At 62.8% G+C, this 57671-nt stretch carries 45 protein-coding genes, 1 tRNA gene and 1 other RNA gene (2 of these 47 only partly in view); 9 read left to right on the forward strand and 38 right to left on the reverse strand.

Features of this window, described 5'->3' with window-relative positions:
- The 4 genes from DVU_RS17040 to DVU_RS06685 all read left to right on the forward strand — a co-directional run.
- Positions 1-2910: the 3' portion of an AsmA-like C-terminal region-containing protein gene (locus tag DVU_RS17040; protein ID WP_010938708.1), read on the forward strand. Its footprint begins 675 nt before the window's first position; the window shows 2910 of its 3585 coding nt (coding positions 676-3585); the start codon falls outside the window, past its left edge; its stop codon occupies positions 2908-2910.
- A 446-nt stretch (positions 2911-3356) separates the two neighbouring features.
- Positions 3357-5096 carry a two-component system sensor histidine kinase NtrB gene (locus DVU_RS06675; protein ID WP_010938711.1) on the forward strand — a complete coding sequence of 580 codons (1740 nt, stop codon included), beginning with the start codon at positions 3357-3359 and terminating at the stop codon, positions 5094-5096.
- On the forward strand, positions 5093-6472 hold the full coding sequence (locus tag DVU_RS06680) for a sigma-54-dependent transcriptional regulator (RefSeq protein ID WP_010938712.1): 1380 nt from the start codon (positions 5093-5095) through the stop codon (positions 6470-6472). Before DVU_RS06675 ends, DVU_RS06680 begins: the two co-directional genes overlap by 4 nt.
- 60 nt (positions 6473-6532) lie before the next feature.
- Positions 6533-6904, forward strand: coding sequence for an Hpt domain-containing protein (locus DVU_RS06685; protein ID WP_010938713.1), 372 nt, complete (start codon positions 6533-6535; stop codon positions 6902-6904).
- Between the two features lie 199 nt (positions 6905-7103).
- On the opposite strand, the gene DVU_RS06690 is transcribed toward DVU_RS06685, so the two are convergent.
- The 10 genes from DVU_RS06690 to DVU_RS06735 all read right to left on the reverse strand — a co-directional run bounded on the left by DVU_RS06690 (position 7104) and on the right by DVU_RS06735 (position 20104).
- Positions 7104-7565, reverse strand: coding sequence for a hypothetical protein (locus DVU_RS06690; protein WP_010938714.1), 462 nt, complete (start codon positions 7563-7565; stop codon positions 7104-7106).
- A 64-nt stretch (positions 7566-7629) separates the two neighbouring features.
- On the reverse strand, positions 7630-8664 hold the full coding sequence (locus tag DVU_RS06695; RefSeq protein ID WP_011792396.1) for an OmpA family protein: 1035 nt from the start codon (positions 8662-8664) through the stop codon (positions 7630-7632).
- 141 nt (positions 8665-8805) lie between these two features.
- Complete coding sequence (locus DVU_RS06700) at positions 8806-10176, reverse strand: dihydrolipoyl dehydrogenase family protein (RefSeq protein WP_010938716.1); 1371 nt, start codon at positions 10174-10176, stop codon at positions 8806-8808.
- Positions 10166-11611, reverse strand: a complete 1446-nt coding sequence (gene gcvPB, locus DVU_RS06705) for an aminomethyl-transferring glycine dehydrogenase subunit GcvPB (protein ID WP_010938717.1) — start codon at positions 11609-11611, stop codon at positions 10166-10168. Before gcvPB ends, DVU_RS06700 begins: the two co-directional genes overlap by 11 nt.
- Complete coding sequence (gene gcvPA, locus DVU_RS06710) at positions 11608-12939, reverse strand: aminomethyl-transferring glycine dehydrogenase subunit GcvPA (protein WP_010938718.1); 1332 nt, start codon at positions 12937-12939, stop codon at positions 11608-11610. Before gcvPA ends, gcvPB begins: the two co-directional genes overlap by 4 nt.
- A gap of 14 nt (positions 12940-12953) precedes the next feature.
- Positions 12954-13337, reverse strand: a complete 384-nt coding sequence (gene gcvH, locus DVU_RS06715; RefSeq protein ID WP_010938719.1) for a glycine cleavage system protein GcvH — start codon at positions 13335-13337, stop codon at positions 12954-12956.
- Positions 13338-13528: 191 nt separating this feature from the next.
- Positions 13529-13942 (reverse strand): response regulator, encoded by a 414-nt coding sequence (locus tag DVU_RS06720; RefSeq protein ID WP_010938720.1) that lies wholly within the window; start codon positions 13940-13942, stop codon positions 13529-13531.
- Positions 13943-14049: 107 nt separating this feature from the next.
- Positions 14050-15705, reverse strand: coding sequence for a phosphoglucomutase (alpha-D-glucose-1,6-bisphosphate-dependent) (gene pgm, locus DVU_RS06725; RefSeq protein ID WP_010938721.1), 1656 nt, complete (start codon positions 15703-15705; stop codon positions 14050-14052).
- Between the two features lie 278 nt (positions 15706-15983).
- Positions 15984-17084 carry a redox-regulated ATPase YchF gene (gene ychF / locus DVU_RS06730; RefSeq protein ID WP_010938722.1) on the reverse strand — a complete coding sequence of 367 codons (1101 nt, stop codon included), beginning with the start codon at positions 17082-17084 and terminating at the stop codon, positions 15984-15986.
- Between the two features lie 413 nt (positions 17085-17497).
- Positions 17498-20104: a M16 family metallopeptidase gene (locus DVU_RS06735; RefSeq protein ID WP_010938723.1), complete on the reverse strand. Its 2607-nt coding sequence runs from the start codon at positions 20102-20104 to the stop codon at positions 17498-17500.
- 193 nt (positions 20105-20297) lie between these two features.
- Between DVU_RS06735 and DVU_RS06740 the strand changes: the two genes are divergently transcribed.
- Complete coding sequence (locus DVU_RS06740; RefSeq protein WP_010938724.1) at positions 20298-22493, forward strand: STAS domain-containing protein; 2196 nt, start codon at positions 20298-20300, stop codon at positions 22491-22493.
- A 226-nt stretch (positions 22494-22719) separates the two neighbouring features.
- Here the strand turns inward: DVU_RS06740 and DVU_RS06745 are convergent, their stop codons facing one another.
- The 4 genes from DVU_RS06745 to DVU_RS06760 all read right to left on the reverse strand — a co-directional run bounded on the left by DVU_RS06745 (position 22720) and on the right by DVU_RS06760 (position 28723).
- Entirely contained in the window at positions 22720-25314 is a 2595-nt protein-coding gene (locus tag DVU_RS06745; protein ID WP_010938725.1) for a TIGR03960 family B12-binding radical SAM protein, read from the reverse strand.
- A gap of 235 nt (positions 25315-25549) precedes the next feature.
- Complete coding sequence (locus DVU_RS06750) at positions 25550-25915, reverse strand: hypothetical protein (RefSeq protein WP_010938727.1); 366 nt, start codon at positions 25913-25915, stop codon at positions 25550-25552.
- Between the two features lie 62 nt (positions 25916-25977).
- The gene (locus tag DVU_RS06755; protein WP_010938728.1) at positions 25978-27162 is read right to left on the reverse strand and encodes an MFS transporter; all 1185 of its coding nucleotides are present in this window, start codon (positions 27160-27162) and stop codon (positions 25978-25980) included.
- A 496-nt stretch (positions 27163-27658) separates the two neighbouring features.
- Positions 27659-28723: a phosphotransacetylase family protein gene (locus DVU_RS06760; RefSeq protein ID WP_010938731.1), complete on the reverse strand. Its 1065-nt coding sequence runs from the start codon at positions 28721-28723 to the stop codon at positions 27659-27661.
- A 478-nt stretch (positions 28724-29201) separates the two neighbouring features.
- Here DVU_RS06760 and rnc point away from each other — a divergent pair, with 478 nt between their 5' ends.
- Positions 29202-29963: a ribonuclease III gene (gene rnc / locus DVU_RS06765; protein ID WP_010938733.1), complete on the forward strand. Its 762-nt coding sequence runs from the start codon at positions 29202-29204 to the stop codon at positions 29961-29963.
- A gap of 100 nt (positions 29964-30063) precedes the next feature.
- Here the strand turns inward: rnc and DVU_RS06770 are convergent, their stop codons facing one another.
- A complete protein-coding gene (locus tag DVU_RS06770; RefSeq protein ID WP_010938734.1) occupies positions 30064-30960 on the reverse strand; it encodes a flagellin N-terminal helical domain-containing protein in 897 nt (298 codons plus the stop codon).
- Positions 30961-31231: 271 nt separating this feature from the next.
- Between DVU_RS06770 and DVU_RS06775 the strand changes: the two genes are divergently transcribed.
- Entirely contained in the window at positions 31232-31606 is a 375-nt protein-coding gene (locus DVU_RS06775; protein WP_010938735.1) for a flagellar protein FlaG, read from the forward strand.
- Between the two features lie 467 nt (positions 31607-32073).
- On the opposite strand, the gene DVU_RS06780 is transcribed toward DVU_RS06775, so the two are convergent.
- The 23 genes from DVU_RS06780 to DVU_RS06890 all read right to left on the reverse strand — a co-directional run bounded on the left by DVU_RS06780 (position 32074) and on the right by DVU_RS06890 (position 55114).
- The gene (locus DVU_RS06780; RefSeq protein ID WP_010938736.1) at positions 32074-33768 is read right to left on the reverse strand and encodes a flagellar hook protein FlgE; all 1695 of its coding nucleotides are present in this window, start codon (positions 33766-33768) and stop codon (positions 32074-32076) included.
- A 57-nt stretch (positions 33769-33825) separates the two neighbouring features.
- Entirely contained in the window at positions 33826-34623 is a 798-nt protein-coding gene (locus tag DVU_RS06785; RefSeq protein WP_010938737.1) for a flagellar hook assembly protein FlgD, read from the reverse strand.
- A 12-nt stretch (positions 34624-34635) separates the two neighbouring features.
- Positions 34636-36231, reverse strand: a complete 1596-nt coding sequence (locus DVU_RS06790) for a flagellar hook-length control protein FliK (RefSeq protein ID WP_010938738.1) — start codon at positions 36229-36231, stop codon at positions 34636-34638.
- Between the two features lie 142 nt (positions 36232-36373).
- A complete protein-coding gene (locus DVU_RS06795; protein WP_010938739.1) occupies positions 36374-37777 on the reverse strand; it encodes a glycosyltransferase family 9 protein in 1404 nt (467 codons plus the stop codon).
- Positions 37774-39483, reverse strand: coding sequence for a CgeB family protein (locus DVU_RS06800; protein WP_010938740.1), 1710 nt, complete (start codon positions 39481-39483; stop codon positions 37774-37776). The genes DVU_RS06795 and DVU_RS06800 overlap by 4 nt, the downstream gene beginning before the upstream one ends.
- On the reverse strand, positions 39480-40616 hold the full coding sequence (locus DVU_RS06805; protein ID WP_010938741.1) for a FapA family protein: 1137 nt from the start codon (positions 40614-40616) through the stop codon (positions 39480-39482). The genes DVU_RS06800 and DVU_RS06805 overlap by 4 nt, the downstream gene beginning before the upstream one ends.
- Positions 40617-40636: 20 nt before the next feature.
- On the reverse strand, positions 40637-40981 hold the full coding sequence (locus DVU_RS06810) for an STAS domain-containing protein (protein WP_010938742.1): 345 nt from the start codon (positions 40979-40981) through the stop codon (positions 40637-40639).
- Complete coding sequence (locus tag DVU_RS06815) at positions 40939-41382, reverse strand: ATP-binding protein (protein ID WP_014524442.1); 444 nt, start codon at positions 41380-41382, stop codon at positions 40939-40941. The genes DVU_RS06810 and DVU_RS06815 overlap by 43 nt, the downstream gene beginning before the upstream one ends.
- Positions 41379-42521 carry a PP2C family protein-serine/threonine phosphatase gene (locus tag DVU_RS06820; RefSeq protein ID WP_014524441.1) on the reverse strand — a complete coding sequence of 381 codons (1143 nt, stop codon included), beginning with the start codon at positions 42519-42521 and terminating at the stop codon, positions 41379-41381. The genes DVU_RS06815 and DVU_RS06820 overlap by 4 nt, the downstream gene beginning before the upstream one ends.
- Positions 42511-42999, reverse strand: a complete 489-nt coding sequence (gene dtd, locus DVU_RS06825) for a D-aminoacyl-tRNA deacylase (protein WP_010938745.1) — start codon at positions 42997-42999, stop codon at positions 42511-42513. Before dtd ends, DVU_RS06820 begins: the two co-directional genes overlap by 11 nt.
- 4 nt (positions 43000-43003) lie before the next feature.
- The gene (locus DVU_RS06830) at positions 43004-44725 is read right to left on the reverse strand and encodes a long-chain-fatty-acid--CoA ligase (protein ID WP_011792381.1); all 1722 of its coding nucleotides are present in this window, start codon (positions 44723-44725) and stop codon (positions 43004-43006) included.
- 130 nt (positions 44726-44855) lie between these two features.
- Positions 44856-46043, reverse strand: a complete 1188-nt coding sequence (ispD, locus tag DVU_RS06835; protein ID WP_010938747.1) for a 2-C-methyl-D-erythritol 4-phosphate cytidylyltransferase — start codon at positions 46041-46043, stop codon at positions 44856-44858.
- A gap of 45 nt (positions 46044-46088) precedes the next feature.
- Positions 46089-46445, reverse strand: an RNA gene (gene rnpB, locus DVU_RS06840) — RNase P RNA component class A.
- Positions 46446-46457: 12 nt separating this feature from the next.
- Positions 46458-47201 carry a zinc ribbon domain-containing protein gene (locus DVU_RS06845; protein ID WP_010938748.1) on the reverse strand — a complete coding sequence of 248 codons (744 nt, stop codon included), beginning with the start codon at positions 47199-47201 and terminating at the stop codon, positions 46458-46460.
- A 40-nt stretch (positions 47202-47241) separates the two neighbouring features.
- Positions 47242-48252 (reverse strand): Nif3-like dinuclear metal center hexameric protein, encoded by a 1011-nt coding sequence (locus DVU_RS06850; protein ID WP_010938749.1) that lies wholly within the window; start codon positions 48250-48252, stop codon positions 47242-47244.
- Positions 48253-48371: 119 nt separating this feature from the next.
- A tRNA-Ile gene (locus DVU_RS06855) sits at positions 48372-48447 on the reverse strand.
- 48 nt (positions 48448-48495) lie between these two features.
- The gene (locus tag DVU_RS06860) at positions 48496-49425 is read right to left on the reverse strand and encodes an NAD(P)/FAD-dependent oxidoreductase (protein ID WP_010938750.1); all 930 of its coding nucleotides are present in this window, start codon (positions 49423-49425) and stop codon (positions 48496-48498) included.
- A 300-nt stretch (positions 49426-49725) separates the two neighbouring features.
- A complete protein-coding gene (locus tag DVU_RS06865) occupies positions 49726-50472 on the reverse strand; it encodes a protein phosphatase CheZ (protein WP_010938751.1) in 747 nt (248 codons plus the stop codon).
- A 262-nt stretch (positions 50473-50734) separates the two neighbouring features.
- Entirely contained in the window at positions 50735-51907 is a 1173-nt protein-coding gene (gene tilS / locus DVU_RS06870; protein WP_010938752.1) for a tRNA lysidine(34) synthetase TilS, read from the reverse strand.
- 35 nt (positions 51908-51942) lie between these two features.
- Positions 51943-52278, reverse strand: coding sequence for a hypothetical protein (locus tag DVU_RS06875; RefSeq protein ID WP_010938753.1), 336 nt, complete (start codon positions 52276-52278; stop codon positions 51943-51945).
- Between the two features lie 17 nt (positions 52279-52295).
- Positions 52296-53618, reverse strand: a complete 1323-nt coding sequence (gene hemA, locus DVU_RS06880; RefSeq protein ID WP_010938754.1) for a glutamyl-tRNA reductase — start codon at positions 53616-53618, stop codon at positions 52296-52298.
- Position 53619: 1 nt separating this feature from the next.
- The gene (locus DVU_RS06885; RefSeq protein ID WP_011792376.1) at positions 53620-54450 is read right to left on the reverse strand and encodes a cytochrome C assembly family protein; all 831 of its coding nucleotides are present in this window, start codon (positions 54448-54450) and stop codon (positions 53620-53622) included.
- Positions 54437-55114, reverse strand: a complete 678-nt coding sequence (locus DVU_RS06890) for a precorrin-2 dehydrogenase/sirohydrochlorin ferrochelatase family protein (protein ID WP_010938756.1) — start codon at positions 55112-55114, stop codon at positions 54437-54439. The genes DVU_RS06885 and DVU_RS06890 overlap by 14 nt, the downstream gene beginning before the upstream one ends.
- Before the next feature lie 122 nt (positions 55115-55236).
- Between DVU_RS06890 and DVU_RS06895 the strand changes: the two genes are divergently transcribed.
- Positions 55237-56472 carry a glycosyltransferase family 9 protein gene (locus DVU_RS06895; RefSeq protein WP_010938757.1) on the forward strand — a complete coding sequence of 412 codons (1236 nt, stop codon included), beginning with the start codon at positions 55237-55239 and terminating at the stop codon, positions 56470-56472.
- A 43-nt stretch (positions 56473-56515) separates the two neighbouring features.
- Positions 56516-57671, forward strand: partial view of a CgeB family protein gene (locus tag DVU_RS06900; protein WP_010938758.1) — the 5' portion only. The gene runs 173 nt beyond the window's last position; only the first 1156 of its 1329 coding nucleotides appear in the window; it begins with the start codon at positions 56516-56518; the stop codon falls past the right edge of the window.

The following is a 57671-nucleotide window of genomic DNA, read 5'->3' on the forward strand; positions in this document are numbered from 1 at the left end:
GCTGTCGCAGACGGCATCGACTTCGTTTTTCGTCGTGCAGGGGCGGCTGCCCACCTGAATCTTCAGGTCTCCAGAGTCGGACAGTCGGTGGTCTCACCGGGTGCGGGCTTCGCGGTACCGGGGGCTGCCGTATCGGGGGAGGCCGCGTCTTCCGGAGGCGTCTTGCAACACTCTGGACCTTTTGGCGGGCTGCATCTGAAGGACGTTCGTGTCGAAATCGATGACATGCGGTTCCTGTCTGCCATGCCGGGCGGCGCTACGCCTGAACCCGTGACAGAGGCAACGCCGCAGGGGATAGGTGCTGCCGTCCGCGTCGCTTCGGGGGTGGGAGGCTCACTTGCGGAAGGAGAGGTCCTGTTCGCCGCCGATGTCCGTTTTGTGCACGGGCATGGCGTGCTTGTGGATGCCGGCGAATTGGGAGGGCGGGGTACCGTTGCGCTGGGCGGTTTTCCCGTTCCCTTCGAGTTGGATATCCCGTTCCATCGCGGGGCGGGGCAAGCCTTCGTGGTTCAGGATGCGGCGTTGCGCCTCGAAGGGGATTCGGCTCGTCTTGATGCCGTCTGCACTCTTGAGGGCGACGTCCCCGTCATGGAAGGGGCCTTGCGTCTCGGTCACCTCAGTCTGCCTCGCTGGTTCGGCTTCGCGCGCAGGTTGCCGCCGGGCTTGCAACACGCCCTTGACGCCCTGCAGGGGACACTCGACTTCAGGCTGACGTCCCAAGGCGTGGAAGTCTCCCGCCTGGAAGCCCGTGTGCTGGACTATGTCTTGCGAGGGCGTGGCGGCGTCACATCGTTCGCCGCCCCCGTCATCTTCATCGAGGCTGGAGCCCCGGCGCTTGACGTGAACCGCATCGTGCCGGAGATCACCGGGCGTTTTCCCGACGCTCCCAGACATGACGCGCCGCCGCCAGTGCCTGTGCCGGGGACGGCACGTGCTGCTGCGATGGATATCCCCGACGTGGGTTACGACATCCGCATCCATACCGACGCTGCCAGGGTGCGCGGTTTCGACGTGGGACGTCTCGACTTCAGGTGCTCGCCCTCCGCGTCAGGGACCGCACTGCTCTTCGACGCACCGGAAGCGTATGGCGGGGCCATCCGGGCTTTACTGGACATCCTCCCCGTGGGGTATGCCCTCGACGCCACGCTGCGCCGGGTTCGTGTCGCGAAGCCTGCATCCATCCTCGCCGGGCGCGAGGTGCTCACCGGGCTGCTGGATGCCGATATGAAGCTGACGGCGAAGGGCGGGCCGCTGGCGTCTGTGCTCGCTTCCATGTCCGGTTCTCTTGATGCCACGATCAAGGACGGGCGTATCGAGGCCCGTCGTAAAGGGCACACCGAAATGCTTCCGCTGCAACTCCTTCGCGTCTCCTCCCGTGCCCAAGGGGCGGGATTGCAGGCGGGCGCCGCCTTGCCCTCACGGTTATGGTGGTCGGGGGCGTGGCAGGCGTCATGGGCGGCCCCCGGAGGCTGGGAGGGCTCCCTGACCTTTGACGGGCCTCTTGCATTCTCGACCTCGACGGGATTGCCGGAGTCCTGTTCCGATGTGCCCGCCATGTTGTCCATGCGGTTTCCGTCGGGGGACACGGCAAACGCCGCCACGTCGAAGCTGCTTCTGAAGGGGAACCTTTCCGCGGATACCGCGCAGCGCTCCTTCACATTCTCGGACCTGAAGGGTGAAGTCGCAGGCGCATCGGTGACGGGGCACGCTCGTGTCAGCGATCGGGGCGGTTCTTCTGAGCAATGGGCGGGTACGTTCGTTGCGCGCCATGCGCGTCTGCGCGACCTTCTGTCCCGGTTCGGTTTTGACCCGGGCGAGACGGCAGACCCTGATGCCTTCGGGCCTGTATCCTTACGAGGTACGTTGGCTGGTGATGCCAGAGGGTGGGAGTTTTCCTCCTTTGAGGCAGAGGCCGACGGCAGCCGCATGACAGGAACCATGGGCTATCGTTTCGCGACGTCTGATACTGCACGGCCCAAATGGACGTTCGACGTGTCATTGGACCGGCTAGACGTCGACGCCCACCTTCCCCCGCCCGTCCAGGACTCCCCGCCTTCAGAAGAACCGTGGGATGTAAGCTGGATGCGCCGCGTCGATGCCGAGGGGCTCATCAGGATTCGTGAGGCCGTATTCAGGCGGCAGCCCTTGAGTCGTGTGGTCATTCCCGTCTCCCTCAATGCCGGAGTGCTCGAGGTCATCCCTGCCACAGCCGGTTTCAGCGGCGGGCGGGTCACGTCCAGCCTGCGGTCGGAAGCAGGGGCAGGGCTCACTACCCGCCTTCGTTTCGATGCTGTCGATTTCGACCTTTCCCCTCTGGTCATGCGGCACTGGAATCGAGACTATCTCGGAGGCAAGGCGCATCTCTCGTTCGATGTGGAAGGGCTTGTCGTCAGTAGCGCAGATATACCCCGTGTCTTCGACGGGACATGGGGCTTCGAAGTGCGAGACGGCTTCTACAGCCTTCGCGGTGCCGCCGGTCAGGAAGGGCGAACGCCGTTCTCCCGCGCATCGGCGAAGGGTACGATGATGCGTGGTGTGCTGCACAACGACGACTTCAGCCTGCGAAGCCTGCTCATGTCCATGAGCGGAAGGGGCTGGGTGGACCTTGGGCTGAAGCGCATCGACTATACAACGGACATAACCCTTGCGAAGATACCCAACCTGCCTATCCGGTTTCACGGTGACCTGCATTCGCCAAAGGCGACGGTACGTGAACTGGGTATCGTGACCGGTACCATCGGCAACATCGGTTCGGGAGTCTTCGGTCTGCTGGAGGGAGTGCTCACAGCCCCGTTACGGGTACTCGAGTCTATGGGGGCTGGCGGGGCGCGCGGTGATGATACGGGCGGGCGCAGCGTCTCCCCACCGCTTGGCGGAGATGGCGGGCGACCTGCCCAGACCGTGCCCTAGCAATGCGCCGTGCACTCCCTCGCGTCTGTGGCTTGCTTTCATGTCTGACGTGGCAGGGTTCTCCCCATGGTCAGTCATAGGCCTCTAGGGCGTACTTCGGACGTTCTGTGCGGCGGGCGCGGCGAACGCTCTTTTCACGGCTGTCGTCGGTGTGGTGCATGAAGTGCAGCCGGTTTCGTAGGGCGGGTCGTACTCCGCCGTCCTTTTCCTTCACATGAGGCTTGATATGTGCAGGTGGTGTGCATCTTATTGCACGCCGTGGCGTTGTGTGCCATCGTTTGCACATTCATGGTGCACGGCACCGCGTTGCGAGGCAACGCAGAGACCTTGCGATGCGACATGGTGCAAGGGCTGGCCTGTGGTGGCGCACCCGGCATCAGCATCTGCCGGGGTGTCACCCTTCGGCACAGTTCTTTCATGTCCCGCCAGACACCACCGGAGTCTTCATGGAAATCGCCGACAAGAATGCCGAACGCAGCACCATCATCATCGCCGTGCTCACGCTCGTTACCATCGGGCTTTCACTCATCGTCACCACCGGGCAGACCCTGCGTCAGCAGGAGGAGGCCGGGACACAGTACCTGACCATGACCTCGCGCTCCGTGCTACAGGCTGTCGAGAGTTCACTCCGCCGGGGGCTGTTCGTTCGTCCCACGGGGCCCGGCCTCTTCAGTCCGGGAACGGCAGAGTTCTTCAGGGAACTTGAGCAGACCGGAGACGTACTCTTCGTCGGGGTCATCGACCGTAACGGAGGCCGGGTGCTGTCGTCGCGTCCCGCACAGGAGGCCGGGCCTCTTGCCTTCCCCCCGGAAGCGTTGCAGCAGCTTGCCCAGAAGGGCGAGTGGTATGGCAGGGCGACGTTCGGTGCACGTCAGACCTATGTTTACGGCAAGCGTATCGTCCCCGGCAGGGGACTCGCGCAGGATGAGGACGAGTTGCCGACCTTTCTGGTGGTCGGGCTGGACATGACCAAGCACCTCGGCGTCTACAACCGCTTCCGCCAGAATGCCCTGTTTCAGGCTGCCTACATCCTCGCTGCTGCCGTGTTCATCTGGACGCTGGCCATGAGCTTCCTCAAGCGACGTGAACAGGCCGGGCGCGCGGCCGTTCTCGAACGCTTTCAGGCGCGTCTTCTCGACAACCTTCCCGATGGGCTCATCACCGTTTCACGGTCTGACACCATCAGTGCCGCCAATCCCGCTGCCCACGGCATTCTCGGCATCGCCCCCGGAAGGCTGGCGGGCATGTCCATAGCCGAACTGCCGGAAGGTATCGTCGCCCCTGTCGCGCGGGTTGCGGAAGGGGGCTCTTCCGCTGAACCGGAGGCGGCAGCCGGGCGATGGTTCACCCGTTCAGTCGGGGGGGCGCACCTTGAAGTCCTTACCCTGCCCATCCGGCAGGGCGATGATGATCACGACAGGCTGGTCATCATCCGTGACCGTACGCAGATTCGGGAACTTGAGAAGAACCTCAGTGAGGCCGAAAAACTGGCGGCGCTCGGGACTCTGGCGGCAGGCGTCGCCCACGAGATTCGCAACCCGCTGAGTGCCCTGCGCGGCTTCGCCCAGTATTTCGCGAAGAAGCTCGTGGGGCGTCAGCCCGATGAAACCTACGCCCAGACCATGGTGCGCGAGGCAGACAGGCTCAATCGCGTCATCACCGACCTGTTGTACCTCTCGCGGCCGCGGGCCATGGATGCGCGGGCCGTGAGCCTCGGTCAGCTTGTGGCAGACATCGGCAACCTTGTCCGTTTCGACCTCGAGAAGCGCAATATCGCCCTGAAGGTGAGTCTCGGACCGGATATCGTATGGGCCGATGAGGACGCCCTCAAGCAGGCGGTACTCAATCTCGTTCTCAACAGCATCGACGCGCTGGAGGGACTGGCGACCGGCGAACGCGAGATCCATGTCTCCTCTGCACAGGGCGATGGCGGCACGTGGGTTTTCGTTGGCGACTCCGGACCGGGGATGAGTGCCCTGCAACGCGAACAGGCTTTCGAGCCCTTCTTCACCACCAAGAAGAAAGGGACGGGGCTTGGGCTGGCGCTCGTCCACAAGACCATGCGCGAGCATGATGGTCGCGCCCAGATAGATTCGGAGATGGGACGCGGGACCACCGTTTCACTCTTTTTTCCGGGCAATGAGGGCGTCGTGCCCTGTTCCCCTGACGTGGAGGTTCGCAAGTGAAGCATCTTCTGGTGATTGATGATGAACCCGGTCACAGGCTCATGGTGCGTGCCGTCATGGAGGATGTGGGCTGGCATGTGGTCGAGGCCGGTAGCGGCGAAGAAGGGCTTGAACTCCTCGTCCATGAGCAGGTTCATGTCGTGCTGCTCGATATGCGCATGCCTGGTATGGACGGGCAGGAGACGCTTGCCCGCATCCTCGAGATACAGCCCGGACTTCCAGTGGTGATGCTCACCGCCTATGGCACCGTGGGGTCGGCCGTAGAAGCCATGAAGTGCGGAGCGTTCGACTACCTCACCAAACCCGCCGACAATGAGGAACTGGTGGCCGTGCTTGAGAAGGCATGGGAACATCGCAGGCTCGTGGTCGAGAACGAAGAGTTGCGAAAGCGGTACGTCGAGAACGACCCGACCGCCCCGTTGGTGGGGGCGAGTCAGGTCATGCACCGCATGCGTGACTTCATCAGACAGGCGGGGCCGAGTGAGGCGACGGTGCTCATCATGGGCGAGTCGGGCACAGGCAAGGAGCTTATCGCACAGGCACTTCATGATGCCAGCACGCGCGCCCGACAGCCACTGGTCAAGGTCAATTGCGCGGCACTGCCGGGACATCTGCTTGAAAGCGAGTTGTTCGGCTATGTCAGAGGGGCCTTCACAGGTGCCGTGAAAGACAAGCCGGGACGTTTTCAGCTTGCCCGGGGAGGAACGCTGTTCCTTGACGAAATCGGCGAACTTCCGCTCGAGTTGCAGGCCAAGCTGTTACGCGTACTGCAGGAACGCGTGGTCGAACCTCTGGGCGGTGTGCGCCCCGTTTCGGTGGATGTGCGCATCATTGCCGCGACCAACCGCGACCTGCGCCGCGAAGTGGCGAAGGGAACGTTCAGAGAGGACTTGTATTTCAGGCTCAACGTCCTTGAAGTCGTCTCGCCACCCTTGCGCAAGCGCATGGAGGATTTGCCGCAACTTGTCGAAGAATTGTTGGGGAAGCTTTGCAGAAAGAACAGGAAAAGCATACGCTGTATCAGTGCCGACTTTTTCGAGGCCCTGTCGCGGCATAGTTGGCCGGGCAATGTCCGTGAACTTGAGAACGTCCTTGAGCGGGCCCTCATCCTGAGCAGGACAGACTCGTTGTCTGCGGATGCCTTGCCTCCGCAACTGTTCGGAGATGAACCGCAGGTGGCGGACATGCAGCAGGAACGGCCTGTGGTCGATGATGATTCGCGACCCTGCTCGCTGGATGAGGCTGAAAAGGGTGAGTTGCTTCGTGCACTAGATGTGCACGGAGGGCATCGGGAGAAGACGGCGGATGCTCTGGGCATAAGCCGCAGGACGCTTCAATACAAGCTCAAGAAATTCGGGCTGACACGACGAGCCTAGACGCTCTGCACCCTGTAAGGTCTTGCGGCGTCGGCGTGTGGTACCGCAGAGGAGAGCGCTATGGCGACACTCGACGTTCAGGTCGTGCTCGACAGGTTGCACGGAGACCGGGCATTTCTCGGAGAACTCTATGAGACGTTTCTGGAGGACTTCGAGCGGCGCATGTCCCGCATGACAGCCGACTTCTCGTCCGGTGACCGCGAAGCGCTGGCCCGGCAGGCGCATAGTCTGAAAGGGGCGGCGGCAACGATTGGTGCCACCGACCTTCATCTTGCCGCCGCCTCGCTCGATGCCCTGTGTCGTAACAGGCAAGAGGATGAGATTCCCGGCCAGTGGGGCAAGGTGGTTCATGCGGCGCAGGATGCCCGTGATGCAATGCTGGCGTGGCTGGCAGAGGAACGGGCTGCCGCTGGTTCTCCTGCGAACAGCTGACAAGGGGGGGCGGCTGCTGCCTTCAGGCTGTCTTGCATCCCGGGAACGGGCTTCCCGAGGGGCTCATGGTTCTGAGCCTCGCCCACGGCAGTGTGCAGGCATGGTTTTCTCGCGACGCCCTGTTGTTGTCGGGCACGAGGTCTCTGGTGGAAAACAGTCGCGATGGCAAGAAAAAAGGGCGCTTTCGCGCCCTTGCCTTTTATTGCCATTTTCCCCTGTCGTATCGGAGAATCTCAGTCACCTTGCGCGTCTTTACCGCAACGAAAGGACCGTTGAGAGCCACTTCGCGGCTGGGTGCACGGTTCTCGTATTCTACTTCGTGGTAGACCAGCAGCCCGATGAATTTTGCACCCGCGCTTCCGGGGTGCACATCGGTCGATACGGATGACGGGTCGACAGTGCGGTAGCGGGCTACGAACTCGCTTCCTTCCTGTTCGACAGCTTTGCTGTTCTCACCGGGCTTGAGGCACTCCGTCATGGTGCGGACATGCCGCTGCGCATAGGAGTTGAGCTTCAATTGCACGGCTTCCTGACTTTCTTCAGGGGTCGCGGCTTTCGCTGCTGCCTTTTTGGCAGGCTTGGCCGCATCGGCGGCAGAGGCGAGGGATACGTTGCCGAACAGAAGCCCGGCGATGATGAGCGGAATGATGCGCTTGTGCATTGTAATCTCGTGCAAGAGTGGCCCGGCGGATAACCGCCGGGCCACATTCATGCGGTGTGTACCGTTAGCGGAACGAGAGTTCCACGCGGCGGTTCATGCTGCGACCCTGTTCGGTGCCGTTGTCGTACTTGGGCTGGCTTTCGCCGAAGCCGAAGGTGTCAAGACGGCTGGCCTCAACGCCCTGCTTCACGAGGAAGTCCTTGACGGACTTGGCGCGTGCGTCGGACAGCTTGAGGTTGTAGGCGTCGGTGCCGAGGTTGCAGGTGTGACCGGCGACGAGCAGCTTCTTGCCGGGGTTCGCCTTGATGATGCGGGCGGCCTCGGTGAGGATGCTGGTGGCGGAAGCGTCGAGCTTGGCGGAGTTCAGTGCGAACTGGACGTTACGCAGCACGATGACTTCTTCCATGGGGGCGGCGGCAGCCTTGGGGGCCTGCTCGTCGTAGAACACGTCGCGGACGAACTTGTCGAGGGCCTTCTCGTTGTTCAGCAGGTCGGCGCCGTTCACGCTGACGGAGCAGGGGCTGAGCTTGGAGATGGCGTCGAGGGTGGCCTGACCCTTGGCGGTGTCGGCAAGGGAGATGACATGGATGCATACGTCCTTGAGGGCGGCAACGGCCTTGGCGGCGGTCACGGGATCCATGCCCACGTTGGCTTCACCGTCACTGATGAGAATGACGGCGGCCTTGCGCTGCATGTTCTGGACGTAGGGCAGAGCCTTTTCGAAGCCCTGGCTCATGGGAGTCAGGCGACCGAAGATGTCGAAGTTGGACTTGAGGGACTTGATGCCCTTTTCGTAGCCGGCACGATCCCAGGGACCCTGCGCGATCACTTCGGAAGAGGGCGCGAAGGTGTGCAGGCCGCCCTTGTAGCCGAGGGCGGGAATCTTGGCGTTGATGGCGGTCATCAGTTCCTTGGCGACCACGATCTTGTCCTTGCCCAGCTTGGCGTGCTTCATCGCCATGGAGCCGGAGTAGTCCACGAAGAAGTCGAAGCTCGAAATCTTGGGGACGAGGACCTTTTCGGGGGACGCGGCCAGGGCGCTGGAGGCGCAAGCGAAGACCAGCGCTGCCAGCAGTGCGAGATAACGGGCAAATTTCATATAAGCCTCCAAATCTGAAGTTTCGCCTGATTCCGGCATGAGATTACAACATGTGCAATAACATAGCTGCAATCATACATCCGCGCAAGCAGGTTGAGAATAATTCGTTCCTCCCCGGAACAGCGAACGACCCCTACCTGTTCAAACCTTCTGTGAAGGTGCAAGCAGTGCGGCTTCAAGGGCCTCATCAAGGGTCGGGTGGGCGAAGATGATGCCGTGCACATCTTCCCATCGCCACCGTTGCGAGACGATGACGGTCGCCAGCGTAACGAGATGCGACACGCCGTGACCGACGGCCGAAATCCCGCGTACCTGCCCTTCGACCCATAAGACGCGTATGAATCCGCCAGTTGTCCCATACGCCTGGGCAATGGGATTTGCAATGAGTTGGCTGGTGGATACGTGTACATCGTGCCCCGATGCGACGAGTTCGGCAACCGTGGCACCGGCGCGCATGACCTCGGTGTGCCCGTAGATGCAAGAGGGCATCACAGGGGCAGGGTAGCCGGAGGCCGAAGAGGCGGACCCGGACGCGATGTGGCTGATGACAAAGCGCGCCTGATGGTCGGCCGCATGGGCAAGCAGGGTGCGTCCGTTGACGTCGCCGATGGCGTAAAGCCCCGGTGCCGCGAGGAGATGGTCGTTGGTCTCCACCCATCCTGCGCCGAGCAGGGTTGCCCCTGCGGTCTCGAGGCCAAGGCCAGCTGTGGCAGGACGCCTGCCCACGGCCATGAGCGCCTTGTCGGCCACGAGTTCCGTCCCGTCTTCAAAACGCAGTTGCGCCTTGCCTTCGACGGTGGACAGGGAGGCTACGCGCCGTCCTGTATGGATGGCCCATCCCTCGCGCTTGAGAAGCTTGCCGAGCGTCTGGCCTATCTCGGGGTCTTCCGTCGGCGCCAGTCTGTCGAGCCCTTCGACTATGGTGATTGCCGTGCCGAGACGTGAGAAGAAATCGCCCATCTCAAGGCCGATGGCTCCCCCGCCGACGATGATCAGGCTGTCGGGGACTTCGGTGACATCCAGAAGCGCCGTGGAGTCGAGAACCGCTTCCCCGTCGGGTGCGAGGCCCGGAAAGGAGGCTGGCACCGAGCCCGTGGCGACGATGACGTTACGAGCTGCGAGTTCCCGTGTTCCCTCACCGTCGACCACTTCGACATGTCCCGGGCCTGCGAGTCTGGCCGTACCCGTGATGACCTCGATACCGGCCTGACGAAGCTGCTTTTCAAGGGCCTGTCGGGTTCCGTTGATGAATCGCGTCTTGCGCGCCTGAAGGGCGGTCAGGTCGAAATCGATGGTTCCCTGTGCCGTCTTGAGCTTCTTCTGGACTTCAAGGAGTGGATGCGCAGCCGTTCCACCGAGAAGCAGTTTGGTGGGAATGCAGCCCCAATTGAGGCAGGTGCCGCCAAAACTGCCCTTGTCCACGATGGCGACGCGCAGGCCCGCCGCCGCAGCTTCGAGGGCGGCCCGGCTTCCGCCGGGCCCTGCTCCGAGTATCACGACATCATAGGTCATCGGTCAGCACCATGTTGCGGGCTGCAGCCGTCTCATCAAGGCGTCGCACGGGAGTGTGCAGCGGCGCGTCGTGCAACGCGTCCGGGGTCTGCCGTCCCTGTTCGACGATGGAGGCAAGGTCGTCCATGAAGGCGTCGAGAGTCTCCCTGCTTTCTGTCTCGGTAGGCTCGAACATGAGGCATTCCTTGACGATGAGCGGAAAGTAGATGGTCGGGGCATGGTAGCCCTTGTCGAGCAACGCCTTGGCGATGTCCAGCGCACGTACGCCGCATTCGGCCGTATTGCAGGCGGAGGCGACGAATTCATGCATGCATGTGCGGTCGTGGGGGATGTCGAGCACCCCGCGCAACTTGCAGCGCATGTAGTTGGCGTTGAGCACCGCGAATTCGGAGGCGCGCGTCAGACCTTCTGCCCCGAGACGCAGGATGTAGGCATACGCCTTCAGCAGCACACCGAAGTTGCCGTAGAAGGGGGCCACATACCCGATGGACTTGGGGTAGTCGTAGTTGAGGAAGAAGTGGCCGTCGCGTTCCTTCTCGACCCGCGAGATGGGCAGGTAGGGTTCAAGGCGTGCACTCACGCCCACGGGGCCCGAACCGGGGCCGCCGCCGCCATGCGGTGTGCCGAAGGTCTTGTGCAGGTTGAGGTGCACCACGTCGAAGCCCACATCGCCTACGCGCATCTTGCCCATGATGGCGTTGAGGTTCGCCCCGTCGTAATAGAGCAGGGCATCGACGGCGCGCAGCTTCTCGACGATGCGCGGCAGGTGCTTCTCGAACAGGCCCAGCGTGTTGGGGCATGTCATCATGAGGGCTGCCACTTCGTCGTCGAGCACGGCTTCGAGCGCGTCGGGGTCGACGAGGCCGTCCTTCGATTCGATGTTCACCACCTCGTACCCGGCGAGTGCGGCGGAGGCGGGGTTGGTGCCATGTGCCGAGTCGGGGCAGATGATCTTGGTCTTACGGTTGCCCTTGTCCTTATGGTAGGCGGCAATGAGCATGACGCCCGTGAGTTCGCCGTGCGCCCCGGCCATGGGGTGCAGGGTGAAGGCGGCCATGCCGTTGATTTCGCAGAGCAGCCGCTCCGTCTCCCACATGACTTCGAGAGCGCCTTGCGTGTACTGCCCGGCCCCCTTGAGCTGTGCCATGAGCGGATGCAGGCGGGTGAAGCCCGGCAGCGCGGCGACATGCTCGGTGAACTTGGGGTTGTACTTCATCGTGCATGAGCCGAGCGGGTAGAAATTGCCGTCCACGCTGTAGTTGAGTCTGGAAAGCCCGGTGAAATGGCGAACCACATCGAGTTCGCTCACCTCGGGAAGCCGGGGCGCCTTCGAGCGCAGGAGTCCGGCGGGCAGCATGTCGGCAGCCTTTCTGGAAGGGGCCGAGGGAAGGGCGGCACTTCTGCCGGGCACCGATTTGGCGAATACGGTCTTCACAGGATGCCTCCGAGCATTTCGGCCAGAATACCGACCTGTTCGAACGAATGTTTCTCTGTGCAGGCCACCAGCAGCACGTTGTCCATGCCGGGATAGTAGCGTCCGACAGGGAAGCCGGGCACGTAGCCGCGGGCGGTGAGCCTGTCCACAACCTCGAATGCGCTCACCGGAAGGCGAACGGCGAACTCGTTGCCGAAGGGGGCGTCGTGCAGGAGTTCCACGCCGGGCAGGGCGGTAAGCCGTTCTGCGGCGTATCTGGCCCGCTCCATGGAGAGTTCGGCGGTGCGGACGAGCCCTTCGGGGCCGAGCAACGTGAGGTGGATGAGGCTGCGCAGGGCGCACAGGGCCTGGTTCGAGCAGATGTTGGACGTGGCCTTGGCGCGGCGGATGTGCTGTTCGCGCGCTTGCAGCGTCAGCACATAGCCCGTGCGTCCGTCGACATCCTGCGTGCGTCCGACGATGCGCCCCGGAATCTGGCGCACGAGGGGCTTGGTGCAGGTCATGATGCCAAGATACGGCCCGCCGAAGCTCAGGGGTTGACCGATGGACTGGCCGTCGGCCACGGCGATGTCGGCCCCCATCTCGCCCGGTGTCTTCAGCACCGACTGCATGACGGGGTAGACGGAGATGACGCCGAGTGCCTTGTGGGCACGTGCATGGGTGAACAGGTCGGTGAAGTCGGTGATGGCACCGAAGAAGTTGGGGTTCTGCACCACCACGGCGGCGCAGGTGTCATCGACGGAGGCCTTCAGGGCATCCATGTCGGACAGACCGTCACGATGCGGCACCGTCACCAGTTCGAGTTGCAGATTCGAGGTGTAGGAGGCCAGCATCGTCCGGTAGATGGGCGACAGGGCCTCGTCGATGACCAGCTTGCGCCTTCTGGTGGCGCGCACCGCCATCATCATGGCCTCGAAGAGGGCCGAACCGCCATCGTAGACGGATGCGTTGGCGCAGTCCATGTCCAGCAGACGGCACACCGCTGTCTGGAATTCGAATATGGCCTGTAGCGTGCCCTGCGCGGCTTCGGGCTGGTAGGGGGTGTAGGCGGTGTAGAACTCCCCGCGAGAGGAGAGGGCGTCCACTGCTTTGGGGATGTGGTGGTCGTAGAAGCCGGCACCGAGGAAGCTCACCACGTCGGTGCGGTTTCTGGCGGAAAGGGCTTCAAGACGCGAGCATACGTCCATCTCGCTCAACCCCTTGGGCAGGGCGAAGCTCTTGGGGCGCATCTCTGCGGGGATGTCTGCGAAGAGGTCTTCAATGGTGTTCACGCCGATGGCGTCGAGCATCACGCTGACGTCTTCGGGCGAATGCGGGACGAAGGGCATGACGGCTCCTCCGCCTAGTGGGCTTCGCTGGCGACGAGTTCACCGTAGGCGGTGGCGTCGAGCAGGTCTTCAGGGGTTGCGGCAAGCTTCACACGCAGCATCCAGCCTTCGGTGTAGGGCGACTGGTTGACCAGTTCGGGAGCCGATGCGAGGGCGTCATTGACGGCGATGACCTCTCCGGCGACAGGTGCGTAGAGCTCGCTGGCAGCCTTGACGGATTCGACGGAGCCCATCTCCTGTTCCACGTCGAGGGTGTCGCCCACACCGGGAAGGTCGACGAAGGTCAGGTCGCCAAGCTGTTCCTGTGCGAAATGGGTGATGCCGATGACGGCTTCGTCGCCTTCGATGCGAATCCATTCGTGGGTCTTGCTGTACTTGAGTTCGGCGGGGATGCTCATGGGTTGTCTCCTGTTGTGCGGCCCGTGGTCGTGGACGCTTGGTTTTGGTTGGTAGATACCCGCTCGCCCCTGCGGGGGCAAGTGCTAGATGCGTAAAGCAAAAGGCCGGATGGTTCCGGCCTTTTGTCGCATCTTGTGATGGCTGCGCGCTCCCCCCGCAGGAGGGCTGGAGAGGACGCGTCGTGAGGGTATCACGCTTCGTTCTTGGACAGATGCACGCCGAGTTTCTCTATCTCGTCCAGCAGAATCTGTCTGCGTATGGGCTTGACGATGTAGCTTGTGGCTTCGCCGAGAAAGAATGCATCATGCACTTCGCTGGAGTCGTCGAGACCGGTGAGCATGATGATCTTGGCAGCTTTCTCGGGTGCGATGCCATGCTCCTTCTCTATCTCGCGTATCTCGCGCAGTGCCTGCTGCCCGTCGGCATTGGGCATGAGAATGTCGAGCGTGATGACATCATAGGGTTCGCCGTCGCCGAGTGCGGCTCGAAAGGCCTCGACGCCCTCCTCACCGTCGGTGGCGACGTCCACATAGCCGTATGGGTGCAATAGCTTCTGGACGAGCCTGCGGCTGTCGAAGTCGTCGTCTACGACAAGAAACTTCATTGCAGTGTTTCCCCCGATGTTGTCTTGGATACGTGTTTTATACGCATTGAGCCATAGCCCAGACAGTCCCCACTGTCCAGCCGTGAGCCTTCAACCATCAATGATTATCAGGAACTAGCATCAGCGTCAGCGAAGATAGACGCCACGATATCCACAGCATCTTTCTGGATGCGTTGCAGATGTTCGGGGCTCACGAAGCTTTCTGTATATATTTTGTACATGTCTTCCGTGCCGGAAGGCCGCGCGGCGAACCAGCCGTCATCGGTCACGACCTTGAGGCCGCCGATGGCTGCACCGTTGCCGGGGGCATGGGTGAGCATGGCGGTGATAGGTGCGCCCGCAAGTGATGTGGCCTTGACCCGTTCCGGGGTAAGCCCCGCGAAGACGGCCCGCTGCGCCGCCGTCGCCGGAGACTGCAGCCGTTCATAATACGGCGTGCCGCAACGTTCGGTGAGTTCTGCATAGATTTCGGATGGCGAGCGTTCCTCAACCGCCATCATCTCGGCGGCGAGAAGATTCATGATGATGCCGTCCTTGTCCGTCGACCACGGTGTGCCGTCGCTACGCAGGAACGACGCCCCGGCGCTCTCTTCACCGCCGAAGCCGCATGAGCCATCAAGCAGCAGTGGCACGAACCATTTGAAGCCGACGGGCACCTCGACGACCTTGCGTCCCAGAAGCTTCGCCACGCGGTCGACCATGCTGCTGGTCACAAGGGTCTTGCCTATCCCGCACGTCGTATTCCAGCCGGGACGATGGCGGTAGAGGTACCACACTGCCGCCGCGATGTAATGGTTGGGATTGAGCAGACCTTGTGCGGTGACTATGCCGTGCCTGTCGGCATCGGGGTCGTTCCCGAATGCGATGTCGTAGGACTGGCGCAGGTCGATGAGCCCGCGCATGGCCCAGGGCGAGGAACAGTCCATGCGCACCTTGCCGTCCTTGTCCTGCGGCATGAAGCGGAAGGTGGGGTCGGCTTCGCGGTTCACCACGGTGATGTCCAGCCCGTACTTTTCGGCGATGGGGTCCCAGTAGGCGAGGGATGAACCGCCCAGCGGGTCCGCTGCGATGCGAAGGCCTGCGCCACGGATGGCGTCCATGTCCAGTACCGAGGCGAGGTCGTTCACATAGGCGCTGACAAGGTCAACAGCTTCGATTCCGGGAGTGCGCAGGGCCTTGTGCAGGACGACGCGCCTCACTCCGGCGAGGCCGTTGTCGAGAAGTTCGTTGGCGCGGCGTTCGATGCGTCGTGTGACCGTCGTGTCCGCAGGGCCGCCGTGGGGCGGATTGTATTTGAAGCCGCCGTCTTCTGGAGGGTTGTGGGACGGGGTGATGACGACGCCATCGGCACGGGGCCGGTCGCGGTGGGCATTCCAGCAAAGGATGGCATGGCTGATGACGGGGGTGGGGGTGAATCCGCCGCCAGTCTGAAGCCGGACGTTCACTCCATTGGCTGCGAGTACCTCAAGCGCGGTGCGATGGGCGCATTCGGAGAGGGCATGTGTGTCCATGCCGAGGAACAGCGGGCCCGCTATGCCGTCTTCGCGGCGGATGTCGCAGACCGCCTGTGTCACGGCGAGGATGTGTTCCTCGTTGAACGTGCCGTGCAGTGAAGACCCCCGATGCCCCGATGTGCCGAAAGCCACCCTCCGTTCGACTGCGGTGGTGTCAGGGTGTCCGGTATAGTATTCGCCCATGAGGGCGGGGATGTTCACGAGCCTGTCGTGGCTGGGACGTTCTCCGGCGAGAGGATGGACTGACATGCGGGGCTCTCTGTTGCGTGGTTTGCAATTTCGATCATTCCGTGCAGCAGTCTACCCGCCTGTGGTGTGAAGCACAACCCGTGCCGGATTCTTATCATGCCCCGCGGATTGTCGTCACCATCGTAGAAGTTGCGTCCATGACTCGCTCATGGCGATGCAAGGCGAATTGCAGTGGACGGCATGTGAAAGGGGGACGCATCGCGATGCGTCCCCCCGTTCCTGTCACGTCATGCGATGGCCGACCTTGAAGGTGTGGCCTCGCGAGAAGCGGATCGAATCTACACGTTGAAAAGGAAGTGGACGACGTCGCCGTCCTGCATGACGTATTCCTTGCCCTCTACGCGCAGAACCCCGGCTGAACGGCATGCCGCCTCGCTACGGTGCTTCACGTAGTCGTCGTAGGCGATGACCTCGGCACGGATGAAGCCACGCTCGAAGTCGGTGTGGATGACGCCTGCGCCTTGCGGGGCCTTCCAGCCCTGCTTGATGGTCCATGCCCGCACTTCCTTCTCCCCGGCAGTGAAGTAGCTGGCAAGGCCGAGGGTGTGGTAGCCGGTGCGGATGATGGATACGAGGCCGCTTTCGTCGATGCCGTACGAGCCCAGCATCTCGGCCTGTTCCTCATCGGAGAGGCCTTGCAGTTCCTCTTCGATCTTGGCGCAGATCTTGACCACGTCGGCTCCGCGCGAGGCGGCGAGCTCACGCACCCGCAGTACGTGGGCGTTCTCTTCGCCGATGCCGGTCTCGTCGACATTGGCGCAGTAGATGATCTTCTTGGCGGTCAGCAGCCCCATCTCACGCCATGCAAGCTGGAAGGCGTCGCTTTCGCGGGCCTCGAAGGTGGAGGCGGGGTTGCCCGCGTTCATGTGCTCAAGCAGGCGTGCGACCTCTTCGGCTGCTGCCTTGGCGTCCTTGTCGCCCTTGGCCATCTTCTGGAGACGTTCGAAGCGCTTCTCTGCGCTCTGGATGTCGGCCAGAAGAAGCTCGGTCTCGATGGTCTCGATGTCGCGCAGCGGGTCGATGGCCCCATCCACGTGCGTGATGTTCTCGTCATCGAAACAGCGCACCACTTCAAGGATGGCCGCGCATTCACGGATGTTGGCGAGGAACTGGTTGCCAAGCCCTTCACCCTTGCTGGCCCCGCGGACGAGCCCGGCGATGTCGATGAAGTCGACCGTGGCATGAAGCACACGCTGGGGCTTCACGATCTCAGCGAGGGCGTCGAGACGCTTGTCGGGCACGGCGACCGTGGCCTTGTTCGGTTCGATGGTGCAGAAGGGGTAGTTTGCCGCTTCCGCGTTCTGTGCCTTGGTCAGCGCGTTGAAGAGGGTGGACTTGCCTACGTTGGGCAGCCCGACGATACCTATGCTGAGAGCCATGTGCTGTTCTCCGGGAGACTAGTGGTGGGCGGCTGTGCCGCGCGAGGCTTCATAGCCGTTTTTCGCGGGACTGCCTAGCCCCGGTTTTGTGGCCGGGGGGGCAGGGGGCGGTGGATGCCCCAGAAAGGCGTGCAACGTGGAGGGATAGGGGCTCTCCCGCCCGAGCCCTGACGCTGGTGTTCGGCTGTCGTGGGAGGGCTGTGCGGCGAGAAAGGATTCCGCCTGCGTGATGGCCTCGTGCGGCTCCGGATGGCAGGTGCAGGCCCGGGGCGGCAACGGCACAGCGGGCATGGCACAGCGGGCATGGAGTGGAGCGCCAGTATGAAGGGCGGAAGGCTTCATCGCCTCCCGCCCTTGTCGTGCTTGTCTGTCCATGTGCGGGGTCTCTGCCTCGCACCTTCGGGCTTCAGAGCCTACGGGAGCACCTTCACCACGCGTACCTTGTTCATGTCGAGGTAGGTGCGGGCGACCCGCTCGAGGTCGGAAGGCGCGAGCTTTTCGGCCTTGTCGATGACCTCGCGATTGAACAGTAGCGGATAGCCTTGCGAGGTGAGCATGGCCGCTTCGGAACTGCGGCTGCCAAGACGCTGATGCTCGCGGTAGTAGTCGCCGCGCATCTGGTTCTTGCCGCGTCGCAGTTCTTCGTCGGGGAGGGCCGTCGCGTGCAGTTGGTCGATGACCTTGCGGAACCCAGCCTCGGCCTGTTCGAGCTTGCCGGGTTCTGTGCCGATGTACAGCACCATGAAGCCTGCGAGGTCTGACTGCCAGTTCATGGCAGTCACCGTGTAGCCGAGTCCCTGCTTGTCACGCATGTCACGGAAGAGCAGACCACTCTGTCCTGCCAGCACGGATTGCAGCAGTTCCAGTGCGGGCGTGTCCTTGTGTGCGAGGCCCACTGTGGGGAAGACCAGCAGCAGGTGCGCCTGATTGCGTTCGGGCAGGCGCAGGTCGAGCGCCTTCTCCGGCGTCCATGCGGGGGCGTCGAGGCTGACAGGCTTGCCTGAGGGTGCAGGCAGCGACTTTGCGAAGCGCAGAACGGCCTCGCGGTCGAACGAACCTGCCACCGACATGACCCACGGCTGTGCAGCCTGCCTGGCCCAGAAAGCCTTCACATCGTCACGCGTGAAGCCTTCGACCGTCTCGGGCTGGCCGAGATGATAGAAGCCGTAGCTGTGGCCGGGGAACAGGAAGGGCGTGAGATGCCTGAACGCAAGTCCCAGCGGCTGGTCTTCACGGGCGCGGATGCTGGCGACCTGATTGCGCTTCTCGCGGGCCACCTCGTCCGGTGCGAGGGCGGGGGTGGTGAGCACTTCGTGCAGCAGCCCGAACATGTCACCGTCGAAGCGCGAGGGTTCACGCAGGCTCAGGGTGAATGTGCGCCGACCGGCACTGGCGCCGAGTGACGCGGCGCGGTCGGACTGGAAGGCTTCCAGTGTGGGGGCATCATGCTTGAGCGTGCCCTTGGTCAGAACCGATGCGGTGAGTGCCGCAAGCCCCTGCCTGTTCTGGTCGAGAAGGGCATTGCCGCCGGAGAAGACCATGTCGAGGGCCGTGTAGGGCAGCGTGGTGTCGGGAATGAGCACCACCTTGCGTCCGCCGCCGAGGTCGACGGTCTCGGTCTTGCCCACCGCAGCGGCGTTGCCTTCTTCGGCGGCCTTGCCCTTGGAGGGCCATGTGGACTTGAGCGTGGCGGCAAGGGCAGGGGCCTTCGTGCCTTCCGGCAGCAGCACCGACACGGTCAGGCGCTCGGGGCGCAGCCAGTCCCTGATGAGGGCCTCGAGTTGCGGGCGTTCGACATCCCGGACGGCTTGCAGGTAGTTGGCCTCGCCCTGTGGCCCGTCGCTGAAGAACTGGAAATAGCCCTCCTTCGATGCGAGGCCTGCCACTGTCTCCTTGGAGCGGTAGAGTCCGTCCTCGATGTTGAGGCGGGCGCGTTCGAACTCCTGTTCGGTGAAGGCATCGGCCTTGAGGCCTGCCAGCATGGTCGTGAGTTCCTTCCAGAACGTCTCGACCTTGTCCGCATCCAGTTCAGCGGTGATGTAGAGCATCCCCACCCGCTCGAAACTGTAGTTGGCCACGGAGATGTCATCGACAAGCTGCTTCTCGTACTTGAAGGTGCGGTACAGCAGGGCGGTGGGGTCGCCGCCAAGAAGCTGGGAGAGCATGTCGAGTTGTGCGGCCTGAAGCGCCTTGAGGCCGGGCACCGGAAGCGCGACGCCGAGGTACACCTTCTTCCACGGGCCGTGTTCCACGTTCACGACGGGCCCGTGGGCGAATGCGCGGGCGTCGATCGCAGCCGGAGGCGTGATGTTCTGGTCGTTGGTCAGGCCGCCGAAGAGCCGTTCCGCTTCGGCACGCACCTCGGCGGGGTCGACGTTGCCCACCACTGTCAGCAGCATCGACTGGGGCTGGTAGTGCTTGCGGATGTACGCGCGCATGGTGTCCGCGGTGGTGGCGCGGATGGTCTCGCGATAGCCGATGATGGGGCGTTCGTAGGTCGTGCCCTTGAGCGTGCCCGCCTGCAACGACTGGAAGATGCGGCTGTCGGGCGAGTCTTCACCGCGTTGCAGTTCGGCGATGACGACATCCTTCTCCGATTCGAGTTCGGCAGGGTCCAAGGCGGGCTCGAATGCCATGTCGCGCAGGACGTCCATGCCCAGCTTCCATTGCGTCGAGGGCATGTCCGTGAGGTATACCGTATAGTCGAAGCTGGTGGCGGCGTTGAGATAGCCGCCCACGCTCTCGACATCTCGTGCGACCTGTCCCTTGGGGCGTTTCACCGTCCCCTTGAAGACCATGTGCTCGAGCAGGTGGCTTATGCCCGCCTCCTCAGGTGTTTCAAAGGCCGAACCGGCGTGGACGTAGAGGCGAAGCGAGGCGAGGGGGAAACGGTCGTCCTTGAGGACGAGTACAGTCAGGCCGTTGGAAAGCCGCGTTATGTCGGCGGGCTGCGCAGCCTGGACGGACGTGGCGAGCATGAATACTCCGATGATGCAGGTGAAGAGAGCGGCTATGCGCATGGGCATCTCCTTGTTTGTGGAAGCACGGTCATGCCGGGTGGGCATGACATGTCACGACGTTGCAGGCCGTGCGAGGCATCCTGTAACGTTAAGACTCCGGCCCCGCAAGGCAAGGGGCGATGCAGACAAGCGCCTTCATCTCGGCTATGATGGCCGAAGGCGCTTCGCGCCGGATTCCGGGGAGGTTGCAGCGGTGACGGATCAGGAAAAGCGGACCCAGCTCGAGCGGGAGTTTCTCGGCGAGGCGTTGCGTGTGCTCGCTGACGCGGGAGTCGACCTGCTCGAACTCGAAGTGGGCGGCGATGGTGTCGAACACGCCGTCCTTGGTCGCCTTTCGCGTATCACGCAGACAATGCGCGGCGGTGCGGGGCTTCTGGGGCTCAACGCCATGCACGAGTTGGCCCTCGTGCTTGAAGCCGTGCTCGACCTCGCCCGGCATGAGAAGCTTCCCCTCGATACCGTGGTCATCACGGCCATCGAGCGGGGGATGGATGCCTTCGCCGCGCGCTTCAAGGGAATGCGCGACAGTCAGGATGCCGGGGGGACGGCGGGCCGGGCCGAGGTGACGCAGGCCGTGCAGCTTTTGCAGGGTGTGGTGCGGCAACCAGCGGATGCGCGCTGCATCTCCGAACGGCATGTGGTCAGGGGGCCGGATGTCGACGCCGTATTCACCATGGGCGGGCACGACCTGCGCCGGGCGTCGCGAGAAGGGTTGCGTTTCTATGTACTCGCCTTCGATGTTGAGCACGACCTGCGCCAGAAGGACGTCAGCCCGCTGGGGCTTCTCGTGTTCCTGCAGAAGAGCGGCGATGTGGTGGACGCCCGCTTCACCGGCGTACGTGGTGGAGGCGGGGGGAATGTGGGCGTGCTCTTCTCGTCCATTCTCGACGCAGATTTGCTGGGGGCGGTGTTCCAGATAGACGCCTCCCGCGTCTTTGCCGTGGATACGGACGCAGTGGCGAGGGGGGAGGCCGCTTGGCGCGAACGTGACTTGCCAGCACCGGACGCGGGCAAGTCGGCGATGCCGGATGAACCGGACAGCCGAAGTATCGAACTGTTGCTGCTGCAGTATGACGAGGCCATGAAGCGCCTACGGGAGCAGAGTATGCAGGATGATTTCGAGCCCTACGACATGAACAGCGATACGGATGAGAAGCCTGCTTCGCAGAATGCCGGAGGGGAATTCGACGAGGTCGTGGGGATGCCCGATACGTCGTTCGACGGGCAGGAGGCCATGCCTCTATCCGGCACCCTCTCCGATACGGTGGCAGACCCTGTGTATCAGGCAGCCGGGGCAGAAGCCGAAGAGTACGCTACGGACGCCCCGTCGTCCGGCATGGCTGGTGATGCCATGCCCCCGCTTGATGCACCGGGTAGTTACGGTTTTTTCGATGACGCTCCCGGTGTGGGCATTCTGACCGATACCCCGCATCCTGTGGCGGATACCCTGGAAACCGGAGAGGCCTCAGGCAGTCTGGCGGGGGATGACGCAGTAGACGATGATGCCGCCGCAAGTCTGCTTCTCGACCTCGAAGCCGAGTTCGATGCACCGTTACTCGATGAGGCCGATGCCTATGCCGTTGAGCCGCATCGCATCGGGCTGGCGGAGGGGGGTACGCTTGACGGGGCGGCATCGCACCTTTCCGACGGGCTTTCCATCGCCGATTCCGATCTTGATTTCTTTCGCGACGACGCCCCACCGCCAGACCAGAGTCACCTCGACCTTCCACTTTCGGAACGTGGTGAGAAGCCGGGCGGTGATGGCATCATGCTCGACCTCGGCTTCGATGATGCTGCCGGGGACGAGGCACCTGCCGTCGATACCTTTCCGGAAGCGCCAGCCATGCCAGCTGCTGCAGGCATGGGCCTCGACGCTTCGCTGGTCGACCCTGACGTCATGGCTGCGGTGGGGGCGGCGGGAGGCTTGCCGCCCCATGACGAAGCCATTGCGGAGGCTGTCGCCTTCCCGGCAGGCACGCCCTCTGCCACCGCGTCCGTTCCGTCTTCACCTCGCCCGGTATCCGGCACGGGGGTGGCGGCTGAACCCACCAGTGGCGGTTTCGATGTGCGTGAATCCGGGGGGAGTGGCATCCTTATCCTGTCGGGCGAGTTGACTATCGAGCGGAGTCTCGCCTTTCGGGATGCCCTGCTTGAGATGTTCGACCGGTATCAGAATGTGCGCCTCGACCTTTCCGGGGTGACCGAAGTCGACCTCACTTTCTTCCAGCTTCTGCGGGCTGCCGTCGTGACGGCGCAGCGCAGGGGCGGGACGCTTGCAGGCTGCGGCGTCGTTCCTGCCCCCGTGAGCGAGACGGCCCATAGGGCGGGTCTGGACGCGCAGGCCGTGAAGCGTGCCGGTTTCGAGGCTGTCCTCGGCGGCATGGCCTGATGTGCGTGACGGCGTGACCGCCACGACAGATTCTCCGATGCCGCCCGCCTTGCGTCTTGGGCTGTGCAGAGACCGCGAGGCGTGCTGTCCGGTCAGGCGGTCGTTAACCCTGTCTGTCGCCTGCTGGCATACAATCCGTGAGTCCTGTCTCCTTGCTTCTGCTATTGCCTGAAAAAGGCCCGCCTCCTGTTGGAGACGGGCCTTTTGTCTTCGGGTGACAGGGCGATTAGGCCGGTTCGAAGTGCTGTTCCAGCTTGGTCATGGCGAGTTCGTTGATGGCGGCCTCGGGGAAGACGGCGCGTGCAAGGGCGAGGGGCGACATGTAGAAGTCCGTCCAGTCCAGACGCAATGTCAACGAACCGTCGTCTTCGAACGTGATATCCCTGAACAGCGGGCGGATGTCTCCGGTGCGCTGTCCCTTCTTGGTGTCTCGGGTCCACTCGAAGGCTTCGCATGCAGCGAAGGTTCGCCATGCGTCGATGAACGTCGGCTGCATCTCTTCGGGGGCCAGATAGCGAAGCGTGAAGACCTCGACCACCGGCTGGGGATGGCGTTTGCTGGGAAGCTGTTCCTCGACGAAGGTCACGCGCATCCCCTTGGGCAGACGCCCTTCAAGACGCTGCCGCACTTCGTCAGCCGTGAAGCGTTCACGCAGGATGATGGTGAACCACTCCGCGCGGCTGGCCACGCCTACGGGCAGCGCGCGGCCGAACGAGAGCAGTGGCAGGGGGTGGAAGCCTTGCGAGAAGGCCGGGGGAAGTCCCGCACGCCGCAGCGCCCTTTCGAAGATGGTCTGAAGTTCCAGCTGGCTGAGGAACACGGCCATGTCTTCCTTGGTGTACCAGATGCGGTACTGGGACGCCTTGTGGACAAGGTCTCCTGACAGCTTCGGCGGGCGGTTGGGGGCCTCGTGGCGCACGACCTGTCCGTTATCGTCCAGTGTCGGCTCATGCGATTGCTGGTCGCGCTGTTCGAAATTGAGGCGATTGGCGTAGGCCTCCACACCCGGCAGCCTGTCGAGGCGCGAGGGGCCGGCCTTGGTGTCGCAAACCCCGCACACGCGGCATCCGGAATAGCGGCAGTCGGGCGTTGTCTTGAGCGACAGGGCGCGTTCACGTTCACGCAGCAGGAATTCGCGCGAGACCCCCGAGTCGAGATGAGCCCACGCAAGCGGGGCGTCGATGTCGCGGGCGCAGGTGTATTCGTCAGGTGAAAGACCGTGTTCGTTCATGGCCTCCAGCCACGGGGCAAGGTCGAAGCCCTCCATCCAGCTGCTGAAGATGGCCCCCTTGCGGAAGGCGCTCTCCACGACGGGGGCGAGTCGCCTGTCGCCGCGTGAGAAGATGCCTTCCAGAAAGCTCATCTCGGGTTCATGCCAGCGAAGCTTGAGCCCCTTCTCGCGGCGGAAGGCATCGCGCAGGTAGCCGACGCGCGCCCGAATCTCTTCAAGCGAAATCTGGGCCTCCCACTGGAAGGGGGTGTGCGGCTTGGGCACGAAGGGCGAGACGGCTGCGGTGACCTGAAGCCTGCGAACACCCCGTCCCGCTGCGTCACGCACCTTGCGGCACAGGTCGACGATGGCGTCGAGGTCTTCATAGGTCTCGGTGGGCAGGCCCAGCATGAAGTACAGCTTCACCTGCTGCCAGCCGTGTTCGAAGAGCTTGCGGACATGCAGCATCAGCCCTTCTTCGGTGACGCCCTTGTTGATGACGTCGCGCAGCCGCTGGCTTCCGGCTTCCGGGGCCAGTGTCGCCCCCGTACGACGGATGCCCGCCATGCGGCGCATGATGTCGTCGTCGATGGAACCGACGCGCAACGAAGGCAGGGAGACCGAGACCTGCTCCTCTGCGCAGCGGTCGACGGTCTGCATGAACAGGGTCTTCAGCGCGGAGAAGTCACCGGTGCTGAGGGAGAGGAAGGAGACGTCGTCGTACCCGGTGCGGGCCAGACAGTCTTCAAGTAACGCTTGAAGGTTCGGGACGCTCCGTTCACGCGCCGGACGGTAGGTCATGCCCGCCTGACAGAAGCGGCAGCCGCGTGTGCAGCCGCGTCCTATCTCCAGTGCGAGACGGTTGTGCACGGCCCCGAAGGGGACGAGTTGCGCCGCCGGGTATCTGGCATTGTCCATATCGGCGATGATGCGTCGCACGACCTTGTCATAGCCCTGTCGCAACGGGGCAGGCGTGGCGCCCTGTGCGTCATCGGCGAAGAAGGCGGGCACGTAGACACCCGGAATGGATGAGGCCGCCTCGAGATAGCGTGTGCGAGACCAGCCCTCGCTACGGGCCTTGGCAAGCAGGTCGATGATTTCGACCTGAACCTCTTCGCCTTCACCGAGTACCATGAGGTCGAGAAAGGGTGCCATGGGTTCGGCAGCGAGGGTGCAGCCGCCGCCCGCCATGATGATGGGCCATGCAGCAAGGTCGTCGCCCCGGTCTGCGCTACGCAACGGAATACCCGCAAGGTCGAGCATGTACAGGATGTTGGTGTAGCAAAGCTCGTGCGTGATGCTGAAGCCGACAAGATGCAGGGCCGCAAGCGGTGTATCCGATTCGAGCGTGGACAGCGGCGCGTTGTGGCTGCGGAGTATGGCGCCAGCTTCGCGGCAGGGGGTGAATACCCGTTCGGCCCAGATGTCCTCGCGGTCGTTGAGAATGCCGTAGAGAATCTTCTGGCCGAGGTAGGACATGCCTACTTCATACATGTCGGGGAAGGCGAGCGCACAGTGGATGGCCACATCTTCACGCCGTTTATGGACCGAGCCCTCTTCGATGCCGGTATAACGGCTGGGCTTCGGCAGCAGGGAAAGCAGTTCGCGCATGTCCGTCCTGCAAGTGGTTGCGGTGGGCACAAAAAGGGTGGCCTCAGGCCACCCCGGACAAAAGGCAAACCCCGTCAGCGGCGGCTTGCGTCACCAGCGGCGTCAGCGCCACCGGGTGGGAGCAGGCATCGGCGCGACAGGCGGGTCGCTGTCGGTCTCCGGTGCCGCAGGTCGTCAGATATGGTTGTAACCGGGGGAGACGAGGCCCCCCCGGATTCACTGCGACAGTCGCCGTCTACTTCTTCAGCAGGCTCGAAAGGTCGCTGACCTTGCCGCCCATGCCGGGTTTTCCGAGGCCGAGTCCACCAACGCCACCGAGTCCGCCCGTGGAAAGCGTGAGGTTCGAGCAGGCTTCCATGTACTTGGTCTTGAGGTCGTCGGGAAAGCTCTTGTATTCGTATATGACGTGCTTGCGTTCGATGACGCCGTCAAAACCCTGTTCGAAGGGGTAACCGTAAGGCATCAGCATCATTTGCACGCCCTGCTGGGTGGGAATGGTCTGAAGCGCGGCGACATCCTTGTAGGCGTCAGCTTCTGCGTCGAACTTGCCGATGACGAGTTCGCCGTTGACCAGTTTCACAAGGCGGATATCGTAGGCCATTCGGGATGCTCCTTGGGTTAAGCGTTCCGGCATAGGTAGGGGTTACGCATGGGGCTGTCAAGTCAGCCTCTGCCAAGGGCGGCATGGGGCAGCGCCCGAAGGGTTAAGAGCGTGAGAACCGAAATCCCGCCCAGTGCCATGAACCCCGCGCCAAAGCTGGCGTGCTGCCCGCACAGCCCCAGAAACGCCGGGGCTGCGCCCGTGCCGATGAGACATGCCACCGGCATGGTCAGCGAGAGGAGAAGCGGCTGGCGTGCAGCCGGAAAGCTCTGTGCGAAAGCCTTGAACAGCGCAGGAAACGAGAAGGCCGTCACGAAGGCCTGGGCGCTCATGCCGATGAAGACCCATACCGGCTCAGACAGGGCCATGAGTGACAGCGCAGCGCCGTGCAGGAGCAGATAGCCCTTGATGATGCCACCCGCCCCCGCCCTGTCGGCGAACCATCCTCCGGCGACTGCCGCAAACGGGCATAGCAGCCGTGACAACGAGACAAGCTGGTTGGCCGTCGTCTCGGTGAAGTGCAATTCGGTCACAAGATGAACTGGCAGTACGCTGAAGGTGGCGAATTCGCCCGCAACACAGACGCTGAACAGCACGATGAACACCCACGTGGCAGGTGTGCGCAGGGCTTCGCGGCACCCCGCGTAGGAAGGCGGTGCCGCCAGTGTGCGGCCTCCGCGTCCGAAGAGGGCGAAGGCGAGTCCGAGCAGTGCGAGGCAGCTTCCCAGAACGGAGAAGACCCCTCGCCAGTCCATGTGCCGCAGGGCCGCTTCGGCGAACAGCGGCAACAGGATGAAGCTGGTGTTGGGTGCCAGTTCATGGACTGCGACGGCCTTGCCCCAGTCGCGAGGGCTGACAAGGCTGGACAGGGTAGCCATTCCCGCCGGAAAGTACAGTCCCGCCATGAAGCCGAAGAGACCGAAGACCAGCCGCGCCGTTCCGAGAGTCTCCACCAGTGACATGCCAAGCAGGCATAGCCCTGAAAGGGTGAGGGACAGTGCGACCATGCGACCGGGGCTGATGCGTGCGAGAAGGAAACCGCATACGAACTGGCTGGCGCTGAAGCCAGCCGCCTGCACGAGAAGCAGTCCGGTGGCCTGTGCATGTCCCACGGCAAGGTCGCGTTCAAGGTCGACCAGCAGGGGAGAAAGGGCCGAACGCGCGGTGTAGTTGAGCATGAACAGCAGTGCGACGAAAGCCGTCCATGGAAGAGCCTTGCGGAAAGAGGTCTCGGTGCTGGTGGACATGGGGTGGGCGACTCCAAGAGAAGAGGGAGACCCGATGGGTCTCCCCGTGAATTGTCGGCGGTGTGGTGCGTGTTGCGGTAGCGTTCGGCCGACCGGTCTTCGTGAGAGGGCACCTCGGCCCATATCGACGCCGCTGTCAGGTCGTGTCGATGACCATGTCAGCCGGGATGCCTGCGGTCATGCCAGCAGCCATGCCGGGAGCCTTGGCGCGGGGTCTGCCCTCTGCTGTCACTCTTCCTGAATCGGCAGAAGCCGTCTCGGGAGACGGAAGCCGCTTCGTATTGCCGCGTCAAGGGGGCGACATGTTGCTCGTTGCCAGCCCCGTGGCGTTGCGATGCTTCCGGGCGACAGGGAACATGCTGACAATGCCGCGTCTGACGGTGGCGGGGCGACGCCTCACTCCCCGGGAAGCAGCAGGGCGTGACCTTTCAGTGCAGTGCCATCCCTCAAGGGCATCCCGTGGCGACAGGTGCCCTCGCCCGGTCGCGGGTGCGCATCAAAGTCCGGCTGCTTCCTTGATATATTCGAAATCGATGGAGGAACTGACCAGTTGTGCTCCCTGCCGTATCTTGATCACGTCGCGCAGTTTGTGCCGTGAGAGGATGGCTTCCATCTTCTTGGCGACGGTATACGTATCGTCCCGGACGACCACGATGGGCGTGTTGAGGATTTCGGAGCGCGTGAGGATGATGTCGTTGGGGTACAGGTTGCCCGTGAGCACAAGGCAGGGGCAGTTGCCCTCAAGCGCCACCAGTTGCACGTCCGACCTGTCGCCCCCGACGATGACCGCCGAGTTCTTGTTCTTGCGGAAGTGCGTCATGAAGTTCTCGACCTGCATGGTTCCGATGAGGAAGTTCTCGACGACCTTGTCGGACTTGTTCTGCGCGGAGATGACCTTGCCGCCGAGTCGTTCGGCGAGGTCTCCCACCTTGATGGCTCCCATCAGCGGGTCTTTGGGGATGACGCCGACCACGCGCACACCGTTGCGTTCGAGGAACGGCTTGATGAGTCCGTCGACCTCGTTCATGAAGTTGCCGGGGATGTCGTTGAGAATGACACCTGCGAGGTTGTCCCCCAGCGTGTCCTTGAGAACGACGAGGTAGTCGTAGTTGAGTTCCTTGTGCAGGCGGTCGATGATGATGGCTTTGATGCCAAGTTCCTTCACCACCCGGATGCCGTCCACATTGCAGTAGCGGCCCGAGTACATGCTTCCCGAACCTGCGACGACCATCACGTCATGGCGCGAGGAAAGGTCGCGGTAGGCGGAGGTGATGGCTGGCATGTAGTCTTCGCACTGCCCGCTGAACGCCTTGACCTTGAAGTCCTGCGTGACGAGTACGGGTGTCACCTTTTCGGCGGGTTCGTCGAGTCCCAGCACGTCCTGCACGAAGAAGGCGTCTTCATCGCCCAGCACACCGCCGCGCTCATGCGGCATGGCCCCTACGGGCTTCATGTAGCCGACGTCGTAGCCGTCCTTCTGGAGGCGGAGGCCAAGGCCCATGATGACCATGTTCTTGCCCGAGTAGCCAGAGGTCGACCCTACATAGATGCCAGCGGCCATGGCGTTCTCCTCGTTGTGTGCTGTGACGTGCGGCGAGGTTCGTCGTGCGTCATGTGGCGGTCAGGGGCGCACCCTTTCTCATAGTGCTGCCAAGCCCTGCGATTTTGACCTGAAATACCACCTGAAAGCAAGGGAGAACTGATGGTTGTCCATGATGTCGTCATACGGCATCGGCAGAAGGTTTGCCACGTATCTTCTGGCCGTATGTGGGGCATTGCCGCAACAGGTCATGGACGACCGTCACTGGCAGTGGTTTGCTGCCCGCAGCGCGCACAGGCAGGGGAAGCAGGCGGCGATCCCGGTTGTGATACATGGAGCGGGTGGGGCGCGGACATGCGGCAGCCAGCCATGCAGGGGACGTGCGGCAGCGTAAGGCTATGCGACTTGCGGAGAAGTTTCGCCAGAAAATTGACAAGACAAGCGTCCGGACATGTTCTTCCGGCTTGCGGGGCGGCGGGCACCCCGGTATCCTTTATGGATGTGGGCAAGAACTGCCGCATGGGTCTTTGGCCTTCCAGAGACCCTCAGGGAAATCTGTTACCGGAGAGACAATGTGAAACCTGTCGACGAGCTTCAGAAAACCATAGGCCACCGATTCGGTGACATGGAACTTCTACTGACTGCCATGACGCACAGCTCATGGGCCAATGAACAGGCCGTTCCCGTGGAACACAATGAACGTCTGGAGTTTCTCGGTGACGCGGTGCTGGAGCTCTGCGTTTCCGAGGAGCTGTTCAGGCGTTTTCCGTCAGCCCGCGAAGGCGACCTGACGAGAATGCGGTCGCGGCTCGTCAGCAAGCCTTCTCTGGAAGGCGTAGCCCGCGAGCTTCGTCTTGATATGTCACTGCGTCTGGGGAAAGGGGAAGAGAGTCAGGGGGGGCGCGAGCGTGGTTCTCTGCTCAGCGATGCACTCGAGGCCATGCTTGGCGCGGTGTTTCTGGATGCCGGCTACATCGCCGCGAAAGGTGTGGTCATGCGGATTCTCGGCCCGCACTTTCCGGAAGCCCTCGTGCCCGTTCGCACCAAGGACTACAAGAGCCAGTTGCAGGAACTGACGCAGAAGCTCTTTCGCGACCGCCCGGTGTACACGCTTCTTGGAAGCAGTGGGCCTGAACATGACAAGCAGTTCGATGTGCGGGTCGTGTTGCCCGACGGAACGGTCTTCGAGGCCACAGGTCCGAGCATGAAGCGTGCGGAACAGATGGCCGCGGCACGAGCTGTTGCCACCCTCGACAAGTGACAGGTCGAGAGCGCTGACGTGGTGTCATCGGCACCGGGGAGGCCGCTCCTCCCCGGTACGGATGTCTTTGGTCTGCCTTCACCACAAGAAGGTTCCCGCCTTAGCCGCCGATGAGCTTCATCGCCATCTGCGGCAGCGAGTTGGCCTGCGAGAGCATGGCCACGGCCGACTGGGTGAGAATCTGGTTTCGGACGAACTCCGTCATTTCCGTGGCGACGTCCACGTCGGAGATGCGTGATTCCGAGGACTGGAGGTTTTCGGCCTGGATGGAGAGGTTGCTGATGGTGTTCTCCAGACGGTTCTGGAGGGCACCGAGCGAGGCACGAATCTTGTCCTTGGAGATGATCGCCTGGTCGATGGCGGCAAGGGCCGCCTGCGCCGCAGACTGCGTGGAGATGGTGTAGCCCCCGGCTTCGGTCCCCAGTGCAGATGCATTGCCGAGACCGAGCATGGAGGCCGTGGCTCCGCCGATTTCGATGTAGTAGTAGTCTTCGGCAGAGTCGTTGCCGGTGCCGAAGTGGATCTTCAGCGCCCCGCTCTGCTGCAGGACGGAGCCGTTATGCACCCCCGACAGCGATCCGTTGAGCAGGTGGATGCCGTTGAAGTCCGTCGCGTTGGCGATTCGGGTGATTTCCGAGGCCATCGCCTGGTATTCCGATTCGATCATCAGGCGCTGGTCGGAGTTGTAGGTACCGGTTGCCGCCTGTTCCGCAAGTTCTTTCATGCGGATGAGCTTTTCGTCGATGATCTGGAGCGCACCGTCGGCGGTCTGGATCATCGAGATGGCGTCGTTGGCGTTACGGATGCCCTGGCGCAGGGTGGAAATGTCAGCCCGCATGAGTTCGCGGATTGCGAGACCGGCAGCGTCGTCGGCGGCGGTGTTGACGCGCAGGCCCGAGGACAGGCGGCGGGTCGAGGTGGCGAGCCTGCCGTAGCTGTCTGTCAGGTTGCGGGCGGCGTTCATCGCCATCATGTTATGATTGATGACCAAAGACATGGGGTAAACCTCCTTGTGGTTTGCTGAACACTCATCAGCAAACACGATGCCAATCGCAAATAATCAATTGAAATCGTAGTGTTCGATAAAGTCTAGACACGGACGGGGCACCACTTGCCCGTGCTCTGTCACTTTTTTCCGCTGCTTGCGTCGGCCAGCCGACATGCGGCGAAGCCATGGGGAAATTTTTGCACACCCTAATCCCGTGGCGTTTTCCGCCGATGAGAAGAATGAATCCCAGTATGTGGGGGCACCCCCGAAGGAGGTCGTCATGCAGGAAGAATCGCCCGTTGCCGTACAGGGCACCTTCGTGACCAATCCGGTGCGCCCCCCGGCTGAAGTCGCCACCTCCGACAGCGCCATCTCCTTGCGACAGCCGCGACCCCAGACCGGTGAAGAGCGCGCCGAAACGAAGGACACCTCGCCCGAGAAGCTTCAGGAGCGTCTTGAGGCGTTGCAGAAGCATCTTGAAGAGCAGGGAGCACCGTTGCACTTCAGCATTGTCCATGATGCCGGAAGAGTGCTCGTGGAGGTGACACAGCGTGACAGCCAAAAGGTTCTCATGCGTATTCCACCCGAAGGGGTTCTTCAGGTGGGTGCCGATGGTCTGCCATCGCTCGGCAAGCTTCTGGACAGGCGCTACTGAGCCCGCCGCATCCTTTTTTCATCGTGCGGCTGTAGTCGCACCATGCTTGCGGTGTTCCCTCGTAGACGCGTGGCAGACGCCGTTCGCGTGAACCTGTCGCAGCCCTGGGCGTTCGCGCGCCTTGTGGCAGACGTTGCAAGGACGCACCGGTGAAGTTGCCGGACCTGGCAGGTGAAGACGAAAGGACGTCATCGCGGTCGTGCTGGCGCGAGGTTTGCCATCGCATTCCATGATTCTCTGTGCTGATGCTCGCCGCTGTCCGTGCCGGACGGCGGCTTTTCCATCGTTCCGTCTGTATGCCGAGGTCTCACGGTGATGCGCATGGTGCCCTTTCGGGGGCCGTGCCCATCATTGCGGTTTACCGACGTCCCTGTCGTGTCCTTTGCAACGAAAAGCCGCCGTGTCCCTGAAGACCGGCGGCTTTGTTCGGTGCGTCCTGCCATATGCGGGGCGCAAGGTCTGCCTGCTTAACGCTTCATGTTCACGACCACTTCAAGCATGGTGTCAGTGGTTGTGATGACCTTGCTGTTGGACTGGAAACCTCGTTGCGTGGTGATCATCTCCACGAATTCGCGGGCGAGGTCGACGTTGGACTGCTCGAGTGAATTCGAGCTGATGGCCCCGAGGCCGTTGCTGTTGGCAGGGCCGGGCAGAGGGTCGCCGGAATCTCGTGTGCCGCTGAAGAGGTTGCCGCCCTCTCGGCGCAGGTTCTGCTTGCTGGTGAAGTCCACGAGGGTGACCTGATAGAGGTCGAGAGTCACACCGTTGGAGTACTTCCCCTGCATGATGCCGTCACGGTCGACAGTGATGTTCTGCAAGAAGCCGAACGTGTAGCCGTCCTGCTTCTGGAACTGTGTCGATGACGAACCGGCGTAGCTTGTCGTTGCACTGGGCTGGCGCTGCGAAGAGGTCAGACCCGGCAGCAGCGAGGCGTCCGTACCGATGGCGGCGGCGTTGGGGGTGGATGTCCACGGCGTGGTCGCGTTGGTCGAGCGCAAGCCGAGGTCGAGTTCCATGAGGAAGTTCTGTGCCGTGGGAGAACCTACCACGCTCGAGTCGGTAAGGCCCGAGAAGTTCGCCACCATCATGGGAAGTCCGTTGGAGGACATCTGCGTAGGCTGCCAGTTGACGAGGTCGGCAGGCGTGGTGACAGGCGGGCCGGGGTTGGGCGTAGGTTCGTTCCACGGGGGGGTGGTGTCCGTGTACTGACCGAAGGGGGTGAAGGCGGTCTGGTCGACAAGCTGCCCCGTTGTGTCGAACGTGAGTGTACCCGTCATTAGCAGGCCCGCCGCCCGAGTGGTGTTCATGGCCGTACCGGCGATGACGCGCTTGTCCTCGGCCGGGTCCATGGTGACGATGTATTCCCATTGTTTGCGACCATTGGGTTCGTTGGTCACGCTATCGGGGTCGACCTGGTCGAAGTAGACGGTGAGGGTGTGGGCGGTACCGGCTTCGTCATAGACCTTGATGGTGGACTGATAGGCGAACGCCGACTGGGCGAGGGCAGGCTGTGTGCCCGTGAGGGGGTTCTGGCCGTTCCATGTCTCGAAGAGCGAGAAATACGGGTTCGTGGTGCTGCTGCTCTTGTCGTTACCCGGATTGGAGTCGAGGTTGACATTGAGCGTGATGTTCTGGGTGTGCTGCGGTTCGGCGGTGAAACCGTCGAGCTTGATGTCCACAGGCACACCGGAACCCTTGATTTTGGACGTGGTGCTGGTGGCGGTGACAGCGGACGAGGTGAGCGAATTCTGGCTGCGCTCGATGGCCCACCCCTGCAGGACGTAGCCATGCGGGTCTACGAGGTAGCCGTCGGCATCGAACCTGAAGTTGCCCGCGCGGGTGTAGTAGGTGTCTTCCGTTCCCTTGGGCTTCACCGAGAAGAAGCCCCGTCCCTGAATGGCAAGGTCGGTGGATTCGTTGGTGGTCTGGAAGGCCCCCTGGCTGTAGTCCCCGAAGATGGCACCGATGCTCACGCCGCGACCGACCTGCGTCACGCCCGCTGCGCTGTAGGTGTCCTGATTGAGGAAGTCTTCGAAGTCCATACGGCTGCCTTTGAAGCCGACGGTGTTGACGTTGGCGATGTTGTTGCCGAGGACGTTCATCCTCTCGCCGTGGGCGAGCAGTCCTGAAACGCCCGTCCACATGCTTGCGGTAAGGCTCATGTCTTACCTCCTTCGAGGGGTTCGCCCGCATGGGCGTTTTCTTTGATATCGATCTGCCTATGTTCCGCTGCCGGAATCCGAGCCGCTGCCGGAGTCGCTTCCGGAGCCAGAGTCCGAACCGGAACCGGAATCCGAGCCGCCTCCGGAGCCAGAGTCCGAACCGGACCCGCTCCCTGTCGAGGGGGCGACCACCACCGAGACGTTCATGAACTGGACGGAGCGTCCGTCCTGCATCCGCAGGTACTGGGTTCCGTTGATGGTCTCCACGCCGATGACGTGGCCGCTGACTTCGGTGCTCACAAGGACGGCCTTGCCCTTGTCGTTTTCCGCAGCCATGGCCACCTTGTAGAGGCCATCGGCCATGGCGTTGCCCTGATAGTCCTTGCCGTCCCAGACGTACTCGTAGTCTCCGGCCTGCTTCGCACTGATGAATTCCGAGCGCACAAGCTCGTTGCTCGCGTTGAAGATGTTGATGACCCCCTGCGTGATCGGCTCGTCGATGGAGAAGTAGAGCTTGCTCACTCCGTCCTTGATCTTGCTGATCTGGTCGCCGGAGGCGAGGACATCCTTGCCGATGTAGCTCACGGCGTTCATCATCTGCTGCTGCTTGAAGGCTTCGTTCATCGAGGTGACGCCAGTGTTGATGCCCATGAGTTGCTCAAGGCTGGTGAACTGGGCCAACTGCGCCACGAACTCCTTGTCGTCCATGGGGTTCAGGGGGTCCTGATGCTTGAGCTGCGTCACGAGCAGTTGAAGAAAGGCGTCCTTGCCGAGGTCGGCGTTGCCGCTCTTCTTCACGGCGGACTGGAATTCGTTCTCCGCCTGACCGAGTATGTTGTTGACGCTGGTACCCATGGTGCCGTTCCTTTACGCGATGATGTGGAGTCCTGCGGCAGAATCTGCCGTACGTCCCGTAAATTGCATTTCCCGCGCCATAACCCCCTCGCCGCCGCCAAGCTTTGCCATGCGGCGCATGCGTTCGATGGTCTCTGAGCGTTCCTGCTGCTCACGGTTCTGGTTGTGCTGATCAAGACCCTGCCATGTGCTTCCGTTCTGGTTGTTGGAAAGCTGGGTCTGCACTTCCAGCCGTTCGACCTTGACCCCCTGCTGTTCAAGCTGCTGCCGCAGCTGGTGCAGATGGTCGTTGACGAGTTGGGCGGTCTCGGTGCGTTCGGGGCGGATGACGGCGCTCACCTCGCCATTGCGGACGGTGAGCACAACGCTGAGGGCACCGAGCTCCGCCGGGTCGAGGCGGAGTTCCATGCGGCGCGTGCCGTCCTGCAGGCTGGAAAGAAAGCCCTTTTCGATTTGCGAAAGCACCTGCTGCGGTGCGGCGGGAAGTCCTGCGGCTTCGCTCTTTGCCGCCTGGGTCGCGGTGTTCTGCTGCATGTTGCCATCGACCACGTGGATACGGCGCAGCATGGTGTCCCACGCGTCGCCCTGTGACGAGCGTGACGTCTTGTCCGCATCACGGTTGCTGCTACGGGAAAGGAGCTCTTCGAGGTAGGTCTTGCCGTGTGCTCCCTTGTCCTTCTTGCCGGAGAGTCCGTCCTGCGGTTCCTCGGGGTTGTCCTGCGGGCCGGGGACTCCGCCGGTCTTGCGCTGGAAGGTGTCGTGCATGAGGGCTTCGCTGTGATCGGCATTGCGCGACCCCAGGCGGTTGGCACTGTCGGCACTCTCCTGTCTTGCGCGAAGGCGTTGCAGGATGGGGTTGAGCGACTCGCCGAGAGCGGCTTCGAGCTTCTTGTCCTGCTGCTCGCGCCGCGTCAGTTCCTGTTCGACGCCAGCGAACAGTTGTTGCAAGCCGTTGGCATCGAGACTGGCTCCCGTCGCGCCGCCAAAGCTCTTGCGCAGGGCGTCCAGGGTATTGCCGGAAACGCCCAGCGCGCGGGCGAGGGCGTCAGCTTCGCTCGCTTCGAGCGTGATGCCGTCGCCACCGGCTGCACGCATCTTGCGGCGCAGTGCGTTCCAGACGTTGACGCTGTTCCCTGCTTCGAGTTCGCTGATGAGCGTTTCGGATTGCTTGTCGTCAAGGCCCAGCTTCTGGAACAGAGACTGAAGCTGCAGCTTGTCGGCATTGCCGATGGCTCCTCCATCTGAAGTTCCACGAAGGGCATTGAGCACCTTGCCGAGGGTCATGCGCTCACCGGAAGACGCAAGGCGGGTGAGTTCGTCCAGTCGTTCCTGTCTCACGCCGCGGCGGGCAAGTTCTTCCCGCAGGGCAGCGACGTCTTCGATGGTCATCTCGGCTGAAGCGGTGACGTTGCCGACCGACATACTGTCGTGCGCGTCTTGCGTCGAGGAGTTGCGGCTTGATGCGGGGCGAACGCTGTCGGTCTGGACGGTGTTCACCATGTCCCTCATCACCCCGGAGAACATGTCTTCACGGGCACGCTCGTTCTGCGGGCTTGAGCCGAGAAGCGCGTCGGCATCAGGGCGGGACTCGAATGGAAGAATTTTCATGGAGCAACTCCTTGGCCGGGTTGAATACAAGGAGTGTTCCAATGTGGTATCATGCTGAATTGATTGATACCATGTGGCCGTTATGGATGGCGGGGGGCAAGTGTTGCCCGGCAGGAGGCAATGAGGAGGGGGAAGAGGTGGGCTAGCTGCGCAGATGCGATGCGAGGTCAGCCAGCATGTCGAGCGCTATGGCCCATGCCTCGGGGCTGAAGTCGTTGTTCTGAAGGTAGAGATGCAGAAAGCCGGTCAACGGTCGCAACATGGGTGGGGCGCTTTCCCAGAATGTCGCCTCCAGCGCACCACCCGTGCGCAGGCGACGGGAGAATGTGCTGCCCAGCCGCGCCACTGCGGAGGCGAACGCCGTAGCCAGTTGCGGGCTGTGCAGGACGAGTTCCTGCCATGCGAGGGTGGCGTGTGCCGGGTCGATGCGTCGTGGCCTTGAGTGGAACCAGTGGTGCCAGAAGGTCGAGACAAGGTCTCGGGATGTGAGGGGGTACTCGTGCAGGGGCGTCAGGTCGAAAAGCCCGGAATCGTCACGGCTGGTGCGGGAAAGATGCAGTCCGGGAAGCCGGGGAAGTGCGCTTTGGGATTCGCTGCCCCCGCATAGTGCGCGGACGAGCGCGGCGATGCGGGGCGGGTCGAATCGTGCATGGCAGAGATGCTCGCCTCTGGTGCATTGCCAGCAGCCCCGGCAACTGGTGGTGCTGCGCAGCACAAGGTGCCCCGGAGGGGCGGGGGCCGTCTCCCATCCGTTCACGGGGCCGAGAGACAGGTTGAGCGTAGGTGTGCCCGCCCATGCGGCAAGGTGCATGGGGCCAGTGTCGGGGGTCACGACAAGATCGAGTGTCTGAAAGAAGGCGGCGAGTTCGATGAGTGAAAAGCGCCCGCACAGGTCGCTGCCGCTCAAACCGGCAAGGGCTGCTGCCTCTCGTCCGGTATCACGCTCTGCGTTCCCCCCGAGAAATACCGGACGCAACCCCCGTCGCACGAGTTGCCGTGCCAGCGAAGCCCAGAATGCAGGGGCAGGGCGCTTGGCGGCTTCGCTGGCGCCTACGAAGAGCCCGATGCGGCCCGTGTCGCGACGGGGTTCGGCGGTGGGCCATGACGTGTTCTGCAAGAGGGTCGAAGGAACAAGGTCGAGGGCGTTCAGGTCGGCCCAGTGGAACCGGTTGTGGCGGTTGTTGTGCACCAGCGAGGCGCGGTACAGGTGCCAGTAGCCTTCGATGCGCGCCGCCCCGTCAGGACGGGTGACAGGCCCGAGATGCTGCGCCGCCTGTATGCCGGACGCGAGGGCGGCAGCCTCGGGCCGATGGCTAAGGTTGACGACGCGGTGGAACTGCCTTTTGCCGAGAACGTGGGCGGCTTCGGCCGGGAAGAGTGTGGCTTCGGGGCAGAGGGCGACCACGCCTTCGAAGAAATGACGCTCGGCCACGACCCATACGGGACGTTGCGGTTCGAGTGCCCGTAGCCAGCCGATGAGCGGAAAGGTCATGATGAGGTCGCCCATCCGCTGCATCTGGATGATGAGGGTCGGTTCCGTCGTCATGCCCCGTAACGCTCCCGCATATGGTGCGCCAGCACATTCAGACGGTGTTCATAGGTGTGTTCGGCAAGAATGCGCTTGCGCGCCATGCGAACAACGGTGGCGCGTGCTGCGGGGTCTTCCAGATAGCGTCGTGCCAGTGCCGTCGCTTCTTCCGGCGAGTGGTAGCAGATGATTTCCCGACCGGGGTCGAAAAGGTGCTCCATCTGTTCTCGCCAGTCCGTCAGCACGAAGGCGCCTGCGGCGGGGACGTCGAAGACGCGCTGGTTGACGGCCCCCTTCATCTGCTTGCTGGTGCAGTTGAAGTTGATGTCCGAGAGAGGATAGAACCGCGGAAGGTCCTCGTAGTAGTTGATTTCCTTGTGAAGCCGCCATGGTTCCGTGACATTGCGGAATTGTTGTCGCCAGCCCTTGTCTCCCACGATGAGCGGAGAAAAGGGGAGCATCGCAGCGACGCATTCCGTGCGATACTGTCGCGTGGCTTCCCATGTGACCATGGTTTCGTAGCACAGTCGGCGTTCATCTGAATCGAGCGCATCATAGGCGGCACGTAGCGAAGGGGCGAAGCGCGTCAGGAAGAGGGGGACCGACCGTTCATCACTCGCCCCGAAGGCCCGCGCCACGTCACGGTATCCTCGCAGAAGCATCGCGGGCAGCCTGCCCGCCTTCATGCGGTGGGCGACCTTGTAGACCATGCTGTTGCCCACGAACGAAACGCGGCTGCGCCACGGGTGGTCGTCCGGAAGTCGAACCGCAGAGGGGGTGAAACGAAGCGGGTCGGTTGCCAGAGGCAGGTAGACCACATGCTCGAAGCCGAGTGAGCGCAAAGACCCCACGTTGTCGGCGTCCCATGTGAAGATGGATGTCCACGGGCTGACTAGCCTGCGGTACATGTGCAGGATGAGGTGGGGGTTGTCGACGAACCATGAGGCGATGGGAAGGCGAAGTTTCTCGAGCAGGTCGATGAGCACACCCTCGCGGTCGACACCGAGATGGTTCAGGGTGAGCACGAAATCAGGCTTGAAATCGAGCACTTCACGCAGAAGGTCTTCGACGAAGGCCGTCTGGCCGTATTCGCCTTCCGGCATCTTGAGCAGCCGGTGGGGAAAATCCAGACGTTCGCAGGCGGAAACGAGTTCGCCGATGAGGAAATAGTGACTGGTGAGCAGCAGCACGCGCGGCTTCGTCTGGGAGAATTTGGCGTAGGTCGCCTTTCCCCAGAAATCGAAGCGTTCGCTTGCCGCCAGCCTGTCACGCAGTGAGGCGTAGAAGTCGCGGTCGAACCGCAGGTAGACCGGGTTCGGCAGAGGCATGAAGGGCGCGCCGCCGTGCGCAATCTGCCATGTGGTGAGGGTTCGCAGGGCAGCTTCGAGGTCGTGTTCCTCCACCCACAGGATGCGGTCGTCGCGGTGGCGGTCGCGTAGTCCAGAGGCCTCAAGGATGCCATGCCCCGCGTCCACCACTGCAATCGGGCCGGAGTGGCGCTGGAGCAGGGCTTCAAGGGCGTGGCCGAGTCCTGCCCCGAGCAGCACCGGCAGCGAGGCGTGAGGACTGTCGGCCCTGTCGTAGGGGGCGAGCGTCGTCAGTTCCCGTGAAGGACCGCCGGAACCGAGAAGCGGCAGTGTGCGTCCCCGGCATGTGATGGTCAGGTCGATGAGTCGCCCCGAGGCATCGAGGATGCGCTGTGGGCTGTCGGGTGTACCGGTCATGCTTTCTTCTTGATGATGGCAGGACTCGTCACGACGATGCTGCCGTCGGCCAGCGAGAACGAGACGTTGTTCATCTCGTGCTCGACTTCGAAAAACGCCTTGCCGATGGAGATTTCAACGCCGGGATAGACCGTGCCGGGAACCACGACCCGGCAGAGCGCGGCGCGGGCCTCATCTTCCGTGAGGGCGGCCCAGAGTGCTTCTCGTTGCCTGATGAGGCGGTTCAGTTTTTTCCGGGCGTTGTCGAGACGTTTGCCCGGGGCACTGTCAGAGCCGAGATTGCCTGCGATGCCTGCGATGTGCGTCAGACTGTCCTGCAATTCCCGGATGTGTTGCTCCAGCCTGTCGAGTTTACGCATCGTGAACGGGTCATACCCCATGTTGATGCGTGTCGCGGTGGGCGTGCCCTTGGGATTTCCCAGATGCGTCTCGACATAGACGAGGCCGTTGCAATGAACGGTGCCACCCTGCAACCTGTTCTTCACCACGAGGTTGGTGGCGGCGTAGACGAGGCTGTGCAGGCAGAACTTCTCGATGAGGATGTTGCCGTGCGCACGCAGTTCCATGCTTTCGGCGAAAGGCACACGCAGGGTGTCGCCCGCGTCGAGAAGCCCGCTGCCTCCGGACCCTCTCGCGCCGCCCTCTACCGCCAACGAACCTCGTGCACGGACGGTGGCGCCCTCGATGATGCCCTTGACGAGGATGTTGTTGCCTTGCACCTCGAATCCGGCCCTCACATCGCCATGTACGGCGATATCACTGACGAAGAAGATGTTCCCCGTGTGGAAGTCGACATCGCGCCGGACGTTGAGCATCCGTTTCACGGTGATGAGTCCGTCGTTGTAGAAGACGTAACCGTTGGCATCGGCAACGACCCGCAGGGGCGAGTCGGGGTCGACCTTGCAGTTGGGGCCCACTGGCAGCAAGGGTTCTTCGAAGATATGGTTTCTGTCGATGACCGGGTCGTCGGTGTCATCGATGGGGATGAATTCGGCGAGAACCTGCCCTTTGACGACGTTCTGCACGTAGCCGAGGTTGTAATGGTCGACCTTGCCCTTGCCGACAGCCAGACCGGGTTTCAGGTTCTGATGGTCGAACGTGGGGTCGAAGTGGTGGTACAGCAGATAGGGCATCCCTCGAACTCCTCGTGTGGCTAGTCGGGCAGCAGTGTGAGCAGGTCATCCTCGTCTTCGAGCAGGGGGAAAAGGCCGGAAAGCTGGGCGGCGTCGAGAAGTTTGTGAACCTCCTTCGAGGGACGGTACAGCAGAATGCGACAGCCGGAAGCGCGGGCGCGGGTACTTACGGCGATAAGGCTTCCAAGCCCGGAACTGTCGAGATAGGTGACGCCTGCAAGGTCGAGGGCCACATCGGTGACCCCTTGCGTCGACAGTGCCTCTTCAAGCTCACCGCGCAGGTGCTGCGCATTGGCGAGTGTCAACTCGCCGGAAAGGACGGCTACGATGACGTTGCCGTGGTGTTGCAGGTCGATGGCTGCCATGCTGCCTCCGGGATATGTATCGTTGCGCGCAGTACTGTCTTGCCGTCACGACGTTCAAGTACGCAGTCTTCTGAAAGTTTCCCGATGATCCTGAGCCCGTGGCCCGATTCGCCGAAATGCGGAGGCTGCTTGCCGCCCACAGGGCCGACGCCCCAGTCCGTGACATGAATGGTCACGGATGTACGAGGTTGAACATCTACTTCAACGAGCATATCACCTTCGGCCCCGCCGGGATAGGCGTGGCGGATGACGTTCGCACAGGCCTCTCCAAGAATGATCTCCAGAGTCTTGAGCGTGTCGCAATCGCACAACCATGGCGAAAGTACCTCGAGCACCTGACATACGAGGGGGCGATAGCTTTCCAGCGTGGCGGGGGCTTTGAACGCGCAGACCCTCATCATGCCTCCTCCTTGCGTTCGATATAGAGGGCGGTGACGTCATCGGGCCATGTCGGGGGTTCGCCAAAGGTGGTGGAGATGTCCTCGCGTAACGATGAAAGCACATCACCGCCACGCCGCATCGTGGCTTCTGCCAGCGACAGGAAGCGGTCGATGCCAAGTCGGCGTCCACTCGCGGTGGCGCAATCGTGAAAACCGTCGGTATACAGCAACAGGCGTGTACCCGGTGTGAAGGGCACAAGCCGTTCCGTTTCCCGCACGCCGAAGAAACCGAGCCGCGGAGTCGTTCCGGAAAGCCGCATGGTCGTCCCGTCAGGGTGGCGAAGAAGGGCGGGGCAGTGTCCGGCGTTGACGTACCGGAGTGTGTTGCCCCTGAGGTCGAGGTCAGCTGCGAAGAGCGTGACGAAGTCCGGCTCGTTGCCGACCACATCCAGCAGGTTGGTGTTGATCTCGAGCAGCATGTCCGTGAGCGGCGTATTCGCGGCATGGCTGGCGTGGAACAGCGTGCGCACCATGGTCATGAGAACGGCGGAACGGGCGCCATGCCCGGAGGCGTCGGCGATGACGACCCGTAGTCTGTCTTCTCCGGGCAACAGGAAATGGTCGAAGTAGTCGCCGCTGGCTTCTGTGGAGGGCTGGTAGAAACTGTCGATGCGCAGCGACGCAAGGTAGGGTGTGTAGGCTGGCAGCAGCCTCATCTGCAGGTCTGCCACGAGCCGCATCTCCTCTTCGATGCGGCGTGTGTAGGCCCGAAGGCGTCGTGAAAGACGCGCCTGCCGCAAGGCGACGGCGACACGGGCGGTCAGTTCCGCCTGGTCCACAGGAAGCCGGAGAAAGTCGTCTGCGCCGGCACGGCTTGCCTCCAGACGTTCCAGCACAGCGGCTTCGTCGCTCAGCACGAGGATGAACGTATCGTCAAGATGCGGTTCGGAACGGAAGGCCCGAAGCAGGGCAAGGGCTTCGCCGTCGGTGGACGAGGCATCGAGCAGGATGAGAGCGGGGCGGAAGGAGAGGGCCAACTCCATACCGACGTCGTGACTGTCGGCGATGAGCAGGCGACGCGTTTCGGAGATGTGCGTCACCAGCGCATCACGCACCAGTGCCGAGTCGGTGATGATCAGGAGCGGGCTTTCATCCTGCAACGCTGGCCTCCGGGAAGAGTTCGGCATCGTCAAGGCAAAGGGTCACAGGGCCCCAGTTGATGAGGCTCACATGCATCAAGGCCCCGAAGATGCCTGAAGATACCCGTCCGGGCAGCCTCGCGTCAATGTCGTGGACGAGTCGTTCGTAGAGATTCCGGGCCGTGTCCGGAGGGGCCGCTGTCTGGAATGATGGGCGGCGGCCCCGGCGCAGGTCGGCATAGAGCGTGAACTGCGAGACAAGCAGCACCTCTCCGCCGTGTTCGCGCAGACTGCGGTTCATGCGCCCCTCTGCATCGGGGAAGATGCGCAGGTCGATGAGCTTGTCGCACATGGCGTTCCAGCGGCGGCTGTCTGGCAGGGTCTCGTCGTCGTCCTTGCCGAACCCGGCGAGGACCAGCAGCCCTGTTCCGATGGTGGCTACCGGGGTGTCGTCCACCCGCACCCCGGCCTCCAGAACGCGCTGGACGACAAGCCTCACGGGGCTAGTCCTCCCCGTTTCCGGCAGGAGCGTTCTTGAGACGCTCTTCTTCTTCGGCACGCAGGATGCGACGCAACACCTTGCCCACGATGGTCTTGGGCAACTCGTTACGGAATTCGACCTGCTTGGGCACCTTGTAATTGGCCAGTTGTTCTCGGCAGTGGGCCACTATCTCGGCCTTGGTGAGCTTCACACCCTCGCGCGGCACGATGTAGGCCTTGATGATCTCGCCCCGGGTGGCGTGCGGAACGCCCACCGTGACCGCTTCCTTCACCTTTGGGTGCTCGTGAAGGACTTCATCGATTTCACGCGGGTAGACGTTGTAGCCACCCACGATGATCATGTCCTTCTTGCGGTCGACGATGAAGAAGTAGCCGTCTTCATCCATGGTGGCGATGTCGCCGGTGTACAACCAGCCGTTGCGCAGGGTGTTGGCCGTCTCGTCAGGGCGGTTGAGGTAGCCCTGCATGACCTGCGGGCCGCGAATGATGAGTTCGCCTATCTTGCCGGGGGGCAGGGGCACGAGACCCACCTCCATGTCGACGACCCGTGCCTCCGTGTCCGGAAAGGGCACGCCGATGGAACCGGGTTTCTGGACGCCGTGGATGGGGTTGAGGTGCGTGACCGGAGAAGCCTCTGTGAGGCCGAAGCCTTCGATGACCTGTGCGCCCGTCAGTTCATGGAAGCGGCGGATGTGCTCCAGCGGCATGGGGGCGGAACCGGAGATGCAGTACTTGATGGATTTGAGGTCGAATTCTCCGACGTCCTTCTGCTGCATGAGCGAGATGTAGATGGAGGGCGCACCCGGAAAGATCGTGGGCTTGTGCTTGTCGATACCAACCAGCACGTCGCGCGGCACATAGCGCGGGAAGGGGATGATGGTCGCGCCGAGTGCGGTTGGCAGCGTCAGGCAGGTGGTCAGCCCGTAGACATGGAAGTAGGGCATGAGGCCAAGGAAGGTGTGGCGCATCCGGGTGCTTTCACCAAGGATGGCCTTGATCTGCTGTACGTTCACCGAAAGGTTGTAGTGCGTGAGCATGACACCTTTCGATATGCCCGTGGTGCCCCCGGTGTACTGGAGCAGGGCGAGGGCTTCACGCGGGTTCTCCACCTTGGCGGAGTAGCCTTCCTTCTTCTTGAACAGGGTCTTCCACGGGATGACGGTCTCCCCGTCGAAGGGTACGTCACGCCATGTCCCCTCCCGTTTGGCCTTGAAACGGTAGAGCAGGTTCAGCGGGAACCCGAGGGCGTCGCTGATGCGGGTGATGAAGAACTTGCGGATGCCCAGCCTGTCGCGCAGGGGCTCTATCTTGGGCCAGACGAGGTCGAGGGCGATCATGTATTCCGCGCCGGAGTCGTGAATCTGGTGCACCAGCTCCTTTTCCATATAGAGCGGGTTGGTCATCACCACGGTGCAACCGGCCTTGAGCAGTCCCCAGAAGGCGATGATGGCCTGCGGGACGTTGGGAAGCATGACCGAGACCCTGTCCCCCGGCAATACGCCCTGTGCCCTCAGGTTGGCGGCGAAGCGCTCTGCGAGCAGGCGCAGTTTCGCGTAGGAGACCTTGTAGTTGCGGAAGATGATGGCGGTCTGCTTCGGGTGCCTTTCCGCCGCTTCGTCGAGGAAGGCGAAGAGGGGGGCGACCTCGTAGTCGATGCGGGCCGGAACATCCTTGTCGTAGCTTTGCAGCCAGGGCATTTCGCGGGTGGCGGTATCGTGCATCATGCGTGGTTCCGTGATCCGTTGCTACGGCGGAAGGCTAGTGTTCTCGGGATGTGGAAAACGATTCGACGGGTGTACTATGACGACACTGGCAAGGGCAAGTGGCGGTGGGCCCTAGCACGGGCCTTGTCCTCTACGGCATCGGTCTCAGACCGGTGACGGCGGCGATGGCCTTGATGCCCCTCTTCTCACCTGTGAAGCCGAGACCCTCTTCCGTGGTAGCCTTGAAGTTGACACTGGTGACAGGCAAATCGAGCAGCCTTGCGACATTGGCGCGAATCTTGTCGCGCCACGGGGACAGCTTCGGAACCTGGGCCACGATGGTGAGGTCTACGTGGGTGAGACGCAACCGTGCCTCGTGGGTCATGTGCAACACCCTGTCGAGAAGCATGGCGGAGTTGGCGTTGTCGAACGCGGCGTCGCTGTCGGGAAAGTGTAGCCCTATGTCACCTGCGCCGATGCAGCCGAGAAGGGCGTCGGCAAGCGCATGCAGCAGGACATCACCGTCGGAGTGGGCCACGACCTCGGGCCCTTCCGGGATTAGGACGCCGCCAAGCTTCATGGGGCGCCCCTCGCCGTAGCGATGGACATCGTAGCCCCACCCTACGCACGGCACGGTGACTTGAGGCTCATTTGCATCGAGCATGGCGAGGTCCTCCGGGGTGGTAATCTTGGCGTTGACGACTTCGCCTGCGACGATGCGCACGGGAATGCCGCACCGTTCAAGCAGGGCCGCGTCATCGGTGACGTTCCAGCCTGCCGTGCGGGCCGTCTCGTGCGCGGTGGAAAGTGCTTTCAGCGTGAAACCCTGTGGGGTCTGCACGGCAACGAGTCTCGACCTGTCGGGCGTGTTCGCTACGAAGCCGTCGGTGGTCTCCTTCACCGTGTCGGTGAGGGGGATGCCCGGAACGACACCGGCGTGTCCGTCATGCAACGCGGAGAGTACACGGGCGACAAGGGCGGGTGAAGCGAAGGGGCGTGCGGCATCGTGGACGAGGACGGCCTCGCAGGAACGCGGAAGCGCTGCAAGGCCGCAGGCCACGGAGTCCTGTCGGGCTGCGCCGCCGCCCACCACATGCCAGTCGAGTCCAAGCACGCTGCCATCATCGAGTGCCGAGATACGCGCACGCTCTTCCTCGACCCGGTGAGGGGGGAATACGAAGACGATGCCCTCTATACCGGCGACATGCGCCATGGTGCGGGCCGAGGCCCAGTACAGGGGCGCTCCATGCAGGGGAAGGAACTGTTTGGCATCGGGCAGTCCCGCCGTGGCGAGTCGTGTGCCGCTTCCTGCTGCGAGCAGTAGTACCCAAGTACGCATCGGGCCTCCATGAAAGGCAGGGGGCGCATTTGCGCCCCCTGAAAAAGTGGGAGTCGGACGATAAGCCGGGTTCTGTCCCCTCGCGGGGGGTCGTCATTCCTCTAGGAGTGCAGTTACCTGCACCCTCAAGCAACCTACCCGGGAGCATCGGTCGGGCCGACCTTGGCGCTCCCCTATTTGGTCTTGCTTCGGACGGGGTTTTCCTAGCTTGCGATGTCACCACCGCAACTGGTGGGCTCTTACCCCACCGTTTCACCCTTACCCGCGCGAACGCGGGCGGTCTGCTCTCTGTGGCACTCTCCGGAGATCGCTCCCCCTGGGCGTTACCCAGCGTCCTGCCCTGTGAAGCCCGGACTTTCCTCCCCGGGTCTTGCGACCCGCGACGACGACCTGTCCGACTCCCGATTTGCGCGTCTATTCGGCGGCGGGCGCCTCGACGCAGAAGTGTTCGCACCAGAAGATGAGGCGCTGGCAGTTGGGGCAGCTCAGAATCTGCTGGCCCTTCTGCAATTCGATGAACGACTGCGGCGGGATGGAGATGTGACAACCCGAGCAGATGCCGTTTTCGACGGAGACGATGACCGGATGGTCGAGGCGCTTGCGGATGAACTCGTAGCGCGAGAGAACGGGGCCGGGCACTTCGCTTCCGGCAGCGTTACGCTTGTGTTCGAGGGCGTCGAGCACCTGCTGTGCTTCGGCGAGTCGGGCTTCGAGGTTGGCGCGCTTCTCGTCGAGTTCTTCCTTGAGGGCGGTGTAGCGCCCTTCGATGTCGGCGAGGGCGTCGTTCTGCCTCTGCAGTTCTTCGGCAAGGGCGAGCTTTTCTTCTTCACGAGAGCGGTTGAGCTTCTCCATGGTGTCCATCTCGCGCATCATCGCGTGATATTCCTTGGTGTTGCCAACCTGCATGAGCTTGTTCTTGCTCTTCTTGATGCGCAACGTGTCGTCTTCGATCTCGTTGGCGATACGCTTTTCCTGATCGTGCAGGTGTTCAAGCTTTTCGAGGATGCGGCTGCGCTGTTCCTCGATGATGTTGAAGCGCTGCTGAAGGCTGTCCACCTCTTGCGGGGCGTTCTTCAACTCGGATCTGATGGCGTGGATTTCGTCATCGACCCTCTGCAGGGCGACGAGCTGTTCTATCTGCTTGAGGTAGAGGCTCACGGTCGTATCCTCCTCGTGGAACGTGTTGCGACCTTGCTGGTTAACCCCGCCCCCCGTCCGTGACCGGGCGGGCGTAAGCCAGCGGACGGAGCGGATCGGCAGCGGGTATGAACGTGACGCGCACGTCGGGCAGGTCTTCCTGCAACCGCAGTGCGAAGCGGCGCATCATCTCTTCTTCGAGGCTGAAATGCCCGACGTCGATGATGGGGCCTGTGGTGTCGAGAGCGGTGTGATACTTCACATCGCCCGTGATGAAAATATCGGCATTCATGGCAAACGCGTCCGATGCCAGCGAACTTCCGGAACCGGTGCAGTATCCCACCCGGCTGATGACAGGCGGCGGACTGCCGCAGAAGGTCGCCCCGTCGAGGGGAACAAGCTGCCCGACCCGGCGGATGAAGTCGTCCCACGCCATAGGCGCGGGCAGGTCGCCGAGGATGCCGATACCCCATACCTCGGCAGGGTATTCGGGCGCCATGGGCAGCATGGGCCGGTCTCCGTCCGGCAAGGCCCTGAGGGCGACTTCAAGCTGTGGCCAGTCTTCCGCGTTGCAACTCACGACGAGGTCGTCATCGTCAGCTCGGGCCTTGAGGACAGCCGGGAGGGTGGCCACGGCTGCAAGGTGTGCACCCATGCCGACGATGCGGTGCGTGATGCGCTGCCGTGTGAAGGTGGGTTCGAGGACGCGTCTCCCCTCAAGGGCGAGTTCATCTGCGAACCATGCCACCGGTCCGGCAGGATTGGCATCCAGAGAGGTGTGCGCCCCGTACAGCCAGATGTCGCGGGTGAGAAGTGTGCGCACGACCTCATGGTGTGCGTCGACGCGGTCGAGGTAGCGGGGCTGCAGAAGCAGAGGATGGTGGGCAAGCACGAAGTCCGCACCCAGCGCAGCCGCCTTGACCACGTTGTCGGGCGTGGGGTCGAGGCAGACGGCAAGCGCATGCACATCATCACGGGCCGCAGCGACTTGAACGCCGCAGTGGTCCCACGGTGCTGCAGCGGCCGGGAGGGCCGTTTTTTCGATAGTCTCAATGATTCTGCGTATTTTCATGCTTCGAGACCAAGAAAAGAGGGTGCTCTCTCCGCGGTGTGGCGGCGAAAGCACCCTGAATGGCCAGAGGTGTTCCCGTTGAGGAGTATATGCTCCAACGTAGCTGCCCCGTGCGTTCGTGGTGGGCCCAGCAGGACTCGAACCTGCAACAAATCGGTTATGAGCCGAGGGCTCTGCCAATTGAGCTATGGGCCCACGCCGTTACGGTTGAGCCGATTCAGATACCGTCATAGACCCATGCTGTCAAGACTCTGTCGTCGTGTTCCTACGGGAGGTTGCGAAGGGGCATTCTTCCTTGATGTAGCTGATGGCTGCGCGGGCGGCCTTGGCACCTTCACCGACGGCGACGGCAATCTGGAGAAAACCGCCTGTGCAGTCGCCTGCGGCAAAGACTCCAGGGATGTTGGTGCGCTGGTCGGAATCAGCGCCGAGGAACACGCCGTTGCGTTCAACGCCAAGCGTGTAGGCGAAATCGAGCGACGAGGCTTCGCCCATGGCGATGAAGAGCCCCTGTGCCTCTTCGGTGCTGCCGTCTTCGTAGCGCAACACTGACAGGGCGGGGGTGCCTTCGAGTGAGGCTATCTTGCGGTCGTCCACGGCGATGCCTGCCTCGTCGAGGCGGGTCATGAACTCCGGGGTGATGCTCGCGGCCTTGCCTTGCGTGCAGATTGAGACATGCGGGGTGTAGTGCAAGAGCTCAAGAGCCTGATTGGCGGCAAATACACCCTCTCCGAGCACCTTCACCCTGAGGCCGCGGTAGAAGAACCCGTCGCAACTCACGCAGTAGGATACGCCCTTGCCTTCGTAGTCTGCGATGTTGGAGATGCCGGGGCGCACGCGAGAGACTCCCGTGGCGAGGATGATGGCACAGGCGGCTGTCTCGCCCGCTTCGGTGGTTATCCTGAATCCACCGTCGTCGCCGTGGTGAAGCCCGAGAATGCGGTCGTCGCGCAAGACGGCACCGAAACGTTCCGCCTGCCTGCGGCCTCTTTCAATGAGTTCGCGGCCCGTGATGGTCTCGTCGAACCCGAAGTAGTTGTCGATATCGTAATCGCCCGCCACCTTGGGGGCGGAACCGAACACAAGGGTGGGTATTCCCGCGCGGGCGGTGTAGACGGCTGCCGAAAGCCCTGCGGGCCCGGCACCTATGATGACGAGGGGGCGTGTTTCCATGGTAGCTCCTGTTGTCGAATGTGGCCACACACTTCAGACATGGTAGCCTCTCTTCGTCGCTTGGCAAGGGACGAGGTGTCTTTGCATACAGGCAGAGTGACGGCTGTCGGCGGAGTCAGGGCGTGTAGGATTGTGTCAAATCTGGTCAGGTCACGCCTGATCACGCCTGATCACGCATGATCACGTCTGGGAACGTCGGGCCCGGAACCGCGCAACAGGCAAAAGGCCCGACCTGACGAGGGGGCATGCTGCACTGCGATGTCTTGGCGTGTTCCGGGCTTCTGCATGTACCCATGCGTCCTAGAGGCCAAGCTGGGCCAGCATGTCGTCGATGTTGGCCTGTGATGCGTCCCGGGTGGGTCCCTTGAGTTCCGACACCGCCTTGCGGGTTTCGGCTTCGAGCTCATCAAGGTCCCGGTCGGGTGTCTCTGCGTGGGCCTTCATGAGAAGCCCGGAGGAGAGGAACAGCTCGACCACGGTGGATTCGATGGCCTGCAGGGCCGCGACGATCTTCTTGATGCGCTGTCCCGTGAGGTCCTGAAAGCTCAAGGTCGTCATGATGGTGACGAGGTCGTCACCCAGTTGCCCATGCATGGCGCTCAACCGTTCGATGTCGTCGGGGGTGGCGGTGCCTGCCTTGAGGTTGTCGAGGATGACTGCCGCTTCAGGCTGAAGCTCGAAATGGCGTTCGACGATGTCCATGATGTCGACGGTAGCCTGTTCGGTCGTGGCGAGGATTTCGCCCAGTTGCTGCGAGGCTTCGCTGAAGAGCCTGTCGGCGTCGGCTTGCGACGGTGTGAGGGCGGGGGCTTCGGCTGGCGCATGGCTGGTCTGGGCCGCCTGGGCTATCTCTTTGTATATCTTCTGCAGCCCCTTACGCATGTCGCGGCTGAGGCGTTTGTGGAATTCGCTTTCGACAAGGGCGGAGGTGAGACTCTTGGTGATTTCACGCTCTACGGTTTCGGCTATGACGGTACGCAGGTTCTCAACCAGTGTGGTCGAAACATTGTCCATCACTTTTCGCATCAACTCTTCCTGACTGACCATGTTCTCCTCCTGCGGTGCTCATTCCTAGTCTGGCATACTCCATATCTTTAGCAGAACAGGCGGGTTGCGGAAAGGGTAAAAGCGCGGGCGGTGCACAGAAAAGACAGAATGGGAGTCCCTCTGCCGGTACAGACCGCAGGGGAGGGGCGATTATCCACGCAAAGGAGCGTCCTTGCCTGAACGGGGGGCCGACGGCATGAAGGGGCCGCCGGTGGCGGGGGCGGCGTGATGATGCGGACGTGGCGATGCGGCCGGGGCTTGGCTAGGGAGTATCCTCTGCTGGCGGGCCGCCAGAGAAGATGATGTCGCCCCTTCTGACGGTGGCGGTCTTGCACCCTGCGAACATGAAGCGCGTGCCGCCTCGCCCGGCGACCCATGCTGCATCGAGTGCCAGCAGTGTCTCCGCACGTGCCTGTCCTTCGCCCATTCGGCGCAGGACTTCCTTGAAGAGGCGAAGTCGTTCTGCCTGATGCAGTCCGGTCAGGGTGGTCTTGGGCAATCGTATGGATTCGGCACCATGTGCGGCGTCGTGCGGGGCGGAGGCTTCCCCCTCCACGTGAGAGGGTGAGGCGGGGGCTGCGCTCAAGGTCGCTGCGGTGCGGGTTTCCCAGAAGTCGGCGTCGATGTGCGCCAGTTGCCACAGGTCGCGCACCTGGTCGAGAAAGCCGGGATTCTCTGCCGTGAGAAGGGGGATGACCCCGTGCCGCATACGGTTGCGCAAGTACGTGTCGCTGGCATTGGAGGGGTCTTCTGTCCAGCTTACTCCGAGTGTGGCGAGAAAAGCCTCAAGCCTGTCCTTCTCGGTGAGCAGCAATGGGCGAAGAATCCGGCGTGCGGGGTCGCACAGGCGCATCCCCCCCAGCGCGGGCCAGCCGCAGCCGCGTACTAGACGCATAAGCACATCTTCGGCAAGGTCACCGAGATGATGCCCCGTGCATATCCAGTCTGCAGCGGGTGAGGGCAGCGCGGCGGCAAGCAGGTCGTAGCGGGCTTTTCTTCCTGCCTCTTCGGTGCCCACACGCCAGACGGCTGCCAGTTCGTCCACTGTCAGCGTATGCACGGCAAGCGGAATGCCGAGTGCATGGCAGAATGTGACGGCTGCACGGGCTTCAGCGGCCGATTCGGGCCGCAGACCATGGTCCACATGGAGGGCAGAAAGGCTGAGTCCAAGCCTTTGGCGCAGATAATGGAGGATGAGCAGAAGTGCCGTGGAATCAGCGCCGCCGGAGAGTGCCACCACGCAGTGGCAGTTGCGGACCCCCTCGCCATTCTCCCCGTCGCAGACGCCTTTGATGGTGCGTTCCACGTCGAGGCACAGCCTCGCCGCAGCGGAAGGCAGGGCTTGCAGGGTGCGCGGCAGGTCGTCCGGGGCCGACAGGAGTCGCAAGCCGGGGGCTGGTTCGGTGTTGCGTTCTGCGGGGGGAGAACCGGGCATGGCGATTCCGCCGGCAGGTATCCCTGCCGTGTGGCTTAGATGGCGATGCCGAGGTCGCGCAGCATGGTGTCGACGTAGTCGATCATGTGCCGTTCGAGGTCGACGGAGGCATAGCCGATACATTCACAGCGCAGCCGGTTGCGGGCACGCACCAGAAGTTCCATGCGCAGTGCCCCGTCGGTGAGTTCGAGGGCTATGCTGTAGGGGCCGCATTCGTCGAGATGCTCCTCCTGCACCTGTGTGAGCATGGAAGGCGGCACGGGCAGCCAGAAAAGCCCTTCCATGCCGGAACCGAGTTCCATCTCGTCAAGGCGGCGTCGAAGCGTTTCAAGGTCGTCGGTGGTCAGTTCATCGATGCAGTACGAACGCATGAAGAGTCTCCGCAGGCTCAGTTGTCTTCGTCGTGCCGACGCCTGTCACAGTGGGCGTCTGGGGGCACGTTGTCATCGTCGAGGTTGAACATGCGCCGGGCGATGTCGATGTAGCGGGGGCCGGCATCCTCTTCGCTATGACGGCGCTTGAGAAAGGTTATGGGCTCATGGTTGAGCTTGCGCACCATGGAGGAGAGCATGGCTTCGAGGGCGTCGCGGGTCTCGTCGTCCACGGGTCCGAGGCGCTTGAGCGTACGGGCGAGTTCATCCTGGGCGATACGTTCCGACCTGCGGATGAGGTCCACGATGGTGGGCTGCAATTCCAGCGACCGCAGCCACTGCCCGAACTTCCCGGTCTCCTCCTCGACGATGGTCAGCGCCTTGGAGGCCTCCTCGCGGCGCTGGGCGAGGTTCTCCTCGACCACTTCCTTGAGGTCGTCGATGTCGTAGAGGTAGACGTTGTCGAGGTTGTTCACGTCGGGGTCGATGTCGCGCGGTACCGCGATGTCGATGAAGAACATGGGGCGGTGTTTGCGACGGCGCAGCACATCCTTGATGTCGCGTGCGCGGATGATGGCCTCGTGCGCCCCGGTGGAACTGATGATGATGTCGGCGTCCGCGAGGCGTTCGAAGAGGTCTTCGAAGTGGATGGCCTCGCCGTTGAACTGGCGTGCCAGTTCGCGCCCGCGCTCGAAGGTGCGGTTGGCCACGTAGATTTTCGATATGCCCGCGTGCAGAAGGTGCGTTGCCGCGAGTTCTGCCATTTCGCCCGCACCGATGAGCATGGCCTTGTACTGGTTCATCTCGCCGAAGATGCGCTTGGCAAGTTCGACAGCCGCATAGCTGATGGAGACGGCGCTGGAGGCCACGCCCGTCTCGGTGCGTACTCGCTTGGCCACCGAAAAGGCCTTGTGCAGCAGGCGGTTGAGGATGACGCGTGTACAGTTGCGCTCTATGGCCTTGCGGTAGGCGTCCTTGAGCTGTCCGAGTATCTGCGGTTCGCCCACCACCATGGAGTCGAGGCTCGACGCCACGCGAAAGAGGTGGCGAATGGCTTCGGGGCCCTTGTGGGTATAGACGTAGGGTGCAAGGTCGTGTTCACACTGGCCGCGTGCAGCCGACCAGCCGCGCAGCACGCGCGAGACGACTTCGGGGCCGCGTCCCACGGCGAGGATCTCGACGCGGTTGCACGTGGAGAGGATGAGGACTTCAGACACCACGTCGTCGATGGGGACTACGCCCTGTTCGAGAACGTTGCAGTCGGTGAGTGCGAAACGCTCGCGAACTTCGACGCCCGCCGTGCGATGATTGAGGCCGATAAGGTAGATGTCGCGTTCCATGTTACTGCTGGATGAAACTGTGATGGGTGGGCATGAAGACGTTCACCACGATGAGAGAGAAGACCGAGACGGCAAAGATCCATATGACCATCACCGCGGGCTTGCGGCCCTGCCAGCCGAGCGCCACACGCTGGTGGAAGAGCAGGGCGTACATGACCCACACCGCAAGCGAGACGATCTCCTTGGGGTCCCACGTGATGACCTTGCCCCACGCGGGGTGCGCCCACACGAAGCCCGACACGATGCCGAGCGTGAACAGCGGAAAGCCCCACACTACGCAGAGGCGGTTGACCCGGTCGAAGGTGGAGAGCGCGGGCAGGTCCTTGCGGAACCCCGTCAGCGGCTCCTTGGTCTTTATCTTGCGTTCCATGTGCAGGAACAGCACCCCGGCGCCGAAGGCCATCGCCATGAGGCCGAAGCTGAGAAAGAGCGTGCCGATGTGCAGCCCGAAGAACAGGCCCGAGAGCGACTCGGGAAGCTTGCTCTGCACCTCTGCCACCTTGAACGAGGAAAGGTAGATGAGCAGCGCGAAGGGCGAGGCCAGCGCGGAGAGGAAGTCGAGTTTGAACTTCCACCACACGAACAGGTAGATGAGCAGCATGCTCCATGAGAGCATCTGCAGGAAATAGCCCTTGCTGATGGTCTCCCATGTGTGCCCCTGTAGTCCCGCGACCAGTGATATGGCGTGGACGACGAACCCCGTGATGGCAAGCCAGTTGGCGACGCGCTTCATGGACGCGTTGCGGGCCACGGTTCCCACGACGATGGCGGCAGTGCCCGCGGCGTAGAGGAACAGGACGAGGGCCGAAAGCAGGAATTCAGGCGATATCATGCAGCAACTCCACGATGTGCGGGTGCAGTTCGACGGGAAGCAGGGTGTGGAGAAGGTCTTCACACCGCTGCCTGTCCTTCGCGGCGAGGGCGTCCACAAGCGGTGAGCCTACGATGGTGCGAAAGAGGGCCGCATTCTGCCCTGTCTCGTCGCCGAGTGCAAGGACGAGTGGCCGAAGTCTGCCCATCAACACCACAAGTCCGTCGTAACGGTTGCCGAACCATGCTTCAAGGTCCATGCGGATGCGGCGTGCCAGCGCAGGGCTGTGCCCCCCCGTGGACAGGGCGACGGTGATGTCGCCACAGGCGAAGTGCGCCGGGACGATGAACGAACCGGCTGCGGGGTCGTCGATGACGTTGCAGAGTACGCCGCCATCGCGGCAGAGGCGGGCGATGTCGGCATTGGCTGCGGGCACACCTGTGGCGGCGAACACCAGCGAACGGCCTGCAAGGTCGTCGGCCGAGAAGGTGCGCTGTTCGAAGCGGACGCCGGGGCAGGCGAGCAGGGCTGCCAGTTCGGCATCGGGCGGCGACGTATCGAGGACGAGTATCTCGGCGGCGCCGCAGGGGATGAGTGCCGCCAGTTTGCGGCGTCCCACGCCGCCTGCGCCGACGACGAGGCATCGGCAACCATCAAGCCGCATGAAGAGGGGATAGGGTCGCATGGGGTTCTTATAGCCTTGTCATCGCTGTAGGTAAACCGTGGCAGATGCTCGGGCGTACCGGCTACCCCGCCTTGCCGCACGGCAGCGAATGGGCTACCGTCGCGCCACTACCGGAGCCTTCGATGCAGCAGTATCTAGTCATACAACTCGCCCGTTTCGGCGATATCGTCCAGACGCGACGCCTCGTGCTTACACTGGCCCGCCGTGGGGCCGTGCACCTTTGCGTCGACAGGTCGCTGGCCTCACTGGCGCGGCTGGTGCACCCCGAGGTCGTCGTGCATGAGGTCGTCGCGCACGGGGCAGGCGAGGGCGGCGGTGCCGCCATGCTCGCGGTCAACGTCCGTGTTTTCGAGGCGCTGCGTCAGGCGGGGTTTGATGAGGTCTACAACCTCAATCATTCGGGCCTCAATCTCGCCATGTCCGCCCTGTTCCCTTCTGCAGTCGTGCGCGGGCATCGTTTGGTGGACGGGCAACTCGTGCGCGACCGCTGGGTGCGCATGGCCTTTCGCTGGACGACGTGGCGGCGTCTCGCGCCGCTCAATCTCGTGGACTTCTGGGCGTCGCTCGCCGCCGACCCCGTCCCCCCCGGCGAGGTCAATCCGGTGGCGGTTCGCGGTGGCGGCGGGATAGGCGTCGTTCTGGCGGGGCGAGCCTCGCGGCGTTCGCTGCCGCCGGATGTGCTGGCCGCCTGTCTGCGTGCCGTGTTCGAGGGCATGGGCGGGGCGCGCGTGGTGCTGTTCGGCAGTCAGGCCGAAAGGCCGCTCGCCCGTCAGTTCATGCGCATGCTGCCGGGCAATGTCGTGGAACGTACCGAAGACCTCGTGGGACGAACCGACTGGACGGGGCTGGTCGATGCATTGCGCGGACTCGATACGGTTCTCACCCCCGACACGGGCACGATGCACCTTGCCGCGAGGTTCGGGGTACCTGTCCAGGCCTTCTTTCTTTCATCCGCGTGGTGTCACGAGACCGGTCCCTACGGGCTCGGGCACAAGGTCTGGCAGGCCGAGTGCGAATGCCTGCCCTGCCTTGAGACGGCCCCCTGCACCATAGGCGTGCGCTGTCTTGACGCCTTTCGCGACACCGCCTTCCTGCGTCTTCTGGCGGGTCGCCCCGGCGACATGTTCCCCCGCGGCATGATGGGGATGGTGTCGACGCTGGACGCAGTAGGGGCGACATGGCTCACCGTGTTCGGTGAAGACGTCCATGCCCCCCGTCGTGTGGCCCTGCGTGAACTTGTGGGTGAGTATCTGGGACTGTTCGTCGGCGAGGGGCTGACGGATGCCTCGCTCACGGAACTGTTGTATGCCGAGCAGGACTGGATGCTGCCCCCGCCGGGGCAGGTGATTCCCTGTTGATGGGGCCTCACGTGCGAAAGAATCTCAAGGAGCTAGGGATCATATGAGCGAGACCTCCGGGCTGACGGCGCACGCTGGGCCAACGACATCGGGCGGGGCTGCGACAGGGCCTCTGCGCGTTCTCGTCGTGTTGCCCATGTATGGTGGTTCGCTGCCCATAGGGCGCTATTGTGCAGACGCCTTGCGCGACCTCGGCCACACGGTGGAGACCTTCGAGGCGCCCGCCTTTCATGGGGCGTTCAACGCACTCAAGGGGCTTCGTGTCACTGCGGACAGACTGGAACACCTCGAGACCGGGTTCCTGCAGGTGGTCTCGCAAGCCATTCTCGCCAAGGTCGAGACCTTCGAACCCGACCTCGTCCTGTGTCTCGCGCAGGCACCCATGAGCAGGCAGGCACTGCGGCGTCTGCGTCGTGACGGTGTGGCAACGGCCATGTGGTTCGTCGAGGACTTCAGGGTCTTCACCTATTGGCGGGCGTTCGCCCCCTTCTACGATTTCTTCGCCGTCATCCAGCGTGAACCGCTGCTCGATGAACTTGCCGCAATCGGGGTCGAGAACGCCATCTATCTGCCGCTTGCAGCACTGCCCGCCTTCCATCGCCCCATGGAACTTTCCCCGGTGGAACGTCACCGCTACGGTGCCGATGTGGCCTTTCTCGGGGCCGGGTACCCCAACCGCAGAGTGGCCTTCCGGCGGCTGACCCATCTTGATTTCAGGATATGGGGCACCGAATGGGATGGTGACGCGGTGCTGGCGAGGCATGTGCAGATGAACGGCGGGCGGGTGAGTCCTGAAGATGCCGTGAAGATATACAATGCCACGCGCATCAACCTGAACCTGCATTCGAGCGTGCAGGCGCAGACCCTTGTGACCGGGGGCGACTTCGTCAATCCGCGCACCTTCGAACTGGCTGCCATCGGGGCGTTCCAACTTGTGGACAGGCGCGGCCTCATGGATGAACTGTTCACCGATGATGAACTGGCGACATTCGGTGACATGGACGAACTCGTCGCGCTCATCGAACGCTTCCTCGCCGACCCTGATGAACGTGCGGCTTTTGCGGCACGCGGGCAAGCCCGTGTGTTGCGCGACCACACCTACCAGCAGCGTATGACGACGCTTCTCGACTTCATCGCTGCACGCCGCCCCGGCTGGCCGCCCCGCAGACAGGATGCCGGGTTCCCGGCGGACATGCCGG

Origin of the sequence: Nitratidesulfovibrio vulgaris str. Hildenborough (assembly GCF_000195755.1) — a bacterium.
Classification (GTDB): Bacteria; Desulfobacterota; Desulfovibrionia; order Desulfovibrionales; family Desulfovibrionaceae; genus Nitratidesulfovibrio; species Nitratidesulfovibrio vulgaris.

Bases quoted from the DNA above. Each gene is read 5' to 3' on its own strand.
- DVU_RS06675 (WP_010938711.1), top strand. From the start codon at position 3,357: ATGGAAATCGCCGACAAGAATGCCGAACGCAGCACCATCATCATCGCC.
- DVU_RS06685 (WP_010938713.1), top strand. From the start codon at position 6,533: ATGGCGACACTCGACGTTCAGGTCGTGCTCGACAGGTTGCACGGAGAC.
- DVU_RS06690 (WP_010938714.1), bottom strand. From the start codon at position 7,565: ATGCACAAGCGCATCATTCCGCTCATCATCGCCGGGCTTCTGTTCGGC.
- DVU_RS06695 (WP_011792396.1), bottom strand. From the start codon at position 8,664: ATGAAATTTGCCCGTTATCTCGCACTGCTGGCAGCGCTGGTCTTCGCT.
- DVU_RS06700 (WP_010938716.1), bottom strand. From the start codon at position 10,176: ATGACCTATGATGTCGTGATACTCGGAGCAGGGCCCGGCGGAAGCCGG.
- gcvPA (WP_010938718.1), bottom strand. From the start codon at position 12,939: ATGCCCTTCGTCCCGCATTCGCCCGAAGACGTCAGCGTGATGCTCGAC.
- gcvH (WP_010938719.1), bottom strand. From the start codon at position 13,337: ATGAGCATCCCCGCCGAACTCAAGTACAGCAAGACCCACGAATGGATT.
- DVU_RS06720 (WP_010938720.1), bottom strand. From the start codon at position 13,942: ATGAAGTTTCTTGTCGTAGACGACGACTTCGACAGCCGCAGGCTCGTC.
- pgm (WP_010938721.1), bottom strand. From the start codon at position 15,705: ATGTCAGTCCATCCTCTCGCCGGAGAACGTCCCAGCCACGACAGGCTC.
- ychF (WP_010938722.1), bottom strand. From the start codon at position 17,084: ATGGCTCTCAGCATAGGTATCGTCGGGCTGCCCAACGTAGGCAAGTCC.
- DVU_RS06735 (WP_010938723.1), bottom strand. From the start codon at position 20,104: ATGCGCATAGCCGCTCTCTTCACCTGCATCATCGGAGTATTCATGCTC.
- DVU_RS06745 (WP_010938725.1), bottom strand. From the start codon at position 25,314: ATGCGCGAACTGCTTTCCCTGCTGCCGAAGCCCAGCCGTTATACCGGC.
- DVU_RS06750 (WP_010938727.1), bottom strand. From the start codon at position 25,915: ATGGCCTACGATATCCGCCTTGTGAAACTGGTCAACGGCGAACTCGTC.
- DVU_RS06755 (WP_010938728.1), bottom strand. From the start codon at position 27,162: ATGTCCACCAGCACCGAGACCTCTTTCCGCAAGGCTCTTCCATGGACG.
- DVU_RS06760 (WP_010938731.1), bottom strand. From the start codon at position 28,723: ATGGCCGCTGGCATCTATGTAGGGTCGACCTCTGGCTACTCGGGCAAG.
- rnc (WP_010938733.1), top strand. From the start codon at position 29,202: ATGTGGGCAAGAACTGCCGCATGGGTCTTTGGCCTTCCAGAGACCCTC.
- DVU_RS06770 (WP_010938734.1), bottom strand. From the start codon at position 30,960: ATGTCTTTGGTCATCAATCATAACATGATGGCGATGAACGCCGCCCGC.
- DVU_RS06775 (WP_010938735.1), top strand. From the start codon at position 31,232: ATGCAGGAAGAATCGCCCGTTGCCGTACAGGGCACCTTCGTGACCAAT.
- DVU_RS06780 (WP_010938736.1), bottom strand. From the start codon at position 33,768: ATGAGCCTTACCGCAAGCATGTGGACGGGCGTTTCAGGACTGCTCGCC.
- DVU_RS06785 (WP_010938737.1), bottom strand. From the start codon at position 34,623: ATGGGTACCAGCGTCAACAACATACTCGGTCAGGCGGAGAACGAATTC.
- DVU_RS06790 (WP_010938738.1), bottom strand. From the start codon at position 36,231: ATGAAAATTCTTCCATTCGAGTCCCGCCCTGATGCCGACGCGCTTCTC.
- DVU_RS06795 (WP_010938739.1), bottom strand. From the start codon at position 37,777: ATGACGACGGAACCGACCCTCATCATCCAGATGCAGCGGATGGGCGAC.
- DVU_RS06800 (WP_010938740.1), bottom strand. From the start codon at position 39,483: ATGACCGGTACACCCGACAGCCCACAGCGCATCCTCGATGCCTCGGGG.
- DVU_RS06805 (WP_010938741.1), bottom strand. From the start codon at position 40,616: ATGCCCTATCTGCTGTACCACCACTTCGACCCCACGTTCGACCATCAG.
- DVU_RS06810 (WP_010938742.1), bottom strand. From the start codon at position 40,981: ATGGCAGCCATCGACCTGCAACACCACGGCAACGTCATCGTAGCCGTC.
- DVU_RS06815 (WP_014524442.1), bottom strand. From the start codon at position 41,382: ATGATGAGGGTCTGCGCGTTCAAAGCCCCCGCCACGCTGGAAAGCTAT.
- DVU_RS06830 (WP_011792381.1), bottom strand. From the start codon at position 44,725: ATGATGCACGATACCGCCACCCGCGAAATGCCCTGGCTGCAAAGCTAC.
- ispD (WP_010938747.1), bottom strand. From the start codon at position 46,043: ATGCGTACTTGGGTACTACTGCTCGCAGCAGGAAGCGGCACACGACTC.
- DVU_RS06850 (WP_010938749.1), bottom strand. From the start codon at position 48,252: ATGAAAATACGCAGAATCATTGAGACTATCGAAAAAACGGCCCTCCCG.
- DVU_RS06860 (WP_010938750.1), bottom strand. From the start codon at position 49,425: ATGGAAACACGCCCCCTCGTCATCATAGGTGCCGGGCCCGCAGGGCTT.
- DVU_RS06865 (WP_010938751.1), bottom strand. From the start codon at position 50,472: ATGGTCAGTCAGGAAGAGTTGATGCGAAAAGTGATGGACAATGTTTCG.
- tilS (WP_010938752.1), bottom strand. From the start codon at position 51,907: ATGCCCGGTTCTCCCCCCGCAGAACGCAACACCGAACCAGCCCCCGGC.
- DVU_RS06875 (WP_010938753.1), bottom strand. From the start codon at position 52,278: ATGCGTTCGTACTGCATCGATGAACTGACCACCGACGACCTTGAAACG.
- hemA (WP_010938754.1), bottom strand. From the start codon at position 53,618: ATGGAACGCGACATCTACCTTATCGGCCTCAATCATCGCACGGCGGGC.
- DVU_RS06885 (WP_011792376.1), bottom strand. From the start codon at position 54,450: ATGATATCGCCTGAATTCCTGCTTTCGGCCCTCGTCCTGTTCCTCTAC.
- DVU_RS06890 (WP_010938756.1), bottom strand. From the start codon at position 55,114: ATGCGACCCTATCCCCTCTTCATGCGGCTTGATGGTTGCCGATGCCTC.
- DVU_RS06895 (WP_010938757.1), top strand. From the start codon at position 55,237: ATGCAGCAGTATCTAGTCATACAACTCGCCCGTTTCGGCGATATCGTC.